Here is a 54612-nt window from a genome sequence, read left to right on the forward strand (position 1 = left end):
GAGCACCGTTTGCTAGTGCTGCCTAAGCAGGCCTACCACAAGACAACACAAAGCTTTCATCGCTTCTACCGCCATCCCAACTTACTCAAGCCCGGCCCAAGCCAGATTGTTCCGACAAGGCCGGAGCACGTCTGGGAGGCATATTGGCTTATCTGAACTCTGAACAGGTGTAAACCTATTTCAGGACTAGACAGCCAGTTAAGAAAAATTGGAGAAATTCGACCATTCTTAAAACTTTCTGGGCCCAGTGAAGAAAAACTGTGTAGTCCAGACAAAACTGAAATTTTCTCTGGAGCACAGCCGCAAGCGGATCTTGGCTTATGCGACACCCTTATTTTCACAGGACTAGCCGCTGTCATCGACGCTTGTGCTATAGATGTGGGCCATCTTTTTCAGACGAATTTCGTTTTATGGCAATGTTCACAAGGCGCTTTTTATCTTCGCTGTTTGCATTCATGTGGTCATGAATTGAGAGCGAAATAGTTATGCTGGCTATCAGCATAGCGAGGCCGATACCGACGGGACGTAGCCACCCTCCCTTGTCCACTCCAGTCTCTTTACCGTTTTTGATTTCAAAAGCACCGGCGGCGGCAACCATCAATGCTATTGCTAGAAACCAAAGAATCATTCCCCAGCCATAGCCGTAAACTCCAAATACATGCGCGGGGAATGTGAATGTGTTGAGCGACAGCAGTAGTGCTATGACAGCAAGCTCTACTGCACTACGCGAAATCTGAAGGCGTATAAGACTTATCAGGAAGAATGGGTTTGCAAACCAGGCGAACTGAAAGATTCCGATCCCAGCCCAACCCATATACAGAGCGAGCCAGCCCGGTGTGATTTCATTTTTGCTACTCACAGCTACCGGCAAAAATAGCGAAATTATCCACAGCATCAATGCCATGATTGAAAGCACTTCACTCGAAAGAAGGCGTTCTGTCAGCGATTGGCGGATTATGGGGTTTTCATCGTTAGTTGCAGATAAGCCTTGCTCTACGGAGGCCTCTAATACGTCTGGTTCAGGGAGCAGCTTTTCAGCGAAATCCCTGATTCTTGATTTCAGTATGAAAGGAATGAGGAGACCAGCATAAAAGCCCACAGTCGAAAGAATACTGTTTCCCATCAGGCTGTGTCTGACATATCCCATGTACAAAGCGACAAATGTGCCTCCTGCAAGGATCCAGTAGGCATAGGTGGAAAACTCTTTGGCAGCAGGTGAGTCGTGCAACGCAATCCATTGTCTCACTTGGTTCAGCACTAACACTAATAAGTACCCGAGTATAAATCCGCATAGCAGACCAAAAGCTGCTACCCCGAACACTCTTGAGTTTTCCATTTTTTCTTCCTTGTCGATCTAGAGCTTTCGTCCACTAAAAAGCCGACCCTAAAGGTCGGCTTTCTATCTACTCGCAAAACTTATGCACGTTTTTAGCTCACTAATGAGCTTGAGAAATAAGTAATAAAATTAATGACTTAGCTTTGATTCTCAACATTTTCTCAAAAATGGTGCACAGGTTATCCACAAAATTAGGCTTCGGCTTTTTCGGTGTTCGACACCGGTGCAAGGTCTGCTCCCAAAGACGTCTGGGTTGCTTCATTCCAGGCCTGGACACGGTCGTTGAGCGCCGCAATGGCGCGTGGGCCTGTGCCTTCGGCATACATGGGTTCGCCGATCACGACCTGAATGGTGCCAGGTTTTTTCGCCCAGCCTTCTTTCGGCCAGTATTTGCCGGCGTTGTGTGCAACAGGCAGCACCGGCAGTTCGGCATTGACGGCCAGCGCTGTGCCGCCACGGGAGAACTTGCCGATCTGGCCGTAAGGAACGCGGGTGCCTTCCGGGAAGATCAGGACCCAGATGCCGTCCTTGAGCAGCTCGTCGCCCTTCTGGGCTATCTGCTTGAGTGCGGCCTTGGGGTTTTCGCGGTCGATGGCGATAGGGCGCAGCATGGCCATGGCCCAACCGAAGAACGGCACGTACAGCAGCTCACGCTTCAAGACCTGGCTCAGCGGCTCGAAGTAAGCGGAGAGAAAGAAGGTCTCCCAGGTGCTCTGGTGGTTGGAAATGATCACACAGGGAGTTTTTGGAACATTTTCCGCCCCGGTCACTTCAACCCGGATATTCAGGAACACACGGGTCAGCCAGATGGCGCAACGGCACCAATAGACATTGATGAATCGATAACGGGCTTTGAACGGCAGAAAAGGTGCGATGAAGAAACTCAGTGTGCACCACAGCAGAGAGCTGGTGCCTAGCAACAGGTAAAAGAAAAAGATCCTGATTGCCTGGATGATCGACATAGTTGCTTTTACCGTACGGGCAAATGCCCGCTCATTGAGCGTGCCGTTGAACCTGAGGGCTTACAGCGAAACGCTCGTGTGGATAAGTTCTGCGGCCACTGCCGCGAGATCGTCAAAAATCAAAGTGCCGGCAGGCACTGCGCCGTCTATTGTTCTGCGGCCTTTACCGGTCATTACCAAAACAGGTTGAGAGTCGACGGCCAAAGCGGCTTGCAGGTCACCCTTGCTGTCGCCCACAAACCATAGACCCTTAAGGTCTGTTGCGTAATGATTGGCGATGGTCTGCAACATACCGGGTTTGGGTTTGCGGCAATCACAGCCTTCATCCGGCCCGTGCGGGCAATAAACGATCAAGCCGACCTCGCCACCCTGCTCTGCCACCAGCTCGCGCAAGCGCACATGCATGGCATCCAGGGTTGCCAGATCGTAATAACCTCGGGCAATGCCGGACTGGTTGGTGGCAATCGCCACCGTCCAGCCCGCCTTGCTCAATGCTGCGATGGCCTCGATCGAGCCTGGAATGGGAACCCACTCCTCCACCGACTTGATGTAAGCGTCGGAGTCATGGTTGATGACTCCGTCCCGATCGAGAATCAGCAGTTTCAATATCGATTCCTCAGCCTAGCAGCGAGATATCGGCAACGCCGAGGAACAGGCCACGCAGACGAGCCAGCAATGCGTAACGGTTGGCACGCACATTGGCATCATCGGCATTGACCATCACCGCCTCGAAGAAGGCATCCACAGGTTCGCGCAGGGTCGCCAGGCGTGCCAGCGATTCGCTGTACTGACGGTCTGCCGCCATGGGTTGCACGGCGTGGTCGGCCTGCTGAATGGCCGAGTACAGGGAGAACTCGTTGGCGTTGTCGAAATACTTGGGCTCGACGTTCTGAGGAATGCTGCCCTCGGCCTTGCTCAGGATGTTCGATACACGCTTGTTCACGGCGGCCAGTGCGGCGGCCTGTGGCAGCTTGCGGAAGGCCTGGACAGCCTGGACCCGTTGATCGAAGTCCAGAGCGGAACCCGGCTGCAAGGCACGGACCGACAGGTAGACTGCCACTTCGACGCCTTCGTCTTCGTAGCGCGCACGCAGGCGATCGAAGATGAACTCCAGCACTTGCTCGGACAAGCCGGCAGCCTTGACCTTGGCACCGAACTGGCCGACCGCGAATTTCACGGTTTCGATCAGGTCCAGGTCCAGTTGCTTGTCGATCAGGATGCGCAGGATACCCAGAGCCGCACGGCGCAAGGCATACGGGTCCTTGCTACCGGTCGGCAGCATGCCGATACCGAAGATGCCGACCAGTGTGTCGAGTTTATCGGCGATGGCCACGGCAGAGCCGGTCAACGTGGTTGGCAGTTCTGCACCGGCACCACGTGGCATGTACTGCTCGTTGAGCGCCAGTGCGACGTCTTCCGCTTCACCATCGGCCTTGGCGTAGTAGTAACCGGCGATGCCCTGCATTTCCGGGAACTCACCGACCATCTCGGTCGCCAGGTCGCATTTGCACAGCAGACCGGCACGTGCGGCACGTTGTGCGTCGCCGCCAATGCGCGGAGCGATGAATGCGGCCAGTTTGGAAACGCGCTCGGCCTTGTCGAACACGCTGCCCAGTTGGGCCTGGAACACGACATTCTTCAGGCGCTCGTTGAAGGTTTCCAGCTTCTGCTTCTTGTCCTGCTTGAAGAAGAATTCGGCATCGGTCAGACGTGGACGAACCACCTTCTCGTTACCGGCGATGATCTGCGCCGGGTCCTTGCTCTCGATGTTGGCAACCGTGATGAAGCGCGGCAGCAACTTGCCTTCGCTGTCCAGCAGGCAGAAATACTTCTGGTTGTCCTGCATGGTGGTGATCAGGGCTTCCTGAGGCACCTCGAGGAAACGCTCCTCGAACGAGCAGACCAACGGAACCGGCCACTCGACCAGACCGGCCACTTCGTCCAGCAGGCTTGGAGGCACGATGGCCGTGCCTTCCTGCTGAGCGGCCAGCTCATCGACGCGCTTGCTGATGATCTGGCGACGTTCGTTGAAGTCGGCCAGTACATTGGCTGCACGCAGGTCGCTCAGGTAACTGGCAGGCGAGGCAATGCGCACGTCTTCAGGATGATGGAAGCGATGGCCGCGGGAATGACGACCGGCTTTCTGGGCCAGGATCGTGCAGTCGACCACCTGATCGCCCAGTAGCATGACCAGCCATTGGGTCGGACGTACGAACTCTTCCTTGCGAGCGCCCCAACGCATGCGCTTGGCGATTGGCAGGTCGTTCAGCGAATCTTCGACAATGGTCGGCAGCAGCGTGGCGGTCGGTTTGCCGATGATGTTCTGGCTGTAACGCAGTTTTGGGCCGGTCTGGTCGATTTCACTCAGATCGACGCCACATTTCTTGGCAAAGCCCAGAGCGGCCTGGGTCGGATTGCCTTCCGCGTCGAAAGCGGCCTGACGTGGAGGGCCGTCCAGATTGACGCTGCGATCCGGTTGTTGAGTGGCCAGACCGGTGATGAGGACGGCCAGACGACGCGGGGCGGCGTAAATCTGTTTGGCACTGTAGGTCAGGCCAGCGGTTTGCAGGCCTTTCTCGATACCGGCCAGAAAGGCATCGCCCAGGGAACTGAGGGTCTTGGGTGGCAGTTCTTCAGTGCCCAGTTCGACCAGAAAATCTTGAGCACTCATTGTGCAGCCTCCAGCTTAGCCAACACTTCATCGCGTAGATCGGGCGGCGCCATCGGGAAGCCAAGCTTGGCCCGGGCTTGCAGGTAGCTCTGGGCGACAGAGCGGGCAAGCGTGCGCACGCGCAGGATGTATTGCTGACGTGCCGTCACGGAAATGGCCCGGCGCGCATCCAGCAGGTTGAAGGTGTGCGAGGCCTTGAGCACCATTTCATAGCTTGGCAGTGGCAGCTCAAGCTCGATCAGGCGAGCGGCTTCGCTTTCATAGAAGTCGAACAGCTCGAACAGTTTTTCGACGTTGGCGTGCTCGAAGTTGTAGGTCGATTGCTCCACTTCGTTCTGGTGGAACACATCGCCGTAAGTCACCTTGCCGAACGGACCGTCAGCCCAGACCAGGTCGTAGACCGAGTCAACGCCCTGCTGGTACATGGCCAGGCGCTCAAGGCCATAGGTGATTTCGCCGGTCACCGGATAGCACTCCAGGCCACCGACCTGCTGGAAGTAGGTGAACTGCGAGACTTCCATGCCGTTGAGCCAGATTTCCCAGCCCAGACCCCAGGCGCCCAGAGTCGGCGATTCCCAGTTGTCTTCGACGAAACGGACGTCATGCACCAACGGGTCGAGGCCGATGTGCTTGAGCGAGCCCAGGTACAGTTCCTGGAAGTTGTCCGGGTTCGGTTTCAGGATCACCTGGAACTGATAGTAATGCTGGAGGCGGTTCGGGTTTTCGCCGTAGCGGCCGTCAGTCGGGCGACGGCTTGGCTGTACGTAGGCGGCGTTCCAGGTTTCCGGGCCGACGGCGCGCAGAAACGTGGCAGTGTGGAAAGTGCCGGCGCCTACTTCCATATCGTAGGGCTGAAGTACCACGCAACCTTGTTCTGCCCAGTATTGCTGGAGGGCGAGGATCAAGTCTTGGAAGGTACGCACGGCTGGCGTAGGCTGGCTCACAAAATTCACCTGTGCTGGGCTGCGATTTAAAGAGCGGGAGTATACCCGATTCGGCTGCACGTCCACCCTTGGGAGGCCTATGACTCGCTGCTTTTGGTGCAATGAAGACCCACTTTATATCGCTTATCACGATCAGGAATGGGGAGTGCCGCTGCGCGATGCGCAGAAGCTCTTCGAGTTGCTTTTGCTTGAAGGGTTCCAGGCCGGTCTTTCCTGGATCACGGTTTTGAAAAAACGTGCGCGTTATCGCGAGGTCATGTTCGGTTTTGATGTCCACCGTATCGCGGCCATGACCGATGCGGAGATTGAGGTTCTGATGCAAGAGCCGGGCATCATTCGCAACCGGCTCAAGCTCAATGCTGCCCGCCGCAATGCCCAGGCCTGGTTGAAGCTGGACGATCCAGTCGGGTTTCTCTGGTCGTTTGTCGGAGGGCAACAGAAGGTCAACCACTTCAAGGAACGCAGCGAGGTCCCGGCCATCACGCCGGAAGCCGAAGCCATGAGCAAGGCGCTGAAAAAAGCCGGTTTTACCTTCGTGGGTCCGACGATTTGTTACGCCTACATGCAGTCGAGCGGCATGGTCATGGACCACACCACCGATTGTCATCGGTACGCGACTCTGGTGCGTTGAAGGTTACAATGCCGACCTCGAGAATGTGGGAGTGATCTGTGGATAAGTTCAAAGGTGCCATGATTGTCGGGGCGTTGCGGTTGTTTGCCCTGCTGCCCTGGCGTGCCGTGCAATGGGTGGGCACAGCGATTGGCTGGCTGATGTGGAAGCTTCCCAACCGCTCGCGCGAAGTGGCGCGGATCAACCTGTCCAAATGCTTCCCCGAATTGAACGAGGCCGAACTCGACCGACTGGTGGGGCGCAGCCTGATGGATATCGGCAAGACCCTGACCGAAAGCGCTTGCGCCTGGATCTGGCCTGCACAGAAATCCATCGATCTGGTGCGCGAAGTCGAAGGCCTCGATGTGCTCACCGATGCACTGGCTTCCGGCAAGGGCGTGGTCGGTATCACCAGCCACCTGGGCAACTGGGAAGTGCTCAATCACTTCTATTGCAACCAGTGCAAACCGATCATTTTCTATCGCCCGCCCAAGTTGAAGGCGGTGGACGAGCTGCTGCGCAAGCAACGGGTTCAGTTGGGCAACCGCGTCGCGGCTTCGACCAAGGAAGGCATCCTCAGTGTCATCAAGGAAGTGCGCAAGGGCGGTTCAGTGGGGATTCCTGCGGATCCGGAGCCGGCAGAATCGGCTGGCATCTTCGTGCCCTTCTGCGGCACTCAGGCCCTGACCAGCAAGTTCGTGCCCAACATGCTGGCGGGTGGCAAGGCCGTGGGCGTCTTCCTGCACGCCATGCGCCTGCCGGACGGTTCCGGTTACAAGGTGGTGCTGGAAGCCGCGCCTGAAGCCATGTACAGCACCGACACCGAAACCTCGGCGGCCGCCATGAGCCAGGTGGTGGAGAAATATGTACGGGCTTACCCGAGCCAGTACATGTGGACGATGAAACGCTTCAAGAAGCGCCCAGAGGGTGAGGCCCGCTGGTATTGATCTGTAGGAGCGAATTCATTCGCGAATCCAGGCTTCGCGAATAAATTCGCTCCTGCACGTCAGAAGAAGCTCAGCCCTACCTGAAACAGCCGCTCCACATCGCGGATGTACTTTTTATCCACAAGGAACATGATCACGTGGTCGCCGGATTCGATCACGGTGATGTCGTGGGCGATCAGGACTTCCTCGTCGCGGATGATGGCGCCGATCGTGGTGCCCTGCGGTAGCGAAATATCCTTGATGGCCTTGCCGATGACCTTGCTGGATTTGGCATCGCCGTGGGCGACGACCTCGATGGCTTCGGCCGCTCCCCTGCGCAGCGAATGCACGCTGACGATATCCCCACGTCGTACGTGGGTCAGCAAGGTGCCGATGGTTGCCAGTTGAGGGCTGACGGCGATATCGATTTCACCGCCCTGCACCAGATCCACGTACGCCGGGTTGTTGATCAGTGTGACCACCTTGCGTGCGCCCATCCGCTTGGCCAGCAACGACGACATGATGTTGGCCTCGTCGTCGTTGGTCAGTGCCAGGAACAGGTCGGTGTTGCCGATGTTCTCCTCCATCAGCAGGTCGCGATCCGAAGAGCTGCCTTGCAGCACGACGGTGTCGTTGAGGGTTTCCGAGAGGTGACGGCAACGGGCCGCGTTCATCTCGATGATCTTGACCTGATAGCGACTTTCGATGGCTTCGGCCAGGCGCTCGCCAATGTTGCCACCGCCTGCAATGACGATTCGCTTATAGCTTTCGTCCAGGCGTCGCATCTCGCCCATCACGGCACGAATGTGGGCTTTGGCGGCGATGAAGAACACTTCGTCATCGGCTTCGATAACCGTGTCGCCGTGCGGGGTTATCGGGTGGTCGCGGCGAAAGATGGCGGCCACGCGGGTATCGACATTGGGCATGTGCGCCCGCAGCTGGCGCAGTTTCTGACCGACCAGCGGCCCGCCGTAGTAGGCCCGCACAGCGACCAGCTGTGCCTTGCCTTCGGCAAAGTCGATCACCTGAAGGGCACCGGGGTATTCCACCAGACGCTTGATGTAATTGGTCACCACCTGTTCCGGGCTGATCAATACATCCACCGGAATGGCGTCGTTATCGAACAGGTCGGCACGGGTCAGATAGGCCCCTTCGCGGACACGGGCAATCTTGGTCGGCGTATGAAACAGCGTGTAGGCCACCTGACAGGCAACCATATTGGTTTCATCGCTGTTGGTGACCGCCACCAGCATGTCGGCATCGTCGGCCCCGGCCTGACGCAGTACCGTGGGAAACGAGCCTCTACCCTGCACCGTGCGGATATCCAGCCGGTCGCCCAGGTCGCGCAGCCGGTCACCATCGGTGTCCACGACCGTGATGTCGTTGGCTTCACTGGCCAAATGCTCGGCCAGCGTACCGCCAACCTGCCCTGCACCCAGGATGATGATTTTCAACGGCTATCTCCCTGTCAGGCCGACGCTGCAATCTTGATCAGTTTGGCGTAATAGAAGCCATCATGCCCACCTTCCTGTGCCAGCAACTGACGCCCGTGGGGCTGTTTGATGCCCGCAGGTTGTCCGCCGTTCTGCCCGGCGATGTCCAGCTCTCGGGCACCGGTGGTCCGGGCAAGAAAGGCTTCGATCACTTCGGTGTTTTCCGTGGGCAGTGTCGAGCAGGTGGCATACACCAGGATCCCGCCGACCTGCAGCGTTGGCCAGAGCGCGTCCAGCAACTCGCCTTGCAGTGTGGCCAGAGCCGGGATGTCATCGGCCTGACGGGTCAGCTTGATATCCGGGTGACGACGAATCACGCCGGTTGCCGAGCACGGTGCGTCCAGCAGGATGCGCTGGAAGGGCTTGCCGTCCCACCATTGGGTGGTTTCCCTGGCGTCGGCGGCGATCAGTTCGGCATCCAGCCCCAGGCGGTCGAGGTTTTCACGAACCCGCACCAGCCGCTTGGCTTCCAGATCCACGGCCACCACGCCACTGAGTTGCGGCTGCACTTCCAGCAGGTGGCAGGTCTTGCCGCCCGGTGCGCAGCAGGCATCCAGCACACGTTGACCGGGAGCCAGCTCCAGCAGATCGGCTGCCAGTTGTGCGGCTTCATCCTGCACGCTGATCCAGCCTTCGGCGAAGCCGGGCAGCGAGCGAATATCCCCCGGTTCGGCCAGAAGAATGCCGTCCTGGCTGAACGTGCAGGCGGTGGCTTCGATACCTGCGTTGCTCAGCAACTCAAGATATTGAGCACGGCTGTTATGACGACGGTTGACCCGCAGAATCATCGGGGGATGCGCGTTGTTGGCCGCGCAGATCGCTTCCCAGTGCTCCGGCCATGCGGCTTTCAGGGCTTTTTGCAGCCAGCGCGGGTGAGAGGTGCGGACCATCGGGTCGTGTTCCAGCTCAGCCAGCAAGGCTTCGCTTTCGCGTTGGGCGCGACGCAGCACTGCGTTGAGCAATGCCTTGGCCCAGGGCTTTTTCAGCTTGTCGGCACAACCGACCGTTTCACCGATGGCCGCGTGGGCGGGAATGCGGCTGTAGAGCAGTTGATAAAGCCCGACCAGCAGCAACGCTTCGACATCGGTATCGGCTGCCTTGAAGGGCTTTTGCAACAATTTGGCCGCCAGCGCCGACAGGCGTGGTTGCCAGCGTGCGGTACCGAAAGCCAGATCCTGAGTCAGCCCGCGATCCCGAAGCTCGACTTTTTCCAGCTGCGTCGGCAGCGAACTGTTCAGTGAAGCCTTGCCGTTCAATACGGCCGCCAGTGCCCTGGCGGCGGCCAGACGCGGGTTCATTGGCCCAATACCGTGCCCGTGGCGAATTTCTCGCGACGGCTGTTGAACAGGTCGGTGAAGTTCAGCGGCTTGCCGCCGGGCAACTGCAGACGGGTGAGGCGCAAGGCGCCTTGTCCACAGGCGACGATCAGGCCGTCCTTGCTGGCACCCAGAATAGTGCCTGGCGCGCCCTGGCCTTCGGCCAGGCTGGCGGCCAGCACTTTGAGCGCTTCTTCGTTCAAGGTGCTGTGGCAGATCGGCCACGGATTGAAGGCACGGATCAGGCGTTCCAGCTCAACTGCCGGGCGGCTCCAGTCGATACGGGCTTCGTCCTTGTTCAATTTGTGAGCATAAGTCGCCAGGCTGTCGTCCTGGACTTCGCCTGCGAGCGAGCCATCCGCCAGACCGGTGATGGCTTGCAGAACAGCGGGGGGGCCGAGTTCGGCAAGGCGATCATGCAAGGTGCCGCCGGTATCTTCTGCCGTGATGGGCGTGCTGACCTTGAGCAGCATCGGACCGGTATCCAGACCGGCCTCCATGCGCATGACGGTCACACCGCTTTCGGCATCGCCCGCCTGTACCGCACGCTGGATCGGTGCCGCGCCGCGCCAGCGTGGCAGCAGGGAGGCGTGGCTGTTGATGCAGCCCAGACGCGGAATATCCAGCACCACTTGTGGCAGGATCAGGCCATAGGCGACCACCACCATCAAATCCGGCTTGAGCGCCGCCAGTTCCTGCTGAGCGGCTGCGTCGCGCAGGGTGGGCGGTTGCAGCACTTGAAGGCCATGCTGCAGCGCCAGTTGCTTGACCGGGCTGGGCATCAGTTTTTGTCCACGACCGGCCGGGCGATCAGGCTGGGTGTAGACCGCGATGATCTGGTGAGGGCTGTCGAGCAGGGCTTTCAAGTGCTCGGCGGCAAATTCCGGAGTACCGGCGAAAACGATGCGCAGTGGCTCAGTCATGGACTTCTCGTTCTGTAAAAAAGAAAAGGCCTTTCACAGGCCTTTTGGGTGAGAATCAAGCGTTTTGTCTATGCTGCTTTTCCAGCTTTTTCTTGATCCGGTCACGCTTGAGATTGGAGAGGTAATCAACGAACAGCTTGCCGTTCAGGTGATCGCACTCATGCTGGATGCAGACGGCCAGCAAACCTTCGGCAATCAGTTCGTAGGCCTGGCCATCGCGGTCCAGCGCCTTGATACGGACCTTTTGCGGGCGGTCGACGTTTTCATAGAAACCGGGCACCGAGAGGCAGCCTTCCTGATACTGATCCATTTCATCGGTCAGCATTTCGATTTCAGGATTGATGAATACGCGAGGTTCGGTACGGTCTTCGCTCAGGTCCATCACGACCACACGCTTGTGGACATTGACCTGGGTTGCAGCCAGACCGATGCCAGGGGCTTCGTACATGGTTTCAAACATGTCGTCGACCAACTGGCGTATGCCGTCGTCTACTATCGACACAGGCTTGGCGATGGTGCGCAGGCGCGAATCGGGAAATTCGAGAATGTTTAGAATGGCCATATACGTAAGAGCTGCACTTGTAGGGTAAAGTCAAAATCGGCTGCCAGGTCTGGAGCGTCGAAACGCGCAGCCCTGACTGACGGGACTTATGTTCACGCGAGACAATATGATAAAGGGATTCACCGCATGAGGAAATCACTACTCGCCCTGCTGCTTTTGACCGCCAGCGGTCTTGTTCAGGCGCAAGTGCAACTCAAGGAAGGACACCCGCAAAGTTATACCGTCGTTGCCGGTGATACGCTTTGGGACATTTCCGGCAAGTTTCTGAGCGAGCCCTGGAAATGGCGTGAGATATGGCGCGCCAACCCGCAAGTCCGCGATCCCGACCTCATCTATCCTGGTGACACCCTGTCGCTGGTGTATGTCGACGGCCAGCCGCGTGTTGTGCTCAATCGCGGTGAATCGCGAGGGACCATCAAGTTATCGCCGCGTGTTCGCAGCACGCCGACCATCGAAGCCATTCCGAGCATCCCGCTGGGGGCGATCAATGCGTTTCTGATCAGCAACCGCATCGTCGACAACGCCGAGCAGTTCGAGAAGGCTCCGTACATTGTCGCTGGCAACGCCGAGCGCGTGCTCAGCGGGCAGGGCGACCGCATCTACGCACGTGGCACCCTGGAGCCGGACCACACCGTCTACGGCATCTTCCGTCAGGGCAAGGTTTATACCGACCCGGACACCAAGGAAGTGTTGGGCATCAATGCCGACGATATCGGTGGCGGTGAAATCGTGGCCACCGAGGGCGACATCTCCACCCTGCTGCTGCAACGCTCGACTCAGGAAGTTCGCCTGGGTGACCGCCTGTTTTCCAGCGAAGAGCGGGCCATCAATTCGACGTTCATGCCCAGTTCTCCACAGAGCGCCATCGACGGCCTGATTCTCGATGTACCCCGTGGTGTGACACAGGTCGGTGTCTATGACGTGGTCACGCTCAACAAGGGCAAACGTGACGGTCTGGTCGAAGGCAACGTGCTGGCGATCTACAAGACCGGTGAAATGGTTCGGGACCGGGTGACGGGCGAGCAGGTGAAGATTCCCGATGAACGGTCGGGGATGCTGATGGTTTTCCGCACTTACGACAAGCTCAGTTACGCCTTGGTCCTGCATGCGAACAGATCTTTGGCCATTATGGACAAGGTGCGTAATCCGTAACGCTATGTCTCCGGTTTGATACGGATTTTCAGACCGGAGATTTCACTTATCAAATTGTTGTCAACAGAGTTATCCACAGGTTTGCCCACCTTTTGAGGAGGGTAATGGATCAAGGACGATCTTATGCCGCTGTTTGAAAAAGCTGTTCCTTCGCCTGCCGAACTGGAAGCGCGTCTACGTTTGCACCGTCTCCCGGAAGTGGGCCCCAAACGTTTTTTCAGACTCCTCGATGCCTTCGGTTCTGCCTCGGCTGCCCTCACCGCACCGGCCAGTGCATGGCGGGCACTGGGTCTGCCAAGCGCTTGTGCCGAAGCTCGTCGTGACCCTTCCGTGCGTGATGGGGCCAGTGCTGCATTGGCCTGGCTCGAGCGTCCGGCCCAGCATTTACTGATGTGGGACGACCCTGGCTACCCGGCCTTGTTGTCTGAAATTGCCGATCCACCTCCCCTTTTGTTCATCGCTGGCAACCCTTCGATCCTGGAGCGTCCCCAACTGGGAATGGTCGGCAGCCGTCGTGCCTCCAGGCCCGGTCTGGACACGGCAGCCGCTTTTTCGCGCAGTCTGGCAGGGGCCGGTTTTGTCATCACCAGCGGTCTGGCGCTGGGAATCGACGGTGCCGCGCATCAAGGGGCTCTGGACGTTGGCGGGGCCACCATCGGGGTGTTGGGTACCGGGCTCGAAAAATTTTATCCACAGCGTCATCGACACCTGGCGGCGCAGATGATCGCCCAGGGCAGCGCAGTGATTTCCGAGTTTCCTCTCGATGCCGGACCCCAGGCCAGCAACTTCCCTCGCCGCAACCGAATCATCAGCGGTTTGTCCCTGGGCGTGCTGGTGGTGGAAGCCAGTGTCGGCAGTGGTTCACTGATTACCGCGAGGCTTGCTGCCGAGCACGGTCGAGAGGTCTACGCCATTCCCGGCTCGATCCATCATCCGGGCGCACGAGGTTGCCACCAGTTGATCCGTGACGGTGCAGTGCTGGTCGAAACGGTCGATCACATTCTCGAAGCCTTGCAGCATTGGCATGTTCAGCCTCCCACAGCACCTGAGCCACCTGAGTCCGGGCCATCGATCCCGCATCACCCTCTGTTGACGATCCTGCACGCGGCTCCCCATACCAGCGAGGCGCTGGCGGCTGCCAGTGAGTGGCCGCTACCTCGCGTATTGGCGGCCTTGACCGAGCTGGAGCTGGACGGAAGGATCAGCAATGAAGCCGGACGATGGTTCGCACGGGCACCCTGAGGTTAAACTGCCCGGCAAGATTTAGCGGAGAGACATCAATGGTCAGCAGTTGGCGCGTGCAACAAGCCGCTCGCGATATTCGAGCCGGAGCGGTGATTGCCTATCCAACCGAGGCAGTATGGGGGCTTGGGTGTGACCCATGGGATGAGGAAGCGGTGTATCGCCTGCTGGCGATCAAGTCGCGGCCTGTGGATAAAGGGCTGATTCTGATTGCTGACAACATTCGTCAGTTCGATTTTCTGTTCGAGGACTTCCCCGAACTGTGGCTCGACCGTATGGCCAGCACCTGGCCCGGCCCCAACACCTGGCTGGTGCCGCATCAGAATCTGCTGCCCGAGTGGATCACTGGTGCTCACGAAACCGTGGCCCTGCGCGTGACCGACCACCCGACCGTGCGTGAGCTGTGCGCGCTGGTTGGGCCTTTGATCTCGACGTCTGCCAACCCTGCTGGTCGCCCGGCTGCCCGCACACGGTTGCGTGTCGAGCAATACTTCCGTGGCCAGGTCGATCTGGTGCTCGGCGGCAGCCTGGGCGGCCGCCGAAACCCCAGCGTGATTCGCGATGTCGCGACCGGGCAGGTTGTCCGGCCGGGTTAAGGAATCAGGATCGTCGAACCCGTGGTGCGGCGAGCCGACAGCTCGATCTGCGCCTGGGCGGCATCCTTCAGGGCGTACTGCTGGATGTCGTTGACCTTGATCTTGCCGCTGGCGAGCATGTCGAACAGATCGTCGGCCATGGATTGCAGGTTCTGGGCATTGTTGGCGTAGCTGGCCAGCGTCGGACGGGTCACGTAAAGCGAGCCTTTCTGCGCCAGAATGCCCAGGTTCACACCTGAAACGGGGCCGGAGGCATTACCGAAGCTGACCAGCAGCCCGCGAGGTGCCACGCACTCCAGGGACGTCAGCCATGTGTCCTGACCGACGCCGTCATAGACCACCGGGCATTTCTTGCCATCGGTCAGTTCCAGAACCCGGCTGGCCACGTCTTCATGGCTGTAGTCGATGGTTTCCCAGGCACCGAGTGCCTTGGCGTGAGCGGCCTTTTCCGCAGAACTGACCGTGCCGATCAACTGGGCCCCCAACGCCTTCGCCCACTGGCAGGCCAGCGAACCGACGCCGCCGGCCGCCGCGTGGAACAGAATGGTTTCGCCGGGTTTGACCATGTAAGTCTGGCGCAGCAGGTATTGCACGGTCAGGCCCTTGAGCATGACTGCGGCGGCCTGCTCGAAACTGATCGAATCGGCCAGCTTGACCAGATTGGCTTCTGGCAGCACATGCACTTCGCTGTAGCCACCCAGGGGGCCGGTGCCATAGGCCACACGGTCACCCACCTTGAAACGGGTCACTTCATTGCCGACCGCTTCGACGATGCCTGCACCTTCGGTGCCCAGCCCTGAAGGCAGTGATGGCGCCGGGTACAGGCCGCTGCGGTAATAGGTGTCGATGAAATTCAGGCCAATGGCCTTGTTGCGGACAAGTACCTGTTGCGGGCCGGGCTGGGCAGGCTCGAAGTCGACATATTCAAGAACTTCGGGTCCTCCGACAGTGCTGAACTGGATACGCTTTGCCATTTGCTCTCTCCATGCAGGTCGAAACAGATCATTAAAGGCGATATCGGACCCTTTCATGTGATCTTCGTCAACAGCGGAGGTCGCCCGGCCAGTGGTATGCTACGCGCCAATTTGCCTGCACCCCTCTGCATCGGGGGCGCACAGTCGTTTGAAGCCAGCTTTGGGGATCGACATGAATACCCGCACCGAGGCCGTAAAAGCCTACCTGCTCGACCTGCAAGACCGCATCTGCACCGCCCTGGAACAGGAAGACGGCAGCGCACGCTTTGTCGAAGATGCCTGGACACGTCCGGCTGGTGGTGGCGGACGCACCCGGGTCATTGAAAACGGTTCGGTCATCGAAAAAGGCGGTGTCAACTTTTCCCACGTCTTTGGCAGCAACCTGCCGCCGTCGGCCAGCGCTCACCGGCCAGAACTGGCCGGGCGCGGCTTCGAAGCCCTGGGCGTTTCGCTGGTCATTCACCCGCATAACCCGCACGTACCGACGTCCCACGCCAACGTGCGTTTCTTCATTGCCGAAAAGGAAGGCGAAGAGCCTGTCTGGTGGTTTGGCGGCGGTTTCGACCTGACGCCCTACTACGGCGTTGAAGAGGACTGCGTGCATTGGCACCGTGTCGCCGAGCGCGCCTGTGCGCCGTTTGGCGATGACGTCTACCCACGCTACAAGGCCTGGTGCGACAGCTACTTCCACCTCAAGCATCGCAATGAGCCTCGCGGGATTGGCGGTCTGTTCTTCGACGATGTGAACCAGTGGGATTTCGACACCAGCTTTGCGTTCATGCGGGCCATCGGTGACGCTTACGTCAACGCTTACCTGCCGATCGTGCGTCGTCGCAAGGCAACGGCCTATACCGTGCAACAGCGCGAATTCCAGGAGTTCCGCCGTGGCCGTTACGTCGAGTTCAACCTGGTTTATGACCGTGGCACACTGTTTGGCCTGCAGTCGGGTGGCCGTACCGAATCGATCCTCATGTCCCTGCCGCCGCAGGTTCGCTGGGGGTATGACTGGAAGGCTGCGCCGGGTAGCGAAGAAGCGCGCCTGACCGAGTATTTCCTGCAGGATCGGGACTGGCTGGCGGACTGACCCGTAGGAGCGGATTCATCCGCGAAAAGCTTGTACACCGCCTTCGCGAATGAATTCGCTCCTACGGATTTTGGGAGCGGATTTATCCGCGAAGGGGACCCAACAGATCAACAGGACCCCAAATGGACCAGTACGTCGTCTTCGGTAACCCCATCGGCCACAGCAAGTCGCCGTTGATCCATCGTCTGTTTGCCGCGCAGACCGGGCAAACACTGGATTACCAGACCGCACTGGCCCCTCTGGACGATTTCACGGCGTTCGCCCAGGCCTTTTTCAAGACTGGCCGGGGAGCCAACGTCACAGTCCCCTTCAAGGAAGAAGCCTATCGCCTTGCCGACAGCCTGACCTTGCGCGCCCAGCGTGCGGGGGCGGTGAATACCTTGGGCAAGCAGGCCGATGGCACCCTGTTGGGCGATAACACTGACGGTGCCGGGCTGGTTCGCGATTTGACGGTCAATCACGGGTTCAGCCTGCGTGGTCAGCGTGTTCTGCTGCTGGGGGCTGGCGGTGCTGTTCGGGGAGCACTGGAGCCATTGCTGGCCGAAAAGCCTTCGGCACTGGTGATCGCCAACCGCACGGTGGAAAAGGCGGAAAACCTGGCTCAACTCTTTGCAGACCTGGGGCCGGTCTTCGCCAGTGGTTATGACTGGCTGGAAGAGCCGGTGGACTTGATTATCAACGCCACGTCAGCCAGCCTGTCAGGCGAACTGCCGCCGATTGCCCCGAGCCTGATTCAACCGGGCCACACCTTCTGCTACGACATGATGTATGGCAAGGAGCCAACGGCCTTCTGCCGCTGGGCGAACGAACACGGCGCGGCCCGGGCTGTGGATGGCCTGGGCATGTTGGTCGAGCAGGCTGCCGAAGCCTTCCTGCTATGGCGCGGTGTACGTCCTGATTCGGCACAGGTGCTGGCCGAAATGCGTCGTCAACTGGCGCAGGCCTAATCCTCGAACAGAACCGGGCACTTTTCCGCCCCCTCAAGCTTCTGCAACTCTTCAACGACGTGCTGCCGGGCGCGTCGCAGCGTCAGGGTCCGGTCCTGCCTGAGCAGGCGCCGGGCCTCCTGATGGAGCATTTCCACGCCTGAATAGTCGATGAAGTTGATGTGCTGGGCCTCAATCACGACCCGTTTGCCTTCGGTGCGTTGCAGACGGGTTTGCAGGTAGTGGCTGGCACCGAAGAAAATCGAGCCGCCGACGCGCATGATGTCTTCGTCGCCTTCACGCCATTGTTGCACCATGGGCTGCGAGGTTCGCTTGAGGTAGAAGAACAGCGAAGCCAGCACACCCGCATAGATAGCCGTCTGCAACTCCAGCAACAGGGTGGCGATGCAGGTCAGGGCCATCACGAAAAACTCTGAACGGCTGACACGGTACAGCGCGGCAATACCCCGGCGATCCACCAGTCCCCAGCAGATCAACAGAATCGACGCGGCCATGCTCGGGATCGGGATGTGCGAAATCAGCGACGCTCCCGCGACGGCGAACAACGTGACCCACAAGGCCGAGAACACGCCTGCCAGGGGCGAACAGGCACCGGCCTCATAGCTCAACGCGGCCCGGGTGAAGGAGCCTGCGGACAGATAGCCGGAGAACAGTGAGCCAACCATGTTGGACAGCCCTTGGGCACGGACTTCCTGGTTGGCGTTGATCAACTGCTGGGAGCGTGCCGACAGCGAGCGGGCGATCGACAGGCTGTTCACCAGCCCGAGCATGCCCACTGCAACGGCGGTCGGCAGCAGTTTCAGGATCAGCTCCAGATCCAGTGAAAGCGGGCTGAACGGCGGCAATTGACCGACAAACGCCCTGACCACCTTCACATGGCCGAACATCGAAGGCCAGAGCCAGACAAGCAGGCTGCTCGACACCAGGGCAATCAGCAGTGTGGGCCAGCGTGGGACCAGGTATTTGAGGCCAATGCCCAGCGACAGGGTCAGCAGGCCCAGAATCAGCGATGGTGTATCGAGTTCATGGCCATGCTCCAGAACCGCTGTCAGGCTGTTGAGGGCGGTGGTCTGGCTCGGCAGATCGATGCCGGACAGGTTCGGGATCTGCCCCAATGCAATCACGATGGCAGCGCCCAGCGTGAAACCCAGCACCACGGAGTGCGAGACGAAATTCACCAGTGCGCCGAAGCGCATGAGGCCCAGCAGCAACTGGAATGCGCCGGCAATGAAGGTCAGCAGCAGGATCAGCGTGATGTAGTCCTGACTGGCCGGGACGGCCAGGGGGCTGACACTGGCGTACAGGACGATGGAGATCGCCGCCGTCGGTCCGCAGATCAAGTGCCACGAAGAACCCCACAGGCAGGCGATCAGCACCGGGACGATGGCGGCATACAAGCCATATTCCGGAGGCAGGCCCGCGATCAGGGCGTAAGCGATGGATTGCGGCAAGGCCAGGATTGCACCGCTCAAGCCCACCAGGGCGTCACGGCCGACGCTGGCGCGGGTCTGCCTGGGAAGCCAGGCGAGAAAAGGCAGGAGCTTGTGGCGGTTGAGCCAACCCATGAATCCCTCGTTGATCGGTTTGCTGGTGTTAAGGGTACACAGGTTGGCGTGTTCGCTCTCATCAAACAAAGCGCAAGTAGGAGCGAATTTATTCGCGAGAGGCTCGTGAAGCTGAAGAACATCTATTGGCTTCAATGACGTTTCGCGAATGAATTCGCCCCTACAGTTTGGCTTTCACCGCTGCCAGGGCATCCTTGTCATCGATGGTCTTCACGCCATCAAGCCACTTGTCCAGCACGGCCGGGTTGGCATTGATCCACGCCTTGGCCGCTTCGGTGTTGCTGACCTTTCTGTTCACCACGTCGGCCATGATGCTGTTTTCCATGTCCTGGGTGAAGCTCAGGTTGGTCAGCAGCTTGCCGACATTCGGGCAGGCCTGTGCATAACCTTTGCGGGTCAGGGTGTAGACCGCACCGGTGTCACCGAAGTATTTCTCGCCGCCCTTGAGGTAGCGCATGCCTTTGATCTGCACGTTCATCGGGTGCGGTGTCCAGCCCAGGAAGGCCACGAAGGCCTTTCTCTTCACGTTGCGATTCACTTCGGCCAGCATGGCCTGTTCACTGGACTCCACCAGCTTCCAGTCGCCCAGGTCGAATTCGTTCTTCTTGATGATTTCCTGCAATGACAGGTTGGCCGGTGCGCCGGAACCGATGCCGTAGATCTTCTTGCCGAACTTGTCGGCGAATGCGTTCAGGTCGGCAAAGTCATGCACACCAGCCTCCCAGACGTAGTCGGGTACGGCCAGGGTGAATTCGGTGCCGTCCAGATTCTTGGCCAGTTGAGTCACATCGCCGGTCGCCACGAACTTGTCGTAGAAACCTTGTTGCGCAGGCATCCAGTTACCCAGAAACACATCCAGTTGCCCGTCCTTCAGGCCACCGAATGCAATGGGCACCGCCAGCGTATCGACCTTGGCCTTGTAGCCCATGCCGTCGAGCAGCAACCCGGTAATGGCATTGGTGGCGGCGATATCGCTCCAGCCCGGATCTGCCATTTTTACCGTGCTGCAACTCTGGTCGGCGGCCTGTACCGTCAGGCTGCCGAGCGTCATGACACCGACCGCAAGTGCTGTGGATAACTTTTTCATGCGTGTGACCCTTTTTGGTTTTCTCGGTGATGGCAGGGTTCAAGGTTGCGGATAACGTGCCTTGCGCTCCAGATCGTCCAGATCGATATGGTTGCGCATGTACTGCTGACTGGCGTCGACCAGTGGCTGGTGATCCCAACTCTTCAGCGTGCCGATGGCCAGCGTTTTCGCGACGAAGCGCCGCCTGCGCTGGCTGGCGAGCACCTGATGGTGTATCGCCGGTATGTCCCATCTGGCCCGCGCTTCGGCCAGAAAAGCGTTGAACAATGGCTGATGAGCGGACGACTGGCTCAGCTCTTCCTGTTCCTTTGGGTCGTTATGCACATCGAACAACAGGCACGGGTCCTGTTCCGAATAGATGAATTTGTAGGCACCCCGACGAATCATCATCAGGGGGCTGGTAGTGCCTTCGGCCATATATTCGCCGAATACCTCATCGTGTCCGCCCTCGCCTTGCAGGTGTGGCACCAGCGAGCGGCCGTCCAGTGGCAGGCCGGGGTCCGGTTCACCGCCGGCCAGCTCGACGAAGGTCGGCAGAAGGTCGGCGGTCGAAACCGATGCGCTGACACGGCCCGCCTTGAAATGCCCCGGAGCGTAGACCAGCAGCGGAACCCGCGCCGCCATCTCGAACCAGTGCATCTTGTACCAGAGGCCCCGCTCGCCCAGCATGTCGCCATGATCGCCCGAGAACACAATGAGGGTGTCTTCAGCCAGACCGGTGTCTTCCAGGGTTTGCAGCAGCTTGCCGACGTTATGGTCGATGTAGCTGCAAGCGCCAAAGTAGGCGCGGCGAGCGTCACGGATCTTATCCACAGGCAGTGGCTTGTCCCAGAGGTCGTAGACCTTGAGCAAGCGCTGCGAATGCGGGTCCAGCGTTTCCTGGTCGGCGTGGCTCACCGGCAGCGGAATATCCTCATCGCGGTACATATCCCAGAAGGGTTTCGGGATGGTGTAGGGGTCGTGAGGATGGGTCATGGAAACCGTCAGGCAGAACGGCGCATCACCGTCCTGGCGCACATGGTCGAACAGATACTGCTGTGCTTTGAACACCACCTCTTCATCGAAATCCAGCTGATTGGTGCGCACGCATGGCCCGGCCTGAAGGACCGACGACATGTTGTGATACCAGCTGGGCCGTACATCCGGCTCGTCCCAGTTCACGGCCCAGCCATAGTCGGCCGGGTAGATATCGCTGGTCAGTCGTTCCTCGTAGCCGTGCAACTGATCCGGCCCGCAGAAGTGCATCTTGCCCGACAGCGCCGTCCTGTAACCCAGGCCGCGCAGGTAATGGGCATAGGTCGGAATGTCTGCCGGGAAATCCGCCGCGTTGTCGTAGGCGCCGATCCTGCTCGGGAGCTGGCCGCTGACCAGGGTAAATCGGGAGGGTGCGCACAACGGGCTGTTGCAATAGGCCGAATCGAACACCACGCCTTCGGCTGCCAGGCGGCTCAGGTTGGGCATCTTGATGGGGGACGTTGCGTAGAACGGCAACATGGGCGCGGCCATTTGATCGGCCATGATGAACAGAATATTTTTGCGCTTCATGTAATCGTTGCATCCCATAGTCAACAGTTATGCGAAAGTGCTGCCTTCGAGGATGAATTCCTGACAGTTAGCGGTAAAGCCCACGCGAAACAATGCCTAGGATAAGTACAGCTTATGTTTGAAGCCCTTGGAGAGATGTCCCTGGACCTGCTGCGTGCGTTTGAGGCCGCGGCCCGCTTGCGCAGTTTCACGGCGGCGGCCATCGAGCTGGGCACCACACAGCCTGCGATCAGCCAGCAGATCAAGCGTCTGGAAGAGCAACTGGCGACGCGTCTGTTCGATCGCGTCTACCGGGGAATCGAACTGACCGAGGCCGGAGAGGTTCTGTTCAGCCATGTGCAAAGCGGTTTGCAGTCCATGGACAGCGGACTGGTCGCCATTACCGAGCAGCATCAGCATGAGGTGCTTCAGGTGGCGACGGACTTTGCCTTCGCCTCGTACTGGCTGATGCCGCGCCTGCATCGGTTTCACAAGCACAACCCGGATGTCGACGTCAGCCTGGTGACCAGCGAGCGTAACCACAGCATGCTGCGCGCCGATATCGACGTGGCGGTGCTCTTCGGGGATGGGCGTTTCAAGCAGGGCGAAAGCCGTTGGCTGTTCAGTGAGGAAGTGTTTCCGGTGTGCAGCCCACAATTGCTGGCCGGGCGTGATACGCCGTTGCCCAATGAGGCCTTGCGCGAGTTTCCATTGCTGCATCTGCGCGGTGAAGGCAGCAGCAACTGGTTTGACTGGGCCGGTGTGTTCCGGGCGTTCAATATCCCTCAGGCCCCTGCCCCCGGCCAGTTACGCTTCGACAACTACACGCTGCTGATTCAGGCCGCGATTGGCGGGCAAGGCATTGCGATTGGCTGGCGACATCTGGTCGACGAACTGCTTGAGCAAGGCCTGTTATGCCGTCCGGTCGCGGCCTCCGCGATTTCGGCTTATGGCTATTACGTTGTCTTGCCGCAACGCAAACGGCGCTCGCAGATCGTTCAGCGGTTTGTCGACTGGCTGGCCAGTGAGCAGGTGCTCAGCGTTGATTCATTGACGGGCAAGCCATTGCCATCGATTGCGGTCTGATCCTGATCTGTGGATAACTGGGCGTCATCTTGAATCAAGGAGGTCTGGGTCATGCCGGATGCTCAGGGCTATCACGCCCATGTCTATTTCGACGCACAGACTCTCGAACAGGCCCGGGCCTTGTGCGAAACCGCCGCTCAACGATTTGACGTGCAGATGGGGCGGGTTCACGAACGACGGGTGGGGCCCCACCCCGACTGGAGCTGCCAACTGGCGTTCGGGCATTCGCAGTTTGCCGATGTCGTTCTGTGGCTGGCCTGCAATCGCAACGGCCTGACGGTCTTTCTGCACCCGTTGACGGGCGATGAACTGGCCGACCACACGGAACATGCCATCTGGATGGGAGAGATCCGGCCTCTGGATGTTTCGATATTCAAGGGGTGAGCGATGTGCCTGGCCTGAACAGCGGTTCAGGCCAGGCACTTTGAATCAATTCAGCACGCCATCCAGAATCGCATAGACAATCCCAGTGCCCACGGCGATCAGGACCACATCGGTGCCCAGGCGGCGCCATTCGTAGCCGTCATAACGTGGCAGGTATTGCAGCGAACGGCTGTCCAGACGCTTGCCGTAGCCACGGGGCAGCGGTTTGCCCTTGACGATATGGACTCCGGGCGGCAATGGCTGGCCACGCCCGATGACATCGCGATGCTGCTGGAAGGTCTGGCGTACCTGACCGAAGTCCTGGGGGGGACGGTTGCCGCCACCGCCACGGTTATCCTGGTGGCCTTGATTACCATGACCGCGGTCATTGGAACCGCCGGGCCCTTGCTGTTGATGCTGGCCACCGCGGTTATCGTGATCGTCGCGTTGATCCGGTGGCGCGGCCTGCAACAGCGGGCTGGCACTGATCAACAAAATGCCCAAGCCAGCGACAAAACGGTTTGGCAGTTTCATGGAAGGTTTACCTCAGCATTCAATCCAGCAAAAAAAGGGGCTCAGGACCTTGGTCGTGAACCCCTTGTGTCTTGCTGTATAGGACAACTAATGGCGAATTGATTCCTCTGTATCAGAATCTTTACCTTCAGGCGTTGCGGGCCTTGCGCACGCCATCCGCCAATGCCGCGCACAGGCTCAATACGCCATCGACGGCCTCTTCAGAGGACTTGGCCGTGGCGATCTTGTCCACCAGCGCCGAGCCGACCACCACACCATCGGCCAGACGTGCGATGGCAGCAGCCTGTTCTGGCGTACGGATACCGAAACCGACACTGATCGGCAGCGGTGTGTGGCGACGCAGGCGCGCAATGGCTTCGGTGACGTGTTCGGTCGTGGCCGACCCGGCACCGGTCACACCGGCAACGGACACGTAGTAGACGAAGCCCGAACTGCGCTCCAACACACGTGGCAGGCGTGCATCATCGGTGGTTGGCGTGGTCAGGCGGATGAAGTCGATACCCGCAGCCTGTGCAGGCGTGGCCAGCTCGGCATCGTGCTCGGGCGGCAGGTCGACGATGATCAGACCATCCACACCCGCTTCCCTGGCCGCAGCCACGAACGCATCCACGCCAAAACGATGGATCGGGTTGTAGTAGCCCATCAGCACGATCGGCGTGGTCTGGTCGTCGACGCGGAATTCGCTGACCATTTTCAGGGTTTTCAGCAGGGTCTGCCCGGCATCCAGTGCGCGCAGGGTCGCCAGTTGAATCGCGACGCCATCGGCCATCGGGTCGGTGAAGGGCATGCCCAGTTCGATCACGTCGGCACCCGCTGCGGGCAGCCCCTTGAGAATTTTCAACGACGTGTCGTAGCCAGGATCGCCAGCGGTGATGAAGGTCACCAGCGCCGCACGGCCTTCGGTTTTCAGCTGGGTGAAACGTTGCTCAAGACGGCTCATACCGGCTTCTCCTGGTTCTTTTCGGCGGCGGCCATGTGATTCATGACGGTTTGCATGTCTTTGTCGCCCCGGCCGGAGAAGCAGACGACCATCAGGTGATCCGGGCTCAGGGTCGCGGCACGCTTGATGGCTTCGGCCAGTGCGTGGGACGTTTCCAGTGCCGGGATGATGCCTTCGAGCCGGCAGCAATGGTGGAAGGCTTGCAGGGCTTCTTCGTCAGTGATGCTGACGTATTCGGCGCGTTTCACTTCATGTAGGTAAGCATGCTCGGGGCCGATGCCGGGGTAGTCCAGGCCCGCGGAAATCGAGTGGGCATCCGCGATCTGACCGTCCTCGTCCTGCAACAGGTAGGTGCGGTTGCCGTGCAGGACACCCGGTACACCGCCGTTGAGGCTGGCGGCGTGCTTGTCGGTGTCGATGCCATGGCCGCCGGCTTCGACGCCGATGATCTGGACGCTGGCGTCATCGAGGAACGGATGGAACAGGCCCATGGCGTTGGAGCCGCCGCCCACGCAGGCGACCAGACTGTCTGGCAGGCGCCCTTCCTTTTCCTGCATCTGGGCCTTGGTTTCCTTGCCGATGATCGACTGGAAATCACGGACCATCGCCGGATACGGGTGCGGACCCGCCACGGTACCGATCAGGTAGAAAGTGTCTTCGACGTTGGTGACCCAGTCACGCAGGGCTTCGTTCATGGCGTCTTTCAGGGTGCCGGTGCCGGAGGTGACCGGAACGATCTCGGCACCCAGCAGTTTCATGCGGAACACGTTGGCCTGTTGACGCTCGATGTCGGTCGCGCCCATGTAGATCACGCAAGGCAGACCGAAACGGGCAGCGACCGTGGCGGTGGCCACGCCATGCATGCCTGCGCCGGTTTCCGCGATCAGACGCTTCTTGCCCATGCGTTTGGCCAGCAGGATCTGGCCGATGCAGTTGTTGATCTTGTGCGCGCCGGTGTGGTTCAGCTCTTCGCGCTTGAAGTAGATCTTCGCGCCGCCACAGAATTCGGTCAGGCGTTCGGCGAAATACAGAGGGTTGGGACGGCCGACATAATCACGCTGGAAATACGCCAGTTGTTCGGCGAATTCGGGGTCGGCCTTGGCGGCTTCGTATTCACGATTCAGGTCAAGCACCAGCGGCATGAGGGTTTCAGCCACATAGCGACCGCCAAATGAGCCGAACAGGCCGTTGGCGTCAGGGCCGCTGCGAAAGTGGGTCTGGGTCATGGGGGCTCCGGTTGCAGTCTTGGGCGAATGGATTGAGCCGGATCGGCAATGGGGTCACTTTAACCAGCGCACGTCGGGATGAAAACCGATAAGATCGCTGCAACCTGTCAGAAAAACTCACAGATACCATGAGCCGAGACCTGCCACCCCTCAACGCTTTGCGCGCTTTTGAAGCCACGGCCCGCCTGGGCAGCGTCAGTCAGGCCGCCGAACAGCTGCACGTGACCCATGGCGCGGTCAGCCGTCAACTGAAAGCCCTGGAAGAACACTTGGGCGTGACCTTGTTCAGCAAGGACGGGCGCGGCCTGAAACTCACAGATCAAGGGGTTCGTCTCCGGGATGTCAGCGGTGAAGCCTTCGACCGTCTGCGAGAGGTGTGCGCCGAGTTGAGCCGGGGCAGCGCGGAGGCTCCTTTCGTGCTGGGTTGTTCCGGCAGCCTGCTGGCGCGCTGGTTCATCCCGCGTCTGGGGCGTCTGAATGCCGAGCTTCCGGATTTGCGTCTGCACCTCTCGGCAGGTGAAGGGGATCTGGACCCGCGTCGCCCCGGTCTGGATGCGTTGCTGGTGTTTGCCGAGCCACCCTGGCCTGCGGACATGCAGGTCTTCGAGCTGGCCAGCGAGCGTATCGGCCCGGTATTGAGCCCGCATTTCACCGGTTTCGAGGCGTTGAAGCAGGCCCCGGCCCAGGCGCTATTGAGCGAGTCGTTGCTGCACACGACGTCACGGCCACAAGCCTGGCCGAGCTGGGCGCAGCACAACGGCATCGATCCGCAGGCATTGCGTTACGGGCAGGGTTTCGAGCACCTGTATTACTTGCTGGAAGCGGCCGTGGCAGGCCTTGGCATTGCGATTGCGCCTGAACCTCTGGTGACCGATGACTTGCGGGCCGGGCGTCTGGTTGCGCCATGGGGTTTCAGTGAAACCCCGGCGCAGCTTGCCCTCTGGGTGCCCAGACGCGCCGCTGACGGGCGCGCGCAGCTATTGGCTCAATGGTTGAGGGATGAGCTGAAACGCTCCATTGAGCCGATCAAAAAATGATCAGTTACCGCGTTTGCACAGCAGATAGGCCGCGAGCAGGCCTATCGCGCCGACGGCCACACCCGCCGTCGTCCATGGGTGTTCCTGGGCATAGTCACGGGTGGCCAAAGCGTTTTCGCGGGTTTTGACTTTCACGTCCTCATAGAGATCGCTGAGCAGATGGCGAGAATGACTCAGGGCGTTTTCGGCATTGGCCTTGAGGCTTTTCAGCGTCTTGCGCGACTCTTCCGAAGCATCGCCCTTGAGACTTTCCAGGGACTTGAGAAGGCTTTCGATCTCCGCTTCCATGCTTTGCAACGAGGCTTTACGAAGTGAATTGCTAGCCATGGTGTATCTCCTGCTGTGATGAGTACGTGTGTTGTTTCCGACTCCAGGCTTTTTGGAAAGTGCGATGGGAATGTTGCTGAGTGCTGAACTTTTCTTCGCATTTCCCGGACAGAAACAATGAGTGCCGCCACTGTCGACGGCTGAACACGTCCAGGGAGAACGACCATGAGTGATCACCGTACCTACAAGAAGATCGAGCTGGTTGGCTCGTCTACCACCAGCATTGAAGACGCCATCAGCAATGCCATTGCAGAAGCCAGCAAGAGCCTTCAATTGCTGGAGTGGTTCGAGGTGACCGAAACCCGCGGGCACATCGAAAATGGCAAGGTGGCGCATTATCAGGTCACGCTCAAGGTCGGCTTCCGCATCGCCAATAGTTGACGGGCCTGAATTTTTTCGCTGGCCGATTGCCATAAATTCCGCTACAGATAAAGCTCACTGCCACGCAATTGCTGTGTGGCAGTTGCCATTGTGCGCTTCATTTCGGGGTGCCTGTATTTGTCAGACGAGGGAGTGTTATCGATGAAGAAGTTGCTATTGGCAGTGGCGTTGCTGAGCCTTACGGGAACCGCCATGGCGGCCAAGAATTGCGAGGAGCTCAAGGCGGAAGTCGACGCGAAGATCAAGGCGCATGGCGATTTCCCCTTCACCCTTGAAATTGTCCGCACTGAAGATGTGCGTGACGCCAAAGTGGTCGGCTCCTGCGAAGGCGGCAGGAATAAGCTCATTTACAAGCGCGGTTGATGCCCTTCGCGGATGAATCCGCTCCCTCAACACTGTAGGAGCGAATTCATTCGCGAACAGACTTACCCTTGCGCGGCCTGCGCCAGGATCTCATACGACCTTAACCGGTCCTCATGCTCGTACATGTCGCAGGTGAAGATCAGTTCATCGGCATCGGTCTGTTCCAGCAAGACATCCAGTCTGGCGCGGATCTTTTCCGGACCGCCCACCATCGCCAGCCCCAGAAAGCTCGCCACAGCTTCCTTCTCGTGAGGCAGCCACAGTTTGTCCATCGACTCGACGGGAGGGCGCTGCATCAGGCTGTGGCCGCGCATCAGTGCCAGGATGCGCTGGTACACCGATGTCGCCAGGTATTCGGCATGTTCGTCGGTGTCGGCGGCCACCAATGGGACGCCCAGCATCACGTAAGGCTTGTCGAGCACGTCCGAAGGCTGAAAGTGATTGCGATAGACGCGAATCGCTTCATGCATGTAGCGCGGTGCGAAATGCGATGCGAAAGCGTAAGGCAGCCCGCGCATCCCCGCCAGTTGAGCACTGAACAGGCTTGAACCCAGCAGCCAGATCGGCACGTTGGTGCCCGAACCCGGTACGGCGATCACTTTTTGATCAGCAGTCAGTGGCCCCAGGTATTTCATCAATTCGGTGACGTCTTCGGGAAAGTCGTCGGCGCTGCCTGACCGCTCCCGTCGCAGGGCGCGAGCGGTCATCTGGTCCGAGCCAGGGGCACGTCCCAGACCCAGGTCGATCCGGCCTGGATAAAGGCTGGCGAGGGTGCCGAACTGTTCGGCAATCACCAGTGGCGAATGGTTCGGCAGCATGACGCCGCCTGCTCCCAGGCGAATCGTCGAGGTGCCGCCGGCCAGATAGGCCAGCAAGACAGATGTGGCCGAGCTGGCGATGCCATCCATGTTGTGGTGTTCGGCGACCCAGAAGCGGTTGTAGCCCAGCTTTTCGACATGTTGGGCCAGGCTCAGGGAGTTGCGCAGTGATTCTGCAGGGCCTTTGTCCTGGCGTACGGGCACCAGATCCAGGGTGGAAATCTTTACATCCGACAGACGTTTCATAGGCCGCTGTTTCTCCTCGAAATGTGTTGGGCAGAGCCCACGATGAAACAGCAGTGCGGGCACAAGCGCTGCTTTTCAATGGCTATCCCTAAAAACCTAGTGAAATGCTAGGAATTAAACGTTGAACTTTCCAAGGCTGGCTATCCTCAGAACCTTGGTCACGGTTCAAACACATTACCTATTTCATTAGGAGGCACCATGAGCATCGTCAAGAAAGCATCAGCCCACTGGGAAGGTGATCTCAAGAGCGGCATTGGCAGCATATCCACGGAAACCGGTGTGCTGCGTGAGGCGCCTTATGGTTTCAAGGCCCGTTTCGAGGGCGGCAAGGGCACCAACCCCGAAGAGCTGATCGGTGCCGCCCATGCCGGCTGTTTTTCCATGGCGCTGTCGATGATTCTCGGTAATGCCGGTTTCAAGGCCGACAGCATCGACACTCAGGCCGAAGTGACACTGGATCAGGACAGCGGCGGTTTTTCGATCACGGCGGTACACCTCATTCTCAAGGCCAAAGTGCCTGGTGCCAGCCAGCAGCAGTTCGATGAACTGACGAAACAGGCGAAAGAAGGTTGCCCGGTTTCCAAGGTGCTGAACGCCAGAATCACGCTGGATGCAACACTGCTCGGCTGACCTGTAGCGTTGCACTCGATGACCCGAGCCACGACGTTGGCCGGGTCATTTCCTGGGAGGCCAGAACCCGACGGTGGAAATGGCGGTCGTATACAGGGCACAGTTTCTGTATGGCCCATCGAAGGAATCGAGCATGAAACGTTTTGCCCTGATTGCAACCTGCACCCTGTTGGCCGCGACCCACGCTCTGGCGGCGCCCAAATCCTGTGAAGAACTCAAGGACGAGATCGAGGCCAAGATCCAGGCCAACAACGTCACCTCCTACACGCTGGAAATCGTGCCCAATGCGGAGGTTCACGATCAGAACATGGTGGTGGGCAGTTGTGAAAACGGCACGAAGAAAATCATCTATCAAAAGAACGATAGTTGATCAGATGCAGTGAATATCCCCTTCCCTGGCCACGACCTTGCGCTCGGCATCGTAGAGCCTGGCGGTGATGTCATTGGCCAGAATGCGGGCTTCGATCATGTAGCGCTGCCCGGCCGCAAAGTGGTCGTACTCGATATCGATGAAGCACGTGATGTCGGTGTAGGCGTCGCTGATCAGCCCCAGCCCGCCCGCGCGGTACTCATAATCGAAGCGGATCTGTAGCTCATGACGACCGGGCGTGACCTGAAAGTAGCGGCCATCTTCGGTGTTCTTGCCGTCGAGCTTGTCTGCCATCACCAGCCTGCCGGTCATGGTTCGCATGTCGACCCAGGCCATGTTCGGGTCAACAGCTGGTAAAGGTGTCGTGCATCCGACAAGGGTGCCGAGGGCGAGAGTCAGTGCAATGAGGCGCATGTCAGGCTCCAGAAGTGGGCGGATGACGATGATAGTTGCGTAATACCCTGGCTGTCCTGCATAACGCGTTCATCCCCTGTAGTGAAGACCCGTCTATGCCACAACTCAATGTTTTACGTCTTTGGCGCAGTGTGCCGGTAGTGACGATGGTTTTGTTGTGTGGCTGCTCCAGCCTTTCGTATTACGGGCAACTGGCGGGCGGGCAACTCCATCTGCTGCAAGCGCGTGAGTCGATTCAGGACATCATTGCCGATCCCTCCCGCGACCCGAAATTGCGTCAGCGCCTGGCGTACTCCCAGGAGGCCCGTACCTTCGCCAGCGCCCGTCTGCATCTGCCGGACAACAAGAGCTATCGCCTGTACGCCGATCTGGGACGTCCTTATGTGGTCTGGAACGTCTTCGCGACCGATGAGTTTTCCCTGGACCCCGTTACCCATTGCTTTCCGATTGCCGGTTGCGTGGCCTATCGCGGCTATTACAGCCTGGGCGGTGCGCGAGGCGAAGCGGCCTTGCAGCGCCAGGCTGGCAAGGACGTTTACCTGAGTGGTGTCGAAGCCTATTCGACGCTGGGCTGGTTCAACGACCCGATCCTCAGTTCCATGATGGGCTGGGGCGATGAGCGCCTGGCGACGCTGATCTTTCACGAACTCGCCCATCAGCGCTTTTATGTGAAGGACGACACCGAATTCAACGAGTCCTACGCCAGCTTTGTGGAACAGGAAGGCACTCGCCAATGGCGCGCTTCACGTGGGCTGGCACCGGAAAGCGTTTCGCAGTCCACACGCCGGGATCAATTCATTCGTCTGGTGCTCGATACCCGGACGCGGCTCAAGGCGCTGTATCGCCAGCCGCTGACCGTCGAGGTGATGCGTGAGCGCAAAGCGGCCGAGTTCGAGCGCTTGCGCCGTGAGTATCGGCAGCAACGCGATGAACACTGGGGCGGCGACAAACGCTTCGATGCGTGGATCAACTCACCGATGAACAACGCCAAACTGCTGCCCTTCGGGCTGTACGACCAATGGGTGCCAGCGTTCGAGGCATTGTTCAAACAAGTGAAGGGCGACTGGCCTGCGTTCTTCGAGGCGGTAGAAAAGCTGGGCGACCTGCCCACCAAAGAGCGCAAGGCACGCCTGCAGCAATTGATGAGCGCGAGCGCCCGGTAGGAGCGAATTCATTCGCGAATGACTGCGTTTCGGCCACTGCGGATTCACCGGCCTCTTCGCGGATGAATCCGCTCCTACGTGGCCGTAAAGGCCTTATGCATCTCGGCCATGGTCGCAAAATGGTAGGTCGGCGATTGCGCGGTCAGTTCTTCATGGCTGCCAAAGCCATACCCCACGGCTGCCACATCCAGCCCGTTACGTATCCCGCCGATCAGGTCGTGTTTGCGGTCACCGATCATCAAGGTCTGGTTCGGGTCCAGTTTTTCCTGTTCCAGCAAATGAGCGATCAGCTCCACCTTGTCGGTGCGGGTGCCGTCCAGTTCGCTGCCGTAGATCACTTTGAAATGCCTGGCAAAGTCGAAGTGCCGGGCGATCTCATGGGCGAACACCCAAGGCTTTGACGTGGCGATGTACAGCGTTCTTCCCTGCCCGCTCAAGGCTTCGAGCAGTTCCGGCACGCCCTCGAACACCTGATTTTCATACAGCCCGGTGACCTTGAAGCGTTCGCGGTAGAAACCCAGAGCTTCCCAGGCCTGTGCTTCGTCCAGGGCGTAAAACTGCATGAAGGCTTGCAGCAGCGGTGGGCCGATGAAGTGTTCCAGTTTGGTGATATCCGGCTCGTCGATACCCAGTCGGCTCAGTGCGAACTGGATCGAGCGGGTTATCCCCAGGCGTGGGTCGGTCAGGGTGCCGTCGAGGTCGAACAGAATATTCTGGTAATGCATGGGATCTCGCCAGTGAATGCGTAGAAAGGGCCTGTGGATAACTCAGGGCTGGTCGTAGCCTTCGGCCAGATGCTGATCCTTGAGCTTCACGTAATTGGTCGCGCTGTAGGGGAAAAAGGCGACTTCCTTCTCTGTCAGTGCCCGCATCTGTTTGACCGGTCGCCCCACATACAAGAAACCACTTTCCAGCACCTTGCCCGGCGGCACCAGGCTGCCCGCGCCGATGATGACTTCATCCTCCACCACCGCGCCATCCATGATCGTGGTGCCCATGCCGACCAGAATCCGGTTGCCGATCGTACAGCCATGCAGCATCACTTTATGGCCGATGGTCACTTCGTCCCCGATCAACAAGGGAAAGCCGTCGGGGTTGAACGGCCCGGCGTGGGTGATGTGCAACACACTGCCGTCCTGCACGCTGGTGCGGGCACCGATGCGGATGCGATGCATGTCGCCACGAATGACCGTCAGCGGCCAGACCGAGCTGTCGGCACCGATCTCGACGTCTCCGATGACCACGGCGGAATGATCGACGAAAGCACGTTCGCCAAGGGCTGGGGTGTGGTCCTGGAACTTGCGAATGGCCACGATAGGCTCCTTCTTTGGTCGTGATAGACGAGTGATGCGGGTTTCAATGCTGCGGTCGGCGTCGATTGTAATTAAGATGCGTGAGTGTTTCTTCCAGCCAAGGTGCAAAACCGTGAGCGCGAACAACCCTCTTTTGCAATCGTACGACCTGCCTCCTTTCTCGGCGATCCGTGCCGAGCACGTAAAACCTGCCATCGAGCAGATCCTGGCCGATAACCGTGCCGCGATTGCCGATATTCTCGCCAGACAGGGTTCGACACCGACATGGGCCGGCCTGGTACTGGCGATGGACGAATTGAATGCCCGCCTGGGCGCAGCCTGGAGCCCGGTCAGCCATCTGAACGCGGTCTGCAACAGTGCCGAGCTGCGTGAAGCCTATGAGTCGTGCCTGCCAGCATTGAGCGCTTATTCCACCGAAATGGGTCAGAACCGCGAGCTGTTCCAGGCCTATGAAGCACTGGCCAACAGCCCTGAGGCCGCTGGCTTCGATGTGGGCCAGAAGACCATTCTCGAGCAATCGCTGCGCGACTTCCGCCTTTCGGGCATCGACCTGCCGCCCGAGCAGCAGAAGCGTTACGCCGAAGTGCAAAGCAAGCTGTCGGAACTGGGCAGCCAGTTCTCCAACCAGTTGCTCGATGCCACTCAGGCCTGGACCAAACTGGTAGCTGACGAATCCGCTCTTGCAGGGTTGACCGAGTCGGCCAAACAGCAAATGGCGGCCGCCGCCAAGGCCAAGAATCTGGAAGGCTTCCTGATTACTCTGGAATTCCCCAGCTACTACGCCGTGATGACCTACGCCGAAGACCGCGCCCTGCGCGAAGAAGTCTATGCGGCGTACTGCACCCGTGCTTCGGATCAAGGGCCGAATGCAGGCAAGAACGATAACGGTCCGGTCATGGATCAGATTCTCGATCTGCGTCAGGAACTGGCCACCCTGCTGGGCTTTGCCAGCTTCTCCGAACTGAGCCTGGCGACCAAGATGGCCGAGTCCAGCGATCAGGTGCTGAGCTTCCTGCGTGATCTGGCCAAGCGCAGCAAACCGTTTGCCGAACAGGATCTCAAGCAGCTCAAGGCGTACGCCGCCGAGCAGGGTTGCCCGGATCTGCAAAGCTGGGACAGCGGTTTCTACGGCGAAAAACTGCGCGAGCAACGCTACAGCGTTTCTCAGGAAACCCTGCGAGCCTACTTCCCGATCGATAAAGTCCTGAGCGGCCTGTTTGCCATTGTCCAGCGTCTGTACGGCATTGAAATCGCCGAGCAGAAAGGTTTCGACACCTGGCATCCGGATGTTCGCCTGTTCGAGATCAAGGAAAACGGCCAGCATGTCGGACGTTTCTTCTTCGACCTCTATGCCCGCGCCAACAAACGTGGCGGAGCCTGGATGGACGGTGCCCGCGACCGTCGTCGTACCGCCGAAGGCCGGCTGCAAAGCCCGGTGGCGAATCTGGTGTGCAACTTCACGCCAGCTGTCGGCGGCAAGCCAGCCCTGCTGACCCACGATGAAGTCACCACTCTGTTCCACGAATTCGGTCATGGCCTGCATCACCTGCTGACCCGCATCGAGCATGCCGGTGTTTCCGGTATCAACGGCGTGGCCTGGGATGCGGTCGAGCTGCCGAGCCAGTTCATGGAAAACTGGTGCTGGGAGCCTGAAGGCCTTGCGCTGATTTCCGGCCACTACGAAAGCGGCGAAGCGCTGCCTCAGGACCTGCTGGAAAAAATGCTCGCCGCCAAGAACTTCCAGTCGGGCCTGATGATGGTGCGTCAGCTGGAGTTCTCGCTGTTCGATTTCGAGCTGCATGCCACCCATGGTGATGGCCGTGGTGTGCTGGAGGTGCTGGAAGGCATCCGTGATGAAGTCTCGGTGATGCGTCCGCCAGCCTATAACCGCTTCCCGAACAGCTTTGCGCACATCTTCGCGGGCGGTTACGCCGCGGGTTACTACAGCTACAAATGGGCTGAAGTGTTGTCTGCCGATGCGTTTTCCCGATTCGAGGAAGACGGTGTGCTCAACGCCGAAACCGGTCGTGCCTTCCGCGAAGCCATCCTGGCCCGTGGCGGCTCTCAGGCACCGATGGTGCTGTTCGTCGATTTCCGCGGACGCGAACCTTCCATTGACGCACTCTTGCGTCACAGTGGTTTGAGCGAGGAAGCGGCAGCATGACCGATACGCCGGTAGTCATTACCAAGAAGCGTTTTATCGCCGGGGCTGTCTGCCCGGCGTGCAGCGAGTCCGACAAACTGATGATGTGGAGCGAAGATGACGTTCCCCATCGTGAATGCGTGGGCTGTGGCTACAGCGATACGCTCAACGCACAGGGTCTGTCGATTCCCAGAGAACTGGGCACGCGGGTCAACAAGGTCACGCCAAAACCGGCGGACCCCAAGGTTCAGGGCGTACAGTTTTTCCCGAACCCCAAGCTGAAGAAACCGGTTGATCCGCATTGAACCCGTGAAGAAAAAGAGGCGCTCCAGGGAGCGCCTCTTTTTTATCCGTGTCAGGCATTTAGGGCTTCATGGGGCGCCATTGAAATAACCGAACGAAATCTTGCCATCAATCGACTGGCTGGCCTCGACCTTCACATCGCCATTTTCATAAGACTTGTTGAAGCTCGGAATGACGACAGGCACGCGAATGTCGCGTTTGATCGTGACGTTGGTTCTGCCTTGTGAGGCGTTTCCATCAGGATGGCCGTAAAGGCTGAAGCTAGTGCCGGCCTTGGCTTTCAGGATAGTGGCAGAGCGAATCTCGTCATTGGAGCAACCAAAGCCGTTGCTTTTCATCTTGACGTTATGCGAGCGATTCAACGGAATCGTGCAGTCCATGTTCTTGCTGGCGTTGTTGCCTTCATACATCACGACGGCGGCATCGGAGAAGTTGGCCGGTGTTTTGCCTACTTCAATACGGGACACCTTGCCGCTCAGGCCATTATTGCGGGCAAAGACGATTTGATAATTTGCGTTATCGCGATGCTGTTCAAATGACGGGATCACAATGTCTTCGTTTATACCGATGTTGCGTTTGACATCAATAATGGCGTAGTCATCCGACCGGTTGCCACTGGGATTGTCGAATACCGTGATGCGGGTGCCTTGTGCGATACCCGATAACGACATGGACTGAGCCTCATCGTTTTCACATCCCTGGGCAGGCAGAACAAGTGACCTGGCACCACTTGGAATGACGCAGACGGCATCGCGCTTTTTATCCGCGTTCTCACCTTCCCACAAATAAATGCCTCCCTGCGTCAAGGCGCGGGTATACGCGAGGGTATCGCCACTCTGGTAGTTGTTGACGCCGACAAAGTTCGGTTTTACACCGCAGTTGGCGGCACGCCGCATCAGGTAGGTGAGGTTGTTGTCGTACTTGGCAGAGTCCGGCACGGTGGACGTTGCAGTGTGGAACTGGTTCATCAGGAACAGGCGATTCCATGATTTGCCTGTCGATTTCGCAACCGTGGCGGTATCCAGAGGTATTGAACTCCAGCGTGTCGGGCACGAGAAGTTATGGGCGGCATAAATGTTGGAAGCGACAGTCCCCAGGGTGTCCCATTGGTTTTGCGTCAGCCAGTCCTGATCAAACAGTACCGTGATGGTCTTTGAACCGACGGTGTAGTTGCCGCTTGCTTCCCGCTTGTCAGTCATGAGGATCAGGCGATTGTTCTTCTGAGCCATTTCCGCCGGGCTTGGCCATTTTCCGGAGCCGAAGTTGGCAGGGTTGAACGAGTAATCAGCCAGCTCCGGGATGGCGCTGAACACTTCCTGGAGGTTGTCACGGTTGACATAGGTTTCAAAAAGGATCGTTACAACTTCCGAGGGATTGTTTTTCAGGAACGGGATGAACTCATTCTTCAATTGATTGCCGAGCGGGCCGTAACAGGCGATGGTCTTGTGGCACACCTTGATGCGGTTGATACCGGGCTTTTTGTCGGGATAGAGGTCGAGCATGAATCCACGGACCCCATCGTTCAGTTGCCTGGGCATCTCGGCCAGGTTCTGATTGATCTTTTCATAGGAGTTATGGGTGGTGACCCAGTGATACTGGTCGAACGGTTTGTTTTTGTCCGCGAAGTTGGCGGCGTGCGCGGAAGTCAGAGCCATCGACAGAAGTGAGGCCCCGATCAGGGCATGAAAGGCATGTTTTGTATTCACGACTGAAGTCCTTTTCAGTGTTTTAAGACCCGGTCAGTTGAACCGGTGAGTGTCATGAGCGCTCTTCAATGAGTGCCCTGGCGAGCAGTAATAAAGGACTCAGGTGTTCAGTGGAACCGGCTTATTGTTACCGCCTTTTAATCAAGGCGAATTCATTGAGTCGTTGAATAACCTCATGCCCGGCCTGCATCGGGCACTGTCCATCGGTCAGGCAGGCAGTATTTTTTCGGGCAAGGCGTGAAATTTACTGTACTGTATAAATAAACAGTATTCGAGTTTATTCCCATGGTCAGCTCTCCTTCGATCCGCGGCCGCGGCACCGCCAGCAACCCGCACAATCGCTTTGCTCCCAGCCGGTCCGTTGCCGAAGACGATGGCTGGTATCAGGAGGTTCCTCTGACCCAGGGGACTCAAATCATCAGCGAAACGGCCAAGAGCATCATCACTCGCAATACGTCGCCGGACATTCCGTTCGATCGCTCCATCAACCCGTATCGGGGCTGCGAGCATGGTTGCATCTATTGTTTTGCAAGGCCCAGCCATGCGTATTGGGACATGTCGCCGGGGCTGGATTTCGAAACAAAACTGATCGTCAAAACCAATGCGGCCGCCCTGCTGGAGCAACAGCTTTCCAAACCCGGTTACCGGTGTGCGCCGATCACGCTGGGTGCCAATACCGACCCCTACCAGCCAATCGAACGGGAACACCGCATCACCCGTGCGACGCTTGAGGTATTGCTGCGTTATCGCCATCCCGTGTCCATCATCACCAAGGGTTCGCTGATTCTGCGTGACCTCGACCTGCTGGCCGAAATGGCCAGGCTCAATCTGGTGTCGGTATTCATCAGCCTGACTACGCTGGATGACGAACTCAAATGCATTCTCGAACCCCGGGCGGCGGCCCCCAAGGCTCGCCTGCGGGCCATTCGGGTGATGCGTCAGGCCGGTATTCCGGTGGGTGTCCTGTGTGCGCCGATGATTCCCATGATCAATGACAGTGAGCTGGAGGCGCTGTTGAGCGAGGCGAAGGCGGCCGGGGCGCTGAGTGCAAGTTATGTGATGTTGCGCCTGCCGCTGGAGGTGGCACCGTTATTCGACGAGTGGCTCAAGACACATTATCCGCAACGGGCGGAACATGTGATGAGTCTGATGCGTCAAAGCCGGGGCGGTGAGCTCTATAACAGCGAGTTCGGGTCGCGAATGCGGGGTGAAGGGCCTTTTGCAGACCTGCTGGCCAGGCGTTACGCGATGGCGACCAGACGTTTGGGGCTCAATCGCCGCGAGAGCTTTAACCTGGATTGCAGTGCTTTTTGTCCGCCGGGAGGGCAGATGTCACTCCTTTGAGTGTGCTCTGAATACAAGAGGGCTCGTCCTAGAGCTGTCGCATTCAGTTTCACTTAAGCTTGAGTGGTTAATCTGTAAATCGGAGTGGTGCCAGCGGTAGCGTTCAAGGGATTTGTTCGCGATGCCAGGCAGAAGGTCCCACATCCGGTACGGGTCAAAGAGAAAGCATGAAAAATCCACATCAATCCGTCAGAGAGGATGAAGACATGAGAGACATGGATAAACAGCAGTCGGCTACCTCAGCGAGTGGTCAACAAGGGGTGGAAAGTGCTGAGGTAGCGTTGCAGCACATCGTGGACGGCTTCATGCATTTTCGTCATGAGGTTTTCCCGAAGCAGGAAGAATTGTTCAAGAAACTGGCCACGGCACAATCGCCTCGCGCCATGTTCATCACCTGCGCAGATTCGCGCATCGTGCCTGAACTCATTACCCAGAGTTCCCCTGGCGACCTGTTCGTCACCCGTAACGTCGGCAACGTCGTTCCACCTTACGGCCAGATGAATGGCGGGGTCTCGACGGCTATCGAATATGCCGTTTCCGCACTGGGCGTACAGCACATCATCATTTGCGGTCACTCCGACTGCGGCGCCATGCGTGCCGTACTCAACCCGCACACCCTGGATAAAATGCCGACGGTCAAAGCCTGGCTGCGTCATGCCGAGGTGGCGCGTACGGTCGTTGATGACAACTGCAGTTGCAGCGGCGAAAAAGAAACCATGCACGTCCTGACTCAGGAAAACGTGATCGCTCAGCTTCAGCATCTACGCACTCACCCTTCTGTTGCCTCAAAACTGGCCAGCGGTCAGTTGTTCATCCACGGCTGGGTCTACAGCATCGAAACCAGTGAAATCCTGGCTTACGACTCTGAACTGGATCGTTTCCGTCCACTCGACGGCGATGGCCCGACACCCATGGCGACCCCGAAACCGCGTTTCTAGTCGTCTGACTTAAAGCACGACCCGCGGTAAACCCTCTTTTAGCTTATGGCGGCTGCGCAGGATGCGCGCTGCCAGGCTTTGTTACGTCTGAAGAGATCCCGGAGAAGCATCATGGGTACTACAGAACTGAAATCCGTTTTACCACGGGAGCTGCTCGCTTCCGTGGTGGTGTTCCTGGTTGCCCTGCCGCTGTGCATGGGGATTGCGATTGCTTCGGGCATGCCCCCGGCCAAGGGATTGATTACCGGCATCATCGGTGGACTGGTCGTCGGCTGGCTGGCAGGGTCGCCCTTGCAGGTCAGCGGCCCGGCAGCCGGTCTGGCGGTACTGGTGTTCGAGCTGGTGCGCGAACACGGGATGGCCATGTTGGGGCCGATCCTGTTGTTGGCGGGATTGCTTCAGGTATTGGCCGGGCGCTTCAAGCTCGGTTGCTGGTTCCGTGTGACGGCCCCGGCAGTGGTCTACGGCATGCTGGCCGGTATCGGTGTGCTGATCGTGTTGTCACAGGTGCATGTGATGTTCGATGGCGGACCGAAGCCGTCCGGGCTGGATAATCTGGTGGCCTTTCCGACCACGCTGATTCAGGCCATCGGTCCGGGTTCAGGCATCCAGGCCGGCATGCTGGGGCTGGGGACCATTCTGGTGATGTGGTCCTGGGACAAGTTGCGGCCTCAGTCGCTGCGCTTCATTCCCGGTGCCTTGCTGGGTGTCGGTATCGCAACGGGCATCAGCCTTGCCCTGGCGTTACAGGTCAAGCGTGTGGAAGTCCCGGACAACCTGGCCGATGCCATCGACTGGTTGCGCCCTACGGACCTCATGAGCCTTGCCGATCCGGCGATCATCATTGCCGCCATCGCGGTGGCATTCATCGCCAGTGCTGAAACCCTGCTTTCGGCGGCGGCGGTTGACCGCATGCACAATGGCCAGCGTTCTGACTTTGACAAGGAGCTGAGTGCACAAGGCGTGGGTAACATGCTGTGCGGGCTGGTGGGATCGCTGCCGATGACGGGTGTGATCGTCCGCAGTTCGGCCAACGTTCAGGCGGGTGCCACGACACGATTCTCGACGATTTTCCATGGCCTCTGGCTGCTGGCCTTCGTACTGCTGCTGTCGAGCGTGCTGCAAAGCATTCCGGTGGCCAGTCTGGCGGGTGTGCTGGTGTATACCGGTCTCAAGCTGGTGGATCTCAAGGCGTTCCGTGGTCTGGGCCGTTATGGGCGCATGCCGATGTTCATCTATGCCGCCACGGCGTCCTCGATCATCTTCACGGATCTGCTGACCGGCGTGCTGGTCGGTTTCGGTCTGACGCTGGTCAAGCTGGCACTCAAGGCTTCGCGCCTGAAGATCAGCCTGGTTCAGCTGGAACCCGAGGGTGAAGTGGAATTGCGTCTGGTGGGTGCAGCGACCTTTCTCAAGGTGCCTGCGCTGACCAAGGTGCTGGGCAGCATTCCTCAAGGCAGCACCGTACATGTGCCGCTGAACAATCTGAGCTATATCGACCACTCTTGCCTGGAGTTGCTGGAGGAGTGGGGGCGTGCCAATGCCGCTCAGGGGACGAAGCTGGTGATCGAGTCGCGTGGCTTGAAGCGTCGCCTGGAAGGGCGTGTGTACACGACGACGGGAGTGGGAGCGGCTACCGCAAGGTAAACGTGCCCAAGGGTGGGCGTCTTCGCGAAGCAGCGGAGCGCCTGCCGGCTCTCCTTCCTTTGCTCGCAAAGACATGGTGAATTAAATCCTGCGTATCAGGCCTCGGGGCGTTCCAGCTCCAGGCCGATGCCCAGCTGGCGTGACAGACACGGCCAGCGCTTCCACGCCGCTTCGGTGTCGGGGCTGTTGAGACGCCCGCGATAGACCTCGACCGACTCCAAAGCAAAGCTGTCATCGTCGAGCAACTGATCAACGGCATGGTGTACGGCTTCATCGAGCTGGTTGGCAAATGTCTCGCCAATCAACTGATGGGCAATCAGGCTGGCGACCGTGGTATTGGACGGAATCAGCGGCTGACCAAAATGCTTGATATAGAGGTCATTCACTTCTTCTACCAGGCGATGGGCCAGGTAGGCTTCATCCAGCAGACTGTCGAGACCTTCGTGACCGTCCATGATGGCAGGCGGTGCAATGAAGAAATGTTCGGCAATTTTCAGGACGGGTTTTATCTGTCCTTCAATGCCGGCCTGAACAGCAACTTCGTGGGCCGCGTCCAGCAAGTCCGGAACCAGTTCGATATAGGCTGAAACAAAGCGTGTTAGAACGCCCCGGGCATCAATTTCTGGCAAATTGATGGCAGGGTGAAGATGCGGTAGTTGAGTTTCCAGTTGCTTTAACAATTGGCCTGTTTCGGCTTCGTGTTGATGTGCACGCTGAATCTGCTCGCGCAATGCGGCGGTGTTCATGAAGGCTCCTGACGGCTTAAAACCAGGTGAGTTAGTCGAAATGGGAAGTCATACGTTAGCTTGATTGGACCGCCCCCTAAGACGCATTTTTCATAACTAAGTAAAACTTATATGTATTGGTTATTAAAAGGCACTTTCCGACGTTTTATCGTGTGTTCTTAATAAAGTGACGCCCTCTACTGAGAGGCTCTTTCCCTTTCGTTGCGCACCTTCTGGCTATGTCTATACTCGCCTGTGAAGGAAGTTGGCTGATGACCGCTAGTTGTAACCGCAGCAATCCGGTCATGGTGTCAGTGAATTCGGAAGCCGCTCCCTTGGCCGCAGATAGAGTCTGCCGGATAACACGCCTGGGGGGACCCCGCGATGAAGCGACGTCCATACGTTTGGATGGGCTGTGCGCTGTGGCCAGTATCTGGCCAGACGCATGCGGCCTGGATAACGAATATGGCCCCTGGCGCTTCAGTCGTCAGCAATGCGGTATTCGACCTGCACATGACCATCTTCTGGATATGTGTGGTGATCGGATGTGTAGTGTTCGCCGCCATGTTCTGGTCGATGATTGTACATCGTCGCTCCACCGGACAGACAGCTGCACATTTCCATGACAACACGACCGTCGAAATCCTCTGGACCCTCGTCCCCTTTCTGATTCTGGTCGCCATGGCGATTCCGGCGACCCGGACCCTGATCAGCATGTACGACGCCAGTGAATCGGATGTCGATATCCAGATCACCGGTTATCAGTGGAAGTGGCATTACCGGTACCTGGGCCAGGATGTCGAGTTTTTCAGCAATCTGACGACCTCCACTGACCAGATCCACAACCGTGATCCCAAGAGCGAGCATTACCTGCTGGAAGTCGATCAGCCGCTGGTGTTGCCGGTGGGCGAGAAAATCCGGTTTCTGGTGACCGGGGCCGACGTGATTCATTCCTGGTGGGTGCCCGCTTTCGCTGTCAAACGCGATGCCATTCCGGGGTTTGTCCACGAGGCCTGGACCCGTATTGAAAAGCCGGGCATTTACCGAGGCCAGTGCACCGAGTTATGCGGCAAGGATCATGGCTTCATGCCCATTGTGGTGGAGGCCAAGAGCCCTGCGGATTATGCAACCTGGCTGGCCGGGCGCAAGGAAGAGAGCGCAAGGCTCAAGGCGCTGACCAGCAAGGACTGGACCCGGGAAGAACTGATCGCGCAGGGCGACAAGGTCTATCACACTGTTTGCGTGGCGTGTCATCAGGCTGAGGGTCAGGGAATGCCGCCGCTGTTCCCGGCACTCAAGGGGTCACCCGTCGCGACCGGCCCCATCGAAGGGCATTTGAATATTGTGTTCCACGGCAAGCCGGGGACGGCCATGGCTGCGTTCGGCAAGCAGCTTTCGGAGGTCGATATTGCAGCGGTCGTGACCTATGAGCGCAACGCATGGGGTAACGACAAGGGCGACATGGTGAGCCCCAGGGATGTGCTGGCCCTCAAGCAGGCACAGCCATGAACGGAGGAGATCGAACATGAGTGCAGTGATCGATGACCATGGCGAGGCACATGCCCATGGCCCCGCGAAGGGGCTGATGCGTTGGGTGCTGACGACCAATCACAAGGACATCGGCACGATGTACCTGTGGTTCAGTTTCACGATGTTTCTGCTTGGCGGCTCGTTCGCCATGGTGATCCGCGCCGAGCTGTTCCAGCCGGGCCTGCAGATCGTCGAACCGGCCTTTTTCAATCAGATGACCACCATGCATGGCCTGATCATGGTCTTCGGTGCGGTCATGCCCGCCTTTGTCGGCCTGGCCAACTGGATGATTCCGCTGATGATCGGCGCGCCTGACATGGCGTTGCCCCGCTTGAACAACTTCAGCTTCTGGCTGTTGCCTGCCGCGTTTCTGCTGCTGGTTTCCACCCTGTTTCAGCCGGGTGGCGGCCCCAATTTCGGCTGGACCTTCTACGCCCCGCTCTCCACGACCTATGCGCCGGAAAGCGTGACCTTCTTCATCTTTGCCATTCACATGATGGGCATCAGCTCAATCATGGGCGCTATCAATGTGATCGCAACCATTCTCAATCTGCGGGCACCGGGCATGACGCTGATGAAGATGCCGCTGTTCGTCTGGACCTGGCTGATCACGGCATTCCTGCTGATTGCGGTGATGCCGGTACTCGCCGGGTGCGTGACCATGATGCTGATGGATATCCATTTCGGGACCAGCTTCTTCAATGCCGCCGGTGGCGGGGATCCCGTGTTGTTCCAGCATGTGTTCTGGTTTTTCGGGCACCCGGAGGTGTACATCATGATCCTGCCGGCCTTCGGCGCAGTCAGTTCGATCATTCCCGCGTTCTCGCGCAAGCCGTTGTTCGGCTATACCTCTATGGTCTACGCCGTGGCGAGCATTGCATTCCTGTCCTTCATCGTGTGGGCGCACCACATGTTCGTGGTGGGGATTCCTCTGGTGGGCGAGCTGTTCTTCATGTACGCGACGATGTTGATCGCCGTGCCGACGGGGGTGAAGGTGTTCAACTGGGTCAGCACCATGTGGCAAGGCTCCATGACGTTCGAGACGCCGATGCTGTTTGCCGTGGCATTCGTGATTCTGTTCACCATTGGCGGCTTTTCGGGGCTGATGCTGGCGATAGCGCCGGCGGATTTCCAGTATCAGGACACCTATTTCGTGGTGGCGCATTTCCACTATGTTCTGGTGCCTGGTGCGATCTTCGGCATTTTTGCGTCGGCCTATTACTGGCTGCCGAAATGGACCGGACACATGTATGACGAAACCCTGGGCAAGCTGCATTTCTGGTTGTCTTTCGTGGGGATGAACCTGGCGTTCTTTCCCATGCACTTTCTGGGGCTGGCAGGCATGCCGCGCCGTATTCCCGATTACAACCTGCAATTCGCGGACTTCAACATGGTGTCGTCCATCGGGGCCTTCACCTTCGGTGCAACCCAGCTGTTTTTCCTGTTCATCGTGATCAAGACCATTCGTGGCGGCCCGCCCGCCCCCGCCAAACCCTGGGACGGCGCTGACGGGCTGGAGTGGACGCTGCCCTCGCCTGCGCCTTATCACACCTTCAGCACGCCGCCCGACATGAAGTGAGGACCTCGATGAGCGAAACACATTCGATCCGCAAACTGGTCGCCCGGCTGCTGCTGATCGTGGTGCTGATGTTTGCCTTTGGTTTCGCACTGGTGCCCTTGTATGACGTGATGTGCAAGGTGTTTGGCATCAATGGCAAGACCGGCGATCCGTATCAGGGCGCGCAGATGATCGACTCGCAACGACTGGTGCGCGTGCAGTTCATCTCCACCAATGCGGTGGACATGGTCTGGGCGTTTTATCCCCGAAGCGAGCAGGTCGAGGTTCACCCCGGGGCGGTCAACGAAATGATTTTCGTGGCACAGAACCCCACTGACAAGGCGATGACGGCCCAGGCTGTCCCCAGCATTTCGCCGGGACAGGCGGCAGCCTATTTCCACAAGACCGAATGTTTCTGCTTTACCCAGCAAATGCTGCAACCGGGGGAGCGAATCGAAATGCCGGTGCGTTTCATCGTCGACCGCGACCTGCCCAAAGAAGTGAAGCACCTGACGCTGGCCTACACGCTGTTCGACATCACTGCACGCCAGCCACCTGTTGCGCCTGTCGTGAAAAAGGTGGCTGAAGGAGGCTCGCATGGCTACGCCCCATGAGCACTACTACGTTCCGGCGCAAAGCAAATGGCCCATCATTGCCACCCTCGCCTTGCTGGTGACCATGTTCGGTCTGGGCACCTGGTTCAATGACCTGAAGGCCGACCGTGCCGAGTCCCACGGGCCGTTGATTCTGTTCGTCGGTGGTCTGCTGGTGGCCTACATGATGTTCGGCTGGTTCGGCACGGTCGTCAAAGAAGGCAGGGCCGGGCTGTACAGCGCGCAGATGGATCGCTCGTTTCGCTGGGGCATGGTCTGGTTCATCTTTTCTGAAGTGATGTTTTTCCTGGCCTTCTTCGGCGTGCTGTTTTACGTGCGCCAATGGACTGGCCCCTGGCTGGGCGGTGAAGGTGCCAACGGTATCTCGAACATGCTGTGGCCGAACTTTCAGTTCCAGTGGCCGCTGCTGGATAACCCGGACCCGAAACTGTTCCCCGCGCCCAGGGGCGTCATCGACCCCTGGCACTTGCCGCTGATCAATACCGTTTTGCTGGTCAGCTCCAGCGTCACCATCACCCTGGCGCACCATGCCTTGAAAAAGGCGCATCGTGGCGCTCTGAAGCTGTGGCTGGCGGTGACCATTCTTCTGGGCGGGTGCTTTCTGGTCTTGCAGGCCGAAGAGTATGTGCATGCCTATCAAGAGCTGGGGCTGACCCTGGGCTCGGGTATCTACGGCGCGACCTTTTTCATGCTTACGGGGTTTCACGGCGCCCACGTCACCATCGGCACGATCATCCTGTTTGTGATGCTGATACGGATTCTGCGCGGGCATTTCAATGCCGAGCATCAGTTCGGTTTCGAGGCGGCAAGCTGGTACTGGCACTTCGTTGATGTCGTGTGGGTGGGGCTGTTCATCTTTGTGTATGTCCTGTGAGGACGTTACCCGTTCACATGTGAAACCAGCTGGCCGCTGTAGAAACCCCAGGTAATCAACGCCAGGGTGAGCGTTGCCAGAATCACCCGCAGGGTCAGAGCCTTGAGCAGTCGGGTGGACTGGTTGTCGTCCTTGAGGAGAAAGAACAGGCCGCTGAACAGGCAGGTCACGGTGGCCGCCAGCATAAGAACAATCGCTGCTTTGAGCATGGGAAAACTCCAGGAGCAATCGCGATGATGCAATGGAGTATAGGCAGGCCCCTTCCGCCAGACCGGGTGGCATGATGAAGCGCCTTGCCCTGCGTCCGGTTCCTGCATTGCTGGTACTGGCTCTACTGCCGCTGCTGGTGATGCTCGGTGTCTGGCAACTGGGCCGGGCTGAAGAGAAGCGCGCCATGTTGAAGCAGTACGCCGAACGCCGTGCCGCTGAACCGATCGGTATCGGTCAGTTATCGGGTGTCGAAGACCCGGCCTATCGGCGTGTAAGGCTGCAAGGTCATTTCGATGCCGCTCACAGTCTCTGGCTCGATAACCGTACCCGCGAAGGCCAGGCGGGTGTCGAGTTGTTTCAGCCCTTTCTGGACCAGCCCAGTGGGATGTGGTCATGGGTCAACCGCGGCTGGTTGCCGTGGCCGGACCGACGCACCTTGCCTGTGTTCACCACTCCCGGCCAGTCGCTGGAGCTGAACGCCTGGGTGTATGTACCGCCTGGCGCGGGATTTCAAGGGCATGCCGATGCGATGAATGACGCATGGCCGCGGCTGGTCTCGTTCGTTGCTCCCGCTTCGCTCTGGGCAGAGCTGGGTCGTAGCGGGTATGCCCATGAACTGCGCCTGGAGCCGGGTGTTGCAGCCTACCGCGTCGATTGGCCGGTTGTGGCGATGGGGCCGGAAAAACATGTGGGCTATGCCGTGCAGTGGTTTGCGCTGAGCGCGGCCTTGTCCGGCCTGAGTCTGTATCTGGCCCTGCGCGGCAGGACACATGAAAGGGAGCAGCCATGAGCCACATCGTCACTTCTGAGCCTCGCCGACAGCGTCGGGGACGCTGGCAATTGCTGATTCTGGTGCTGGTGGCTGTCGGCCCCATGATTCTGGCCACTGGCATGTACCGGTTCAATTTCTGGGTGCCGGACAGCCGCAGCTATCACGGGCTGTTGATCGCTAACGGACAGAGTCGTGACGATCTTGGGGTGCGCAGCGATGAGCGACGTTGGCAATTGTTGGTCAGTGCTCCTCTGGGGTGTGCAGAGGACTGTCAGTATCTGGTCTATCTGGCGCGTCAGATCCAGATGGGGCTGGGGCGCGATGCCTATCGAGCCAGTCATGCCCTGGCCACCGGGTTACCGCCTGTCGATGAGTATGCCGAGAAACTGAAGCGAGAATACCCCCAACTGCAGCGATATCCACTGGATGAGGTTCGCTACCGACGGGTTATGCCCGGCCTCGATGCACCGCTGCTCTGGATCGTCGATCCTCACGGTAACCTCGTGCTGCGCTATGACGGCCGGGTCAACGGCAAGCATCTGCTCAACGACCTGCGCCAACTGTTGAAGTTATCGAACATCGGATAAAGGGAGGTCTTCATGACCCGGCCCGGATTTCGTCTCGCCTTGCTGGCCACGCTGCTGGCGTTGTTCGTGGTGTTGCTCGGAGCCTATACCCGGCTTACTCATGCCGGGCTGGGATGTCCCGATTGGCCGGGTTGTTACGGGCTCATCAGTGTTCCTGTCAATGACCGGCAGATGGCTCATGCCCAGTTGCACTTTCCCGATTCGCCGGTGCAGATTGCAAAGGGCCGGAGCGAAATGATCCATCGCTACTTCGCCGCCGCTCTGGCGTTGACGATCGGATTGCTGGCCCTGCAGGCCTGGCGACGGCGTCATCAGGTCGGTCAGCCCCTGAAACTTCCCCTGTTGCTGCTTGGGCTGGTGCTGGCTCAGGCCGTCTTTGGCATGTGGACCGTGACGCTCAAGCTCTGGCCGCCAGTGGTGACGGTGCATTTGCTTGGTGGCGTTGCAACCTTGAGCCTGCTCTTCCTGCTGACACTGCGCTTGAGTGATGCCTTTGCGCCCTTGCCTCATCGGCCTGCGCACGCACGGCGTCTGGCAGCGGTTGGCCTGGTGCTGGTTGCGGTGCAGATCGCCCTGGGAGGCTGGGTCAGCGCCAATTATGCTGCGCTGGCCTGTACAGATTTTCCGGTTTGCCAGGGGCAGTGGTGGCCGGAAGCCGACTTCAGCAACGGCTTCCACCTGACGCAGCACATCGGTCCCGATTATCTGGGGGGCAAGCTCGACAGCGAGGCACGCACTGCCATTCACTTGACCCACCGCGTGGGCGCCCTGTTGGTGACGCTCTCGTTGCTGATGCTGGCCTGGCAACTCAAGCGTGTCGGGTGCAGGAGGATGGCCATGTTGTTGTTGGTGATATTGGGGGCACAGATTGCCCTGGGGATCGGCAATGTGCTGCTTCACGTGCCCTTGTTCCTTGCCGTTGCCCACAGCGCGGGTGGTGCCGGGCTGATGCTCATGCTGACATTGATCAATTTTTGTACACGCCAGCCTCGTGATGCACGGCGACATGCTTCGGGCCGACGCTGGCCTGGCAGCAGACAGGCGCGTTTCATGTGAAAAAGGCCGCGTATTGGCGTCGGGTGTTGTACCGTGGCACTCGACCGCATGGGGTACTCGATGCCTTCACGTACCCTAGAGGCTGTTGTTCATTGCCCTGCTCACCGATCACAACCTATTGCTGATGCCATGACCCGAAACCAGAAAACTGTCTTTATCCTCGTCGCCATCGTGGCCTTGATCCTGGGCCTGACCGTCAATCGTGTGTTGTCCGGCAAGGGCGCGGGCGATCAGACCGCCATGATTGACGCTGGCATTATCCTGCTGCCGCAAAGCCGTACCCTGCCCGACCTGAAGATGATTGATCAGAACGGCGAGTCGATCGCCATCAATCAGTTGAAGGACAAGTGGACGCTGCTGTTCTTCGGTTACACCTTCTGCCCGGACATCTGCCCGACCACGCTGGCGCAGATCCGTCAGATCAAGAGCGAGTTGCCCAAGGATGTCGTGGGTAACCTGCGTGTGGTGCTGATCAGCGTCGACCCGAACCGCGACACGCCGCAGCAGCTCAAGCAATACCTGGGGTATTTCGACAAGGAATTCGTAGGGCTGACCGCCTCGGTGGCGGATCTTCAGAAACTGGCCAATGCGGTGAGCATCCCGTTCATCCCTGCCGATACCAGCAAGCCGAACTACACCGTTGACCACAGCGGCAACCTGGCCTTGCTGGGGCCGGACGGCACTCAGCGCGGTTTCATTCGCGCACCGTTGAACAACCAGAAACTGGTCGTGCAATTGCCAGGGTTGTTGCAGAGGAAATGAGTGTGGGAGCGAATTCATTCGCGAAAAAGGCATTCCAGACGACAGACAGGTATCGAATGTACTGGCTTTTTCGCGGATGAATCCGCTCCCACAGGGGGGGCAGCGTGTTTTGATCAGAACGCTGGAACGACGGCGCCTTTGTACTTCTCGACAATGAACGCCTTCACTTCAGGGCTGTGCAGGGCGTTGATCAGCTTCTTGAGAGCGTCGGAATCCTTGTTGTCCGGACGGGCAACCAGAATGTTGGCGTAAGGCGATTCGGCACCTTCGATCACCAGCGCATCCTTGGTCGGGTCGAGCTTGGCGCCCAGCGCGTAGTTGGTGTTGATCAGCGCCAGATCGACCTGAGTCAGCACGCGTGGCAGGGTTGCCGCTTCCAGCTCACGGAACTTCAGGTTTTTCGGGTTGCTCGCGACGTCTTTCGGCGTGGCCAGGATGCTGGTCGGGTCTTTCAGGGTGATCAGGCCAGCCTTGGCCAGCAGCAAGAAGGCACGGCCTTCGTTGGTGGCGTCGTTTGGCAGCGCGACGGTGGCGCCGCTTGGCAGGTCTTCCAGCTTCTTGAACTTGTCCGAGTAGGCACCGAAAGGCTCCACGTGAACCTTGGCAACGGTGATCAGGTTGGTCCCCTTGCCCTTGTTGAACTCATCCAGGTACGGCTGGTGCTGGAAGAAGTTCGCGTCCAGGCGCTTTTCGGCCACCTGTACGTTCGGCTGGATGTAGTCGGTGAAGACCTTGATCTTCAAGTCCACACCTTCCTTGGCCAGCACGGGTTTGACGAATTCCAGGATCTCGGCGTGCGGTACGGCGGTTGCCGCAACGCTCAGGGTTTCGCTGGCCTGCGCGGACAATGCTGTAACGGCGGCAAAGACGGCCAATAGTTTTTTCATGCAACAGCTCCTTTTATGAGGCCCGCACACAGCAGGCCGTTACCCACAGATTCGGTTAGCGATGGGTGAAATGGGCGACCAGCTTGTCACCGACGGTTTGCAGGATCTGCACCAGCACCAGCAGCAATACGACGGTCACGAACATCACATCGTTCTGGAAGCGCTGATAACCATAGCGGATCGCCAGATCACCCAGCCCGCCCGCACCGACTGCGCCGGCCATGGCCGTGAAGGACACCAGCGCGATGGCGGTCACGGTAATGGCGGCCAGAATGCCGGGACGCGCTTCGGGCAACAGGGCCTTGAGAATGATCTGCCGGGTGGTGGCCCCCATGGCCTGGGTCGCTTCGATGATGCCCTTGTCCACTTCGCGCAGTGCGGTTTCCACCAGACGGGCGAAGAACGGCGTGGCACCGGCAATCAGCGGCGGCAACGTACCCAGAATGCCCAGCGATGTACCGGTGATGATTTCGGTCAGCGGCATCATCACGATCAGCAGAATGATGAAGGGCAAGGCGCGTAGCATGTTGACGATCAGGCCGACCGTTGCGTACAGCTGCTTGTGCTCCAGCAGCTGGCGTGGCGAGGTCAGGAACATCAGCACGCCCAGTGGCAGGCCCAGCAGGATGGTGAAACCCAGCGAGACACTGAGCATGATCAGGGTATCGCCTGTGGCGACCCAGATTTCATACCAGTCGACGTTGGAAAACAGACTCAGGAAAGCGTCCATCAGCGCAGCACCTCCATATGAACGTCAGCGGCGGTGAAGCGAGCGAAGGCAGCGTCCATGTCGCCACCGGTGATGGCCAGGGTCAGTTGCCCGTAAGGGGTGTCCTTGATGCGGTCGATACGACCAGCCAGGATGCTGTAGTCGACGCCGGTTTCCCGGGCGACGGTGCCCAACAGCGGCGCGTAGGTTGCATCACCTTGGAAGGTCAGGCGCACGATACGGCCCTGAACATGGGCAAAGTTGTCACGCTGCTCGTTCTCGTCGACCTGCTCGTGCTCCTGCACGAAGCGTTTGGTGGTCGGATGCTGCGGATGCAGGAACACATCGGCCACATTGCCCTGCTCGACGATCACCCCGGCGTCCATGACGGCGACCTGATCGCAGACACGACGGATCACGTCCATCTCATGGGTGATGAGCACGATGGTCAGTTTCAACTCGCGATTGATCTCGGCCAGCAGTTGCAGCACCGATGCTGTTGTCTGCGGGTCCAGAGCGCTGGTGGCTTCATCGCACAGCAGGATCTTTGGCTTGGTCGCCAGGGCACGGGCAATGCCCACGCGCTGCTTCTGCCCGCCGGACAGTTGAGCCGGGTACTTCCTGGCGTGGGCAGACAGCCCGACGCGCTCCAGCAGTTCGGCCACGCGCTGATCGATCTGCTCGCGGGGCATGTCGCCCGCCAGCGTCAGCGGCATGGCCACGTTGTCGGCCACGGTCTTGGAAGCCAGCAGGTTGAAGTGCTGGAAAATCATCCCGACCTGCTGGCGAAAGCGCCGCAGACCGTTGGCGTCGAGAGCCGTGACGTCTTCGTCATCAACCACGATCTGCCCGCCGCTTGGGGTCTCCAGGCGATTGATCAGGCGCAGCAAGGTACTTTTGCCGGCACCGGAGTGGCCGATCAGGCCGAATACCTGGCCGTCTTCGACACGCAGGCTGGTGGGGTGCAGGGCCGGTATTTCCTTGCCTGCAACCCGGTAGGTTTTGTGGACGTTATGAAACTCGATCACGGAGCGAACCTTGTGGGGGCGCGTTAAAAAATCAGCGCAGTGGCCTGGCAGCCACTTGCTTCGTTACCTCGGCAGGATAAGCCGGGCGCGCATTTTAGCCTGTCCGGGCAGTGCTGCTTAGCATTTATTTGCTCGCTGACATGCTCAATTGGCATAACGCGACCGGTGGTGCCCCTGAAAGTGAAATTCACTGAACGGTGGTTTGCCAGCCCGGTCACTCCTTAAGCACCGTGATTCCCGAGCCTTGTGCCGGGAGCCGAATTCATCGAACCCGACACAAAAGTCGGGCCTTAGCATGAGGAGTCCTGCCCGATGGCTACCCCGAAAGCGCCACCTCAGACCAAAACACCCGACAGCGAACTGGCCGGTACCGACACGCTGGATCGTGGCAACACCAACGCCAAGCTGGAAAGCCTTGAAACCTTTCGCTCCGACGCCACGCACCAGGCGTTGCGTACCAACCAGGGCGTCAGAATCTCCGACAACCAGAACACGCTCAAGGCAGGAAGCCGGGGACCTTCGCTGCTTGAAGATTTCATCATGCGAGAGAAAATCACCCATTTTGACCATGAGCGGATACCGGAGCGTATCGTCCATGCCCGAGGCACCGGGGCACATGGGTATTTCCAGGCCTACGACGATCACGCCACCCTGAGCAAGGCGGCCTTTCTGCGCGACCCCGGCAAGAAAACCCCGGTGTTCGTACGTTTCTCGACCGTGCAGGGGCCGCGAGGCTCAGGCGATACGGTGCGCGATGTGCGCGGCTTCGCGGTCAAGTTCTACACCGATGAAGGCAACTTCGATCTGGTGGGCAACAACATGCCGGTGTTCTTCATCCAGGATGCGATCAAGTTTCCGGACTTCGTGCATGCGGTCAAACCCGAGCCCCATAACGAAATCCCCACGGGCGGCTCGGCCCACGACACCTTCTGGGATTTTGTATCGCTGGTGCCGGAGTCGGCGCACATGGTGCTGTGGACCATGTCCGACCGAGCCATTCCCAAAAGCCTGCGCACCATGCAGGCCTTCGGTATTCATACCTTCCGGATGATTAACACCGAAGGCAAATCGGTCTTCGTGAAGTTTCACTGGAAACCCAGGTATGGCGTCTGCTCTCTGGTGTGGGACGAGGCTCAGAAACTGGCTGGCAAGGACGCCGACTTCCATCGCCGTGACCTGTGGGAGTCCATTGAAGCGGGGGATTACCCCGAGTGGGAGTTGGGGGTGCAGATCGTGGACGAGGACGATGAGCACAGCTTTGATTTCGACCTTCTTGACCCGACCAAGATCATCCCTGAAGAGCTTGTTCCGGTCACGCCGCTGGGCAAGATGGTGCTCAACCGCAACCCGGACAACTTCTTTGCCGAAACCGAGCAGATTGCGTTCTGTCCGGGACATATCGTGCCGGGCATCGATTTTTCCAATGATCCGCTCTTGCAGGGCCGGTTGTTCTCTTACACCGACACTCAGATCAGCCGCCTGGGCGGCCCGAATTTCCATGAAATCCCGATCAACCGCCCGGTTTCGCCCAATCACAGCGGACAGCGAGATGCGCAGCACCGCATGACGATCGACAAGGGGCGGGCCTCCTATGAGCCGAACTCCATCGATGGCGGCTGGCCGAAAGAGACGCCTGCCGGTGCGCAGGAGGGAGGCTTCGAGAGCTATCCAGAACGGATCGAGGCCCATAAGGTGCGTGAGCGCAGCGAGTCTTTCGCAGACCACTTTTCCCAGGCAACGCTGTTCTTCCAGAGCATGAGTGCTCATGAGAAAGAGCACATCATTTCGGCGTACAGCTTCGAGTTGGGCAAGGTGGAGCGTGAGTTTATCCGGGCGCGCGTGGTGAACGAGATCCTGGCCAATATCGATCTGGAACTGGCCAGCCGTGTTGCGGCGAATCTGGGGTTGGATGCACCCAAAACCGGAACCGTGGCTGCCAGATCTGTGACCCTTGATGAATCACCCGCCCTGAGTCAGACCAACCTGCTCTCCGGCGATATCGCTTCACGCAAGGTCGCGATCCTGGTTGCCGATGGTGTAAACGGCAAGGCTGTTGAGGCCATGCAAAAGGCACTGCAAGCCGAAGGCGCTCAC

The 54612-nt window shown here is 58.9% G+C and carries 56 protein-coding genes and 1 pseudogene (1 of these 57 only partly in view); 30 read left to right on the top strand and 27 right to left on the bottom strand.

The features are described from left to right. Positions 1-141 (top strand): annotated as a pseudogene (locus ACIPY9_RS18805) (IS3 family transposase); the annotation flags it as partial. A 229-nt stretch (positions 142-370) separates the two neighbouring features. On the opposite strand, the gene ACIPY9_RS18810 reads toward ACIPY9_RS18805, so the two are convergent. The 5 genes from ACIPY9_RS18810 to glyQ all read right to left on the bottom strand — a co-directional run bounded on the left by ACIPY9_RS18810 (position 371) and on the right by glyQ (position 5913). Continuing rightward, the gene (locus tag ACIPY9_RS18810; protein ID WP_400704667.1) at positions 371-1336 is read right to left on the bottom strand and encodes a hypothetical protein; all 966 of its coding nucleotides are present in this window, start codon (positions 1334-1336) and stop codon (positions 371-373) included. Between the two features lie 191 nt (positions 1337-1527). Continuing rightward, a complete protein-coding gene (locus tag ACIPY9_RS18815) occupies positions 1528-2298 on the bottom strand; it encodes a lysophospholipid acyltransferase family protein (RefSeq protein WP_400704670.1) in 771 nt (256 codons plus the stop codon). Positions 2299-2358: 60 nt separating this feature from the next. Then, the gene (gene gmhB / locus ACIPY9_RS18820; RefSeq protein WP_400704673.1) at positions 2359-2904 is read right to left on the bottom strand and encodes a D-glycero-beta-D-manno-heptose 1,7-bisphosphate 7-phosphatase; all 546 of its coding nucleotides are present in this window, start codon (positions 2902-2904) and stop codon (positions 2359-2361) included. A 10-nt stretch (positions 2905-2914) separates the two neighbouring features. After that, entirely contained in the window at positions 2915-4969 is a 2055-nt protein-coding gene (gene glyS, locus ACIPY9_RS18825; protein ID WP_400704676.1) for a glycine--tRNA ligase subunit beta, read from the bottom strand. Continuing rightward, complete coding sequence (gene glyQ / locus ACIPY9_RS18830) at positions 4966-5913, bottom strand: glycine--tRNA ligase subunit alpha (RefSeq protein WP_122315186.1); 948 nt, start codon at positions 5911-5913, stop codon at positions 4966-4968. The genes glyS and glyQ overlap by 4 nt, the downstream gene beginning before the upstream one ends. A gap of 79 nt (positions 5914-5992) precedes the next feature. Here glyQ and ACIPY9_RS18835 point away from each other — a divergent pair, with 79 nt between their 5' ends. Both ACIPY9_RS18835 and ACIPY9_RS18840 read left to right on the top strand, forming a co-directional pair. After that, positions 5993-6544, top strand: coding sequence for a DNA-3-methyladenine glycosylase I (locus ACIPY9_RS18835; RefSeq protein ID WP_400704679.1), 552 nt, complete (start codon positions 5993-5995; stop codon positions 6542-6544). A gap of 38 nt (positions 6545-6582) precedes the next feature. Then, the gene (locus ACIPY9_RS18840; RefSeq protein WP_400704682.1) at positions 6583-7470 is read left to right on the top strand and encodes a lysophospholipid acyltransferase; all 888 of its coding nucleotides are present in this window, start codon (positions 6583-6585) and stop codon (positions 7468-7470) included. Positions 7471-7529: 59 nt separating this feature from the next. Here ACIPY9_RS18840 and trkA read toward each other — a convergent pair whose 3' ends face one another. Genes trkA through def form a run of 4 tightly spaced genes read right to left on the bottom strand, consistent with a single transcriptional unit; the run spans position 7530 to position 11743 of the window. Further along, positions 7530-8903 carry a Trk system potassium transporter TrkA gene (gene trkA / locus ACIPY9_RS18845; RefSeq protein ID WP_400704685.1) on the bottom strand — a complete coding sequence of 458 codons (1374 nt, stop codon included), beginning with the start codon at positions 8901-8903 and terminating at the stop codon, positions 7530-7532. Between the two features lie 14 nt (positions 8904-8917). Further along, the gene (gene rsmB / locus ACIPY9_RS18850) at positions 8918-10240 is read right to left on the bottom strand and encodes a 16S rRNA (cytosine(967)-C(5))-methyltransferase RsmB (protein WP_400704688.1); all 1323 of its coding nucleotides are present in this window, start codon (positions 10238-10240) and stop codon (positions 8918-8920) included. Continuing rightward, on the bottom strand, positions 10237-11181 hold the full coding sequence (fmt, locus tag ACIPY9_RS18855) for a methionyl-tRNA formyltransferase (protein ID WP_400704691.1): 945 nt from the start codon (positions 11179-11181) through the stop codon (positions 10237-10239). Before fmt ends, rsmB begins: the two co-directional genes overlap by 4 nt. 55 nt (positions 11182-11236) lie before the next feature. Next, positions 11237-11743, bottom strand: coding sequence for a peptide deformylase (def, locus tag ACIPY9_RS18860; protein WP_400704694.1), 507 nt, complete (start codon positions 11741-11743; stop codon positions 11237-11239). A gap of 126 nt (positions 11744-11869) precedes the next feature. On the opposite strand from def, the gene ACIPY9_RS18865 reads away from it, so the two are divergent. The 3 genes from ACIPY9_RS18865 to ACIPY9_RS18875 all read left to right on the top strand — a co-directional run bounded on the left by ACIPY9_RS18865 (position 11870) and on the right by ACIPY9_RS18875 (position 14733). Further along, positions 11870-12895, top strand: a complete 1026-nt coding sequence (locus tag ACIPY9_RS18865; RefSeq protein ID WP_400704697.1) for a LysM peptidoglycan-binding domain-containing protein — start codon at positions 11870-11872, stop codon at positions 12893-12895. Positions 12896-13018: 123 nt separating this feature from the next. After that, a complete protein-coding gene (gene dprA / locus ACIPY9_RS18870) occupies positions 13019-14137 on the top strand; it encodes a DNA-processing protein DprA (protein ID WP_400704700.1) in 1119 nt (372 codons plus the stop codon). Between the two features lie 38 nt (positions 14138-14175). After that, positions 14176-14733 carry an L-threonylcarbamoyladenylate synthase gene (locus tag ACIPY9_RS18875; RefSeq protein ID WP_400704703.1) on the top strand — a complete coding sequence of 186 codons (558 nt, stop codon included), beginning with the start codon at positions 14176-14178 and terminating at the stop codon, positions 14731-14733. On the opposite strand, the gene ACIPY9_RS18880 is transcribed toward ACIPY9_RS18875, so the two are convergent. After that, complete coding sequence (locus ACIPY9_RS18880) at positions 14730-15707, bottom strand: NADPH:quinone reductase (RefSeq protein WP_400704706.1); 978 nt, start codon at positions 15705-15707, stop codon at positions 14730-14732. The two genes, ACIPY9_RS18875 and ACIPY9_RS18880, sit on opposite strands and share 4 nt — an antisense overlap. Positions 15708-15879: 172 nt before the next feature. Here ACIPY9_RS18880 and hemF point away from each other — a divergent pair, with 172 nt between their 5' ends. Beyond that, positions 15880-16791, top strand: coding sequence for an oxygen-dependent coproporphyrinogen oxidase (hemF, locus tag ACIPY9_RS18885; protein ID WP_400704709.1), 912 nt, complete (start codon positions 15880-15882; stop codon positions 16789-16791). 122 nt (positions 16792-16913) lie between these two features. After that, positions 16914-17738, top strand: a complete 825-nt coding sequence (aroE, locus tag ACIPY9_RS18890) for a shikimate dehydrogenase (RefSeq protein WP_400704712.1) — start codon at positions 16914-16916, stop codon at positions 17736-17738. Here the strand turns inward: aroE and ACIPY9_RS18895 are convergent. The 3 genes from ACIPY9_RS18895 to betC form a co-directional block, all read right to left on the bottom strand. Next, complete coding sequence (locus ACIPY9_RS18895) at positions 17735-19303, bottom strand: SulP family inorganic anion transporter (RefSeq protein WP_400704715.1); 1569 nt, start codon at positions 19301-19303, stop codon at positions 17735-17737. The genes aroE and ACIPY9_RS18895 overlap by 4 nt on opposite strands. Positions 19304-19463: 160 nt before the next feature. Further along, on the bottom strand, positions 19464-20390 hold the full coding sequence (gene choX, locus ACIPY9_RS18900; protein ID WP_400704718.1) for a choline ABC transporter substrate-binding protein: 927 nt from the start codon (positions 20388-20390) through the stop codon (positions 19464-19466). 39 nt (positions 20391-20429) lie between these two features. Then, positions 20430-21935 carry a choline-sulfatase gene (gene betC, locus ACIPY9_RS18905; RefSeq protein WP_400704721.1) on the bottom strand — a complete coding sequence of 502 codons (1506 nt, stop codon included), beginning with the start codon at positions 21933-21935 and terminating at the stop codon, positions 20430-20432. 114 nt (positions 21936-22049) lie between these two features. Here betC and ACIPY9_RS18910 point away from each other — a divergent pair, with 114 nt between their 5' ends. Further along, on the top strand, positions 22050-23000 hold the full coding sequence (locus ACIPY9_RS18910) for a choline sulfate utilization transcriptional regulator (protein ID WP_400704724.1): 951 nt from the start codon (positions 22050-22052) through the stop codon (positions 22998-23000). 51 nt (positions 23001-23051) lie between these two features. Beyond that, a complete protein-coding gene (locus tag ACIPY9_RS18915) occupies positions 23052-23384 on the top strand; it encodes a DOPA 4,5-dioxygenase family protein (RefSeq protein WP_400704727.1) in 333 nt (110 codons plus the stop codon). A gap of 45 nt (positions 23385-23429) precedes the next feature. On the opposite strand, the gene ACIPY9_RS18920 is transcribed toward ACIPY9_RS18915, so the two are convergent. The 3 genes from ACIPY9_RS18920 to trpB all read right to left on the bottom strand — a co-directional run bounded on the left by ACIPY9_RS18920 (position 23430) and on the right by trpB (position 26063). Next, positions 23430-23897, bottom strand: a complete 468-nt coding sequence (locus ACIPY9_RS18920) for an anti-virulence regulator CigR family protein (protein WP_400704730.1) — start codon at positions 23895-23897, stop codon at positions 23430-23432. 127 nt (positions 23898-24024) lie between these two features. Then, complete coding sequence (trpA, locus tag ACIPY9_RS18925; protein WP_400704733.1) at positions 24025-24837, bottom strand: tryptophan synthase subunit alpha; 813 nt, start codon at positions 24835-24837, stop codon at positions 24025-24027. Then, positions 24834-26063 carry a tryptophan synthase subunit beta gene (trpB, locus tag ACIPY9_RS18930; RefSeq protein ID WP_400704736.1) on the bottom strand — a complete coding sequence of 410 codons (1230 nt, stop codon included), beginning with the start codon at positions 26061-26063 and terminating at the stop codon, positions 24834-24836. Before trpB ends, trpA begins: the two co-directional genes overlap by 4 nt. A gap of 128 nt (positions 26064-26191) precedes the next feature. On the opposite strand from trpB, the gene ACIPY9_RS18935 reads away from it, so the two are divergent. Then, complete coding sequence (locus ACIPY9_RS18935; protein ID WP_400704739.1) at positions 26192-27100, top strand: LysR family transcriptional regulator; 909 nt, start codon at positions 26192-26194, stop codon at positions 27098-27100. Here the strand turns inward: ACIPY9_RS18935 and ACIPY9_RS18940 are convergent, their stop codons facing one another. Further along, on the bottom strand, positions 27101-27427 hold the full coding sequence (locus ACIPY9_RS18940; RefSeq protein WP_400704742.1) for a YqjD family protein: 327 nt from the start codon (positions 27425-27427) through the stop codon (positions 27101-27103). A gap of 165 nt (positions 27428-27592) precedes the next feature. On the opposite strand from ACIPY9_RS18940, the gene ACIPY9_RS18945 reads away from it, so the two are divergent. Both ACIPY9_RS18945 and ACIPY9_RS18950 read left to right on the top strand, forming a co-directional pair. Continuing rightward, positions 27593-27808, top strand: a complete 216-nt coding sequence (locus tag ACIPY9_RS18945) for a dodecin (protein WP_400704745.1) — start codon at positions 27593-27595, stop codon at positions 27806-27808. A gap of 141 nt (positions 27809-27949) precedes the next feature. Next, the gene (locus ACIPY9_RS18950; protein ID WP_400704748.1) at positions 27950-28171 is read left to right on the top strand and encodes a DUF1161 domain-containing protein; all 222 of its coding nucleotides are present in this window, start codon (positions 27950-27952) and stop codon (positions 28169-28171) included. A 62-nt stretch (positions 28172-28233) separates the two neighbouring features. Here the strand turns inward: ACIPY9_RS18950 and ACIPY9_RS18955 are convergent, their stop codons facing one another. Next, the gene (locus tag ACIPY9_RS18955; protein ID WP_400704751.1) at positions 28234-29235 is read right to left on the bottom strand and encodes an LLM class flavin-dependent oxidoreductase; all 1002 of its coding nucleotides are present in this window, start codon (positions 29233-29235) and stop codon (positions 28234-28236) included. Positions 29236-29433: 198 nt separating this feature from the next. Here ACIPY9_RS18955 and ACIPY9_RS18960 point away from each other — a divergent pair, with 198 nt between their 5' ends. Then, a complete protein-coding gene (locus ACIPY9_RS18960) occupies positions 29434-29865 on the top strand; it encodes an OsmC family protein (protein ID WP_400704754.1) in 432 nt (143 codons plus the stop codon). 133 nt (positions 29866-29998) lie between these two features. After that, a complete protein-coding gene (locus ACIPY9_RS18965) occupies positions 29999-30235 on the top strand; it encodes a DUF1161 domain-containing protein (RefSeq protein WP_400704757.1) in 237 nt (78 codons plus the stop codon). On the opposite strand, the gene ACIPY9_RS18970 is transcribed toward ACIPY9_RS18965, so the two are convergent. Further along, positions 30236-30649 carry a hypothetical protein gene (locus tag ACIPY9_RS18970; protein WP_400704760.1) on the bottom strand — a complete coding sequence of 138 codons (414 nt, stop codon included), beginning with the start codon at positions 30647-30649 and terminating at the stop codon, positions 30236-30238. A 95-nt stretch (positions 30650-30744) separates the two neighbouring features. Between ACIPY9_RS18970 and ACIPY9_RS18975 the strand changes: the two genes are divergently transcribed. Then, positions 30745-31812 carry an aminopeptidase gene (locus ACIPY9_RS18975; protein WP_400704762.1) on the top strand — a complete coding sequence of 356 codons (1068 nt, stop codon included), beginning with the start codon at positions 30745-30747 and terminating at the stop codon, positions 31810-31812. A 74-nt stretch (positions 31813-31886) separates the two neighbouring features. On the opposite strand, the gene ACIPY9_RS18980 is transcribed toward ACIPY9_RS18975, so the two are convergent. Further along, complete coding sequence (locus tag ACIPY9_RS18980) at positions 31887-32537, bottom strand: HAD family hydrolase (protein WP_400704765.1); 651 nt, start codon at positions 32535-32537, stop codon at positions 31887-31889. Positions 32538-32579: 42 nt separating this feature from the next. Next, the gene (locus ACIPY9_RS18985; protein ID WP_400704768.1) at positions 32580-33125 is read right to left on the bottom strand and encodes a gamma carbonic anhydrase family protein; all 546 of its coding nucleotides are present in this window, start codon (positions 33123-33125) and stop codon (positions 32580-32582) included. A gap of 76 nt (positions 33126-33201) precedes the next feature. On the opposite strand from ACIPY9_RS18985, the gene prlC reads away from it, so the two are divergent. Next, a complete protein-coding gene (gene prlC, locus ACIPY9_RS18990) occupies positions 33202-35289 on the top strand; it encodes an oligopeptidase A (RefSeq protein ID WP_400704771.1) in 2088 nt (695 codons plus the stop codon). Next, positions 35286-35573, top strand: coding sequence for a YheV family putative zinc ribbon protein (locus tag ACIPY9_RS18995; protein ID WP_400704774.1), 288 nt, complete (start codon positions 35286-35288; stop codon positions 35571-35573). Before prlC ends, ACIPY9_RS18995 begins: the two co-directional genes overlap by 4 nt. A gap of 66 nt (positions 35574-35639) precedes the next feature. On the opposite strand, the gene ACIPY9_RS19000 is transcribed toward ACIPY9_RS18995, so the two are convergent. After that, entirely contained in the window at positions 35640-37073 is a 1434-nt protein-coding gene (locus ACIPY9_RS19000) for a hypothetical protein (RefSeq protein ID WP_400704777.1), read from the bottom strand. Positions 37074-37562: 489 nt separating this feature from the next. Here ACIPY9_RS19000 and ACIPY9_RS19005 point away from each other — a divergent pair, with 489 nt between their 5' ends. From ACIPY9_RS19005 to ACIPY9_RS19015, 3 genes are all read left to right on the top strand, one after another. Further along, positions 37563-38621 (top strand): PA0069 family radical SAM protein, encoded by a 1059-nt coding sequence (locus ACIPY9_RS19005; RefSeq protein ID WP_400704780.1) that lies wholly within the window; start codon positions 37563-37565, stop codon positions 38619-38621. A 206-nt stretch (positions 38622-38827) separates the two neighbouring features. Next, positions 38828-39559 (top strand): carbonic anhydrase, encoded by a 732-nt coding sequence (locus tag ACIPY9_RS19010; protein WP_400705008.1) that lies wholly within the window; start codon positions 38828-38830, stop codon positions 39557-39559. Between the two features lie 111 nt (positions 39560-39670). Further along, complete coding sequence (locus tag ACIPY9_RS19015; protein WP_400704783.1) at positions 39671-41206, top strand: SulP family inorganic anion transporter; 1536 nt, start codon at positions 39671-39673, stop codon at positions 41204-41206. 95 nt (positions 41207-41301) lie between these two features. Here ACIPY9_RS19015 and ACIPY9_RS19020 read toward each other — a convergent pair whose 3' ends face one another. Further along, positions 41302-41952, bottom strand: a complete 651-nt coding sequence (locus tag ACIPY9_RS19020) for a hypothetical protein (protein WP_400704786.1) — start codon at positions 41950-41952, stop codon at positions 41302-41304. A 363-nt stretch (positions 41953-42315) separates the two neighbouring features. Here ACIPY9_RS19020 and coxB point away from each other — a divergent pair, with 363 nt between their 5' ends. Genes coxB through ACIPY9_RS19040 form a run of 4 tightly spaced genes read left to right on the top strand, consistent with a single transcriptional unit; the run spans position 42316 to position 46507 of the window. Continuing rightward, positions 42316-43440, top strand: coding sequence for a cytochrome c oxidase subunit II (coxB, locus tag ACIPY9_RS19025; RefSeq protein ID WP_400704789.1), 1125 nt, complete (start codon positions 42316-42318; stop codon positions 43438-43440). Between the two features lie 16 nt (positions 43441-43456). Further along, positions 43457-45040, top strand: coding sequence for a cytochrome c oxidase subunit I (gene ctaD, locus ACIPY9_RS19030; RefSeq protein WP_400704792.1), 1584 nt, complete (start codon positions 43457-43459; stop codon positions 45038-45040). 8 nt (positions 45041-45048) lie between these two features. Beyond that, complete coding sequence (locus ACIPY9_RS19035; RefSeq protein WP_400704795.1) at positions 45049-45633, top strand: cytochrome c oxidase assembly protein; 585 nt, start codon at positions 45049-45051, stop codon at positions 45631-45633. Then, positions 45617-46507 carry a cytochrome c oxidase subunit 3 gene (locus ACIPY9_RS19040; RefSeq protein ID WP_400704798.1) on the top strand — a complete coding sequence of 297 codons (891 nt, stop codon included), beginning with the start codon at positions 45617-45619 and terminating at the stop codon, positions 46505-46507. Before ACIPY9_RS19035 ends, ACIPY9_RS19040 begins: the two co-directional genes overlap by 17 nt. Positions 46508-46512: 5 nt before the next feature. Here the strand turns inward: ACIPY9_RS19040 and ACIPY9_RS19045 are convergent, their stop codons facing one another. After that, complete coding sequence (locus tag ACIPY9_RS19045; RefSeq protein ID WP_400704801.1) at positions 46513-46716, bottom strand: twin transmembrane helix small protein; 204 nt, start codon at positions 46714-46716, stop codon at positions 46513-46515. A 74-nt stretch (positions 46717-46790) separates the two neighbouring features. Here ACIPY9_RS19045 and ACIPY9_RS19050 point away from each other — a divergent pair, with 74 nt between their 5' ends. The 4 genes from ACIPY9_RS19050 to ACIPY9_RS19065 all read left to right on the top strand — a co-directional run bounded on the left by ACIPY9_RS19050 (position 46791) and on the right by ACIPY9_RS19065 (position 49894). Further along, complete coding sequence (locus tag ACIPY9_RS19050) at positions 46791-47507, top strand: SURF1 family protein (RefSeq protein WP_400704804.1); 717 nt, start codon at positions 46791-46793, stop codon at positions 47505-47507. Continuing rightward, entirely contained in the window at positions 47504-48076 is a 573-nt protein-coding gene (locus tag ACIPY9_RS19055; RefSeq protein WP_400704807.1) for a hypothetical protein, read from the top strand. The genes ACIPY9_RS19050 and ACIPY9_RS19055 overlap by 4 nt, the downstream gene beginning before the upstream one ends. A 12-nt stretch (positions 48077-48088) precedes the next feature. After that, entirely contained in the window at positions 48089-49132 is a 1044-nt protein-coding gene (locus tag ACIPY9_RS19060) for a heme A synthase (RefSeq protein ID WP_400704810.1), read from the top strand. A 129-nt stretch (positions 49133-49261) separates the two neighbouring features. After that, a complete protein-coding gene (locus ACIPY9_RS19065; RefSeq protein WP_400704813.1) occupies positions 49262-49894 on the top strand; it encodes an SCO family protein in 633 nt (210 codons plus the stop codon). Positions 49895-50007: 113 nt separating this feature from the next. Here the strand turns inward: ACIPY9_RS19065 and ACIPY9_RS19070 are convergent, their stop codons facing one another. Genes ACIPY9_RS19070 through ACIPY9_RS19080 form a run of 3 tightly spaced genes read right to left on the bottom strand, consistent with a single transcriptional unit; the run spans position 50008 to position 52518 of the window. Further along, positions 50008-50781 (bottom strand): MetQ/NlpA family ABC transporter substrate-binding protein, encoded by a 774-nt coding sequence (locus tag ACIPY9_RS19070; RefSeq protein ID WP_400704816.1) that lies wholly within the window; start codon positions 50779-50781, stop codon positions 50008-50010. Positions 50782-50836: 55 nt separating this feature from the next. Further along, a complete protein-coding gene (locus ACIPY9_RS19075; RefSeq protein ID WP_400704819.1) occupies positions 50837-51511 on the bottom strand; it encodes a methionine ABC transporter permease in 675 nt (224 codons plus the stop codon). After that, positions 51511-52518: a methionine ABC transporter ATP-binding protein gene (locus tag ACIPY9_RS19080; protein WP_400704822.1), complete on the bottom strand. Its 1008-nt coding sequence runs from the start codon at positions 52516-52518 to the stop codon at positions 51511-51513. The genes ACIPY9_RS19075 and ACIPY9_RS19080 overlap by 1 nt, the downstream gene beginning before the upstream one ends. Before the next feature lie 312 nt (positions 52519-52830). On the opposite strand from ACIPY9_RS19080, the gene katE reads away from it, so the two are divergent. Beyond that, on the top strand, positions 52831-54612 hold the 5' portion of the coding sequence (gene katE, locus ACIPY9_RS19085) for a catalase HPII (RefSeq protein ID WP_400704825.1). 363 nt of this gene lie beyond the right edge of the window; the window shows 1782 of its 2145 coding nt (coding positions 1-1782); it begins with the start codon at positions 52831-52833; its stop codon lies off the right edge, out of view.

Origin of the sequence: Pseudomonas sp. NPDC089734 (assembly GCF_044748865.1) — a bacterium.
Lineage (GTDB): Bacteria > Pseudomonadota > Gammaproteobacteria > Pseudomonadales > Pseudomonadaceae > Aquipseudomonas.

Coding starts and splice junctions, on each gene's coding strand:
- ACIPY9_RS18810 (WP_400704667.1), bottom strand. CDS start 1,336: ATGGAAAACTCAAGAGTGTTCGGGGTAGCAGCTTTTGGTCTGCTATGC.
- ACIPY9_RS18815 (WP_400704670.1), bottom strand. CDS start 2,298: ATGTCGATCATCCAGGCAATCAGGATCTTTTTCTTTTACCTGTTGCTA.
- glyS (WP_400704676.1), bottom strand. CDS start 4,969: ATGAGTGCTCAAGATTTTCTGGTCGAACTGGGCACTGAAGAACTGCCA.
- ACIPY9_RS18835 (WP_400704679.1), top strand. CDS start 5,993: ATGACTCGCTGCTTTTGGTGCAATGAAGACCCACTTTATATCGCTTAT.
- rsmB (WP_400704688.1), bottom strand. CDS start 10,240: ATGAACCCGCGTCTGGCCGCCGCCAGGGCACTGGCGGCCGTATTGAAC.
- fmt (WP_400704691.1), bottom strand. CDS start 11,181: ATGACTGAGCCACTGCGCATCGTTTTCGCCGGTACTCCGGAATTTGCC.
- def (WP_400704694.1), bottom strand. CDS start 11,743: ATGGCCATTCTAAACATTCTCGAATTTCCCGATTCGCGCCTGCGCACC.
- ACIPY9_RS18865 (WP_400704697.1), top strand. CDS start 11,870: ATGAGGAAATCACTACTCGCCCTGCTGCTTTTGACCGCCAGCGGTCTT.
- dprA (WP_400704700.1), top strand. CDS start 13,019: ATGCCGCTGTTTGAAAAAGCTGTTCCTTCGCCTGCCGAACTGGAAGCG.
- ACIPY9_RS18875 (WP_400704703.1), top strand. CDS start 14,176: ATGGTCAGCAGTTGGCGCGTGCAACAAGCCGCTCGCGATATTCGAGCC.
- ACIPY9_RS18880 (WP_400704706.1), bottom strand. CDS start 15,707: ATGGCAAAGCGTATCCAGTTCAGCACTGTCGGAGGACCCGAAGTTCTT.
- hemF (WP_400704709.1), top strand. CDS start 15,880: ATGAATACCCGCACCGAGGCCGTAAAAGCCTACCTGCTCGACCTGCAA.
- aroE (WP_400704712.1), top strand. CDS start 16,914: ATGGACCAGTACGTCGTCTTCGGTAACCCCATCGGCCACAGCAAGTCG.
- ACIPY9_RS18895 (WP_400704715.1), bottom strand. CDS start 19,303: ATGGGTTGGCTCAACCGCCACAAGCTCCTGCCTTTTCTCGCCTGGCTT.
- choX (WP_400704718.1), bottom strand. CDS start 20,390: ATGAAAAAGTTATCCACAGCACTTGCGGTCGGTGTCATGACGCTCGGC.
- betC (WP_400704721.1), bottom strand. CDS start 21,935: ATGAAGCGCAAAAATATTCTGTTCATCATGGCCGATCAAATGGCCGCG.
- ACIPY9_RS18910 (WP_400704724.1), top strand. CDS start 22,050: ATGTTTGAAGCCCTTGGAGAGATGTCCCTGGACCTGCTGCGTGCGTTT.
- ACIPY9_RS18915 (WP_400704727.1), top strand. CDS start 23,052: ATGCCGGATGCTCAGGGCTATCACGCCCATGTCTATTTCGACGCACAG.
- ACIPY9_RS18920 (WP_400704730.1), bottom strand. CDS start 23,897: ATGAAACTGCCAAACCGTTTTGTCGCTGGCTTGGGCATTTTGTTGATC.
- trpA (WP_400704733.1), bottom strand. CDS start 24,837: ATGAGCCGTCTTGAGCAACGTTTCACCCAGCTGAAAACCGAAGGCCGT.
- trpB (WP_400704736.1), bottom strand. CDS start 26,063: ATGACCCAGACCCACTTTCGCAGCGGCCCTGACGCCAACGGCCTGTTC.
- ACIPY9_RS18935 (WP_400704739.1), top strand. CDS start 26,192: ATGAGCCGAGACCTGCCACCCCTCAACGCTTTGCGCGCTTTTGAAGCC.
- ACIPY9_RS18940 (WP_400704742.1), bottom strand. CDS start 27,427: ATGGCTAGCAATTCACTTCGTAAAGCCTCGTTGCAAAGCATGGAAGCG.
- ACIPY9_RS18945 (WP_400704745.1), top strand. CDS start 27,593: ATGAGTGATCACCGTACCTACAAGAAGATCGAGCTGGTTGGCTCGTCT.
- ACIPY9_RS18950 (WP_400704748.1), top strand. CDS start 27,950: ATGAAGAAGTTGCTATTGGCAGTGGCGTTGCTGAGCCTTACGGGAACC.
- ACIPY9_RS18955 (WP_400704751.1), bottom strand. CDS start 29,235: ATGAAACGTCTGTCGGATGTAAAGATTTCCACCCTGGATCTGGTGCCC.
- ACIPY9_RS18960 (WP_400704754.1), top strand. CDS start 29,434: ATGAGCATCGTCAAGAAAGCATCAGCCCACTGGGAAGGTGATCTCAAG.
- ACIPY9_RS18965 (WP_400704757.1), top strand. CDS start 29,999: ATGAAACGTTTTGCCCTGATTGCAACCTGCACCCTGTTGGCCGCGACC.
- ACIPY9_RS18970 (WP_400704760.1), bottom strand. CDS start 30,649: ATGCGCCTCATTGCACTGACTCTCGCCCTCGGCACCCTTGTCGGATGC.
- ACIPY9_RS18975 (WP_400704762.1), top strand. CDS start 30,745: ATGCCACAACTCAATGTTTTACGTCTTTGGCGCAGTGTGCCGGTAGTG.
- ACIPY9_RS18980 (WP_400704765.1), bottom strand. CDS start 32,537: ATGCATTACCAGAATATTCTGTTCGACCTCGACGGCACCCTGACCGAC.
- prlC (WP_400704771.1), top strand. CDS start 33,202: ATGCGTGAGTGTTTCTTCCAGCCAAGGTGCAAAACCGTGAGCGCGAAC.
- ACIPY9_RS18995 (WP_400704774.1), top strand. CDS start 35,286: ATGACCGATACGCCGGTAGTCATTACCAAGAAGCGTTTTATCGCCGGG.
- ACIPY9_RS19000 (WP_400704777.1), bottom strand. CDS start 37,073: ATGCTCGACCTCTATCCCGACAAAAAGCCCGGTATCAACCGCATCAAG.
- ACIPY9_RS19005 (WP_400704780.1), top strand. CDS start 37,563: ATGGTCAGCTCTCCTTCGATCCGCGGCCGCGGCACCGCCAGCAACCCG.
- ACIPY9_RS19010 (WP_400705008.1), top strand. CDS start 38,828: ATGAGAGACATGGATAAACAGCAGTCGGCTACCTCAGCGAGTGGTCAA.
- ACIPY9_RS19015 (WP_400704783.1), top strand. CDS start 39,671: ATGGGTACTACAGAACTGAAATCCGTTTTACCACGGGAGCTGCTCGCT.
- ACIPY9_RS19020 (WP_400704786.1), bottom strand. CDS start 41,952: ATGAACACCGCCGCATTGCGCGAGCAGATTCAGCGTGCACATCAACAC.
- coxB (WP_400704789.1), top strand. CDS start 42,316: ATGAAGCGACGTCCATACGTTTGGATGGGCTGTGCGCTGTGGCCAGTA.
- ctaD (WP_400704792.1), top strand. CDS start 43,457: ATGAGTGCAGTGATCGATGACCATGGCGAGGCACATGCCCATGGCCCC.
- ACIPY9_RS19035 (WP_400704795.1), top strand. CDS start 45,049: ATGAGCGAAACACATTCGATCCGCAAACTGGTCGCCCGGCTGCTGCTG.
- ACIPY9_RS19040 (WP_400704798.1), top strand. CDS start 45,617: ATGGCTACGCCCCATGAGCACTACTACGTTCCGGCGCAAAGCAAATGG.
- ACIPY9_RS19045 (WP_400704801.1), bottom strand. CDS start 46,716: ATGCTCAAAGCAGCGATTGTTCTTATGCTGGCGGCCACCGTGACCTGC.
- ACIPY9_RS19050 (WP_400704804.1), top strand. CDS start 46,791: ATGAAGCGCCTTGCCCTGCGTCCGGTTCCTGCATTGCTGGTACTGGCT.
- ACIPY9_RS19055 (WP_400704807.1), top strand. CDS start 47,504: ATGAGCCACATCGTCACTTCTGAGCCTCGCCGACAGCGTCGGGGACGC.
- ACIPY9_RS19060 (WP_400704810.1), top strand. CDS start 48,089: ATGACCCGGCCCGGATTTCGTCTCGCCTTGCTGGCCACGCTGCTGGCG.
- ACIPY9_RS19065 (WP_400704813.1), top strand. CDS start 49,262: ATGACCCGAAACCAGAAAACTGTCTTTATCCTCGTCGCCATCGTGGCC.
- ACIPY9_RS19070 (WP_400704816.1), bottom strand. CDS start 50,781: ATGAAAAAACTATTGGCCGTCTTTGCCGCCGTTACAGCATTGTCCGCG.
- ACIPY9_RS19075 (WP_400704819.1), bottom strand. CDS start 51,511: ATGGACGCTTTCCTGAGTCTGTTTTCCAACGTCGACTGGTATGAAATC.